This is a genomic window from Streptomyces sp. Je 1-369, from assembly GCF_026810505.1.
In the GTDB taxonomy this organism is placed as follows: domain Bacteria; phylum Actinomycetota; class Actinomycetes; order Streptomycetales; family Streptomycetaceae; genus Streptomyces.
In genome coordinates this window covers 5,248,187-5,302,111 of sequence record NZ_CP101750.1, presented here as the reverse complement: position 1 = coordinate 5,302,111, position 53,925 = coordinate 5,248,187, and the positions used below count along the sequence as shown (strand labels likewise).

Below are 53,925 nucleotides of genomic sequence, written 5' to 3'. Positions count from 1 at the left end.
CTTGCCACGGCGGCGCTCCACGTAGTTCAGGAGATGCGGGTCCATGTGCATCTCGGTGCCGATGCCGTGGCCGCCGTAGTCCTCGACGATCCCGTACTTGCCGCCGCCCGGCTTCGGCTGCCGGCGGATGTACGTCTCGATGGCGCGGGAGATGTCGACGAGCCGGTTGCCCTGCTTCATGGCCGCGAGACCGGCCCACATCGACTCCTCGGTGACCCGGGAGAGCTCGACCAGCTCCGGAGCGTGACCGGTGCCCACGAACGCCGTGTAGGCCGCGTCGCCGTGCCAGCCGTCGATGATGGCGCCCGCGTCGATGGAGATGATGTCGCCGTCCTTCAGGACGGTCTTGTCGTCGGGGATGCCGTGCACGACGACCTCGTTGACCGAGGTGCAGATCGTGGCGGGGAACCCGCCGTACCCGAGGAAGTTCGACTTCGCCCCGTGCTCGGCGATGACCTTGCGGGCGACCTCGTCCAGATCCTTCGTGGTGGCGCCGGGCACCGCGGCCTCACGGGTCGCGGCGTGGATCGCGGCGACGACAAGGCCCGCCTCACGCATCTTCGCGATCTGCTCGGGGGTCTTGATCTGCACCATGAGGCTTCCGCTCTCCGTCTTCCGTCCGACAACCGACGTATACAACACTACGGCCGCGGTCCCCCTAGGGGCACCGCGGCCGGAAACAGCGTACTGAACTACTTATCGCCCTTGAGGGCTTCCATCGCGCGCGCGGTGACCTCTTCCACCTTGCCGAGCGCCGAGATCGTCACGACCAGACCCTGGGTCCGGTAGTAGTCGATGATCGGCTCGGTCTGCGTGTGGTAGACCTCGAGGCGCTTGCGGACGGTGTCCTCGCTGTCGTCCTCGCGCTGGTAGAGCTCGCCGCCGCAGACGTCACAGACGCCTTCCGCCTTCGGCTTGCTGTACGTCACGTGGAAGACGTGGCTGGAGTCCTTGCGGCAGATCCGCCGCCCCGCGATCCGCTTGACGACCTCGTCCTCGGGGACCTCCAGGTCCAGGACGGCGTCGAGCTTCACGTCGTCGGCCTTGAGCGCCACGTCCAGCGCCTCGGCCTGCGACACGTTGCGCGGGAACCCGTCGAGCAGGAAGCCGTTCACGGCGTCCGGCTTGGCCATGCGGTCCTTCGCCATGCCGATCGTCACCTCGTCCGGCACGAGGTTTCCGGCGTCCATGTACGCCTTCGCCTGCACGCCCAGCTCCGTGCCCTGGCTGATGTTGGCACGGAAGAGGTCGCCGGTGGAGATGTGCGGGATCGACAAGTTCTTGGCCAGGAACGCGGCCTGCGTTCCCTTGCCCGCACCGGGCGGCCCGACGAGGACGATTCGCATCAGCGGAGGAACCCTTCGTAATTGCGCTGCTGGAGCTGGCTCTCGATCTGCTTCACGGTTTCCAGACCCACACCCACGATGATGAGGATGCTCGTCCCGCCGAACGGGAAGTTCTGGTTCGCCTGGAAGCCCACCAACGCCATCGTCGGCACAAGAGCGATCAGACCCAAATACAGCGAACCCGGCCAGGTGATCCGGTTGAGTACGTAACTCAGGTACTCAGCGGTCGGACGGCCAGCCCGGATGCCCGGGATGAAGCCACCATACTTCTTCATGTTGTCGGCGACTTCCTCGGGGTTGAAGGAGATCGCGACGTAGAAGAAGGCGAAGAAGACGATCAGGATGAAGTACGTGGCGATGTAAATCGGATGGTCACCCTTGGTCAGGTTCGCCTCGATCCACGTCTTCCATCCCGAGTTGCCGCCCGCGAACTGAGCGACGAGAGCCGGAATGTAAAGCAGCGAGGAGGCGAAGATCACAGGGATGATGCCCGCCTGATTGACCTTCAGTGGAATGTAGGTCGACGTTCCGCCGTAGGACCGGCGACCGATCATTCGCTTCGCGTACTGGACCGGAATGCGACGCTGCGCCTGCTCGACGAAGACCACCAGGCCGACCATCACGAGACCGACCGCGATGACGGTGCCGAACTCGATCCAGCCGCCCGCCAGGTCGCCCTGCTGCTTGATGGCCCACAGGGCGCTCGGGAAGGTCGCGGCGATCGAGATGAACATCAGGATCGACATGCCGTTGCCGATGCCGCGGTCGGTGATGAGCTCACCGAGCCACATGACACAGGCCGTACCGGCCGTCATCGTGATGACCATCGTGATGGTGACGAAGATCGACTGGTCGGGCACGATCTCGCTGGCCACGGGGCAGCCCTGGAAGAGGGTGCCGGTGCGGGCGGTGGCCACGAGGCCGGTGCCCTGGAGGATCGCGAGCGCGATGGTCAGATAGCGCGTGTACTGCGTGATCTTCGCGGTGCCGGCCTGGCCCTCCTTCTTGAGGGCCTCGAGTCGCGGGATCACCACGGTCAGCAGCTGCAGAATGATGCTCGCCGTGATGTACGGCATGATGCCGAGCGCGAAGATCGTGATCTGCAGCAGCGCGCCACCGCTGAACATGTTGACGAGACCGAACAGACCCTGGTTCGCATTGGCGTTGTCGATGCAGGTCTGGACGTTCCGGTAGTCGACACCGGGAATCGGCACATGCGTACCCACCCGGTAGATCACGATGATGCCGAGTGTGAAGAGCAGCTTCTTGCGCAGGTCGGGCGTCTTGAACGCCCGGGCGAACGCGGTGAGCACGGTGCCTCCTGCGACCCCCGCGCGCGTGCGTCAGAGGTAAGGGTCTGAGGTTCGACGAATACGTATCAGTCAAGAAAACCGTGCGGGCAGACCGCACGGAGCTTAGACAGTGCACGCCACCTTACCGGCGACCGTGCCCCCCTAGGAACGACCAACCGGGGATGCCCCTTTTGTGGGGCATCCCCGGCTGGGAATCGCTCATGTCATCGACACGTCTGGATGAATCAGACGAGCTCGGTGACGGTACCGCCGGCGGCGGTGATCTTCTCCTTGGCGGAGCCGGAGACGGCGTCGACCGTCACCTGCAGCGCCACGGTGACCTCACCCTGGCCGAGCACCTTGACGAGGCTGTTCTTGCGAACCGCACCCTTGGCCACGAGGGCCTCGACGGTGACCTCGCCACCCTCGGGGAACAGCGCGCTCAGCTTGTCGAGGTTCACGACCTGGAACTCGGTCTTGAACGGGTTCTTGAAGCCCTTGAGCTTCGGGAGACGCATGTGGAGGGGCATCTGGCCACCCTCGAAGCGCTCCGGAACCTGGTAACGGGCCTTGGTGCCCTTGGTACCACGACCAGCGGTCTTACCCTTGGACGCCTCACCACGACCCACACGGGTCTTGGCGGTCTTGGCGCCCGGGGCGGGCCGGAGGTTGTGGACCTTCAGCGGGTTCTGCTCCGCCATGTCAGTCGACCTCCTCAACCGTCACGAGGTGGCGGACGGTCTGCACCATGCCGCGGAACTCGGGACGGTCCTCCTTGACGACCTGCGTGTTGATGCCCTTGAGACCAAGGGAGCGCAGGGTGTCGCGGTGGTTCTGCTTGCTGCCGATGTACGACTTCGTCTGCGTGATCTTGAGCTGTGCCATTACGCACCCGCTCCCGCACGCGCACGAAGGAGAGCCGCGGGGGCGACGTCCTCGAGGGGCAGACCACGGCGAGCCGCGATCTCCTCGGGACGCTGCAGGCCCTTGAGGGCCGCCACGGTCGCGTGCACGATGTTGATCGCGTTGTCGGAGCCCAGGGACTTCGACAGGATGTCGTGCACGCCGGCGCACTCGAGCACGGCTCGCACCGGGCCACCGGCGATAACACCGGTACCGGGGGAAGCAGGCTTGAGCAGGACGACGCCCGCGGCCTTCTCGCCCTGGATCGGGTGCGGGATGGTGCCCTGGATACGGGGGACCTTGAAGAAGTGCTTCTTGGCCTCCTCAACACCCTTGGCGATGGCGGCCGGCACCTCCTTGGCCTTGCCGTAACCGACACCCACGGTGCCGTCACCGTCGCCCACTACGACGAGCGCAGTGAAGCTGAAGCGACGACCACCCTTCACAACCTTGGCGACGCGGTTGATCGCGACGACGCGCTCAACGTACGCGGTCTTCTCGGCGGCGGCGTTGCCACCGTCGCGACCCTTCCGGTCCCGCCGCTCGCCGCCACCGGCACCGCCACCGCGGCGCTGGGGTCCAGCCATTGGAATTACCTCTCTCTGTTTCCGCTAGCTACGCAGTGACACAAGTCGCTGCGCGACGGACGACTCAGAACTTGAGTCCGGCTTCGCGGGCGGCGTCCGCCAGGGCGGCGATGCGCCCGGCGTACTGGTTACCACCACGGTCGAACACGACAGTCTCGACACCGGCGGCCTTGGCGCGCTCGGCGACCAGGGCGCCGACCGACTTGGCAGCCGCGGACTTGTCGCCCTCGGCACCGCGGATCGTGGTGTCCAGGGTCGAAGCCGACGCAAGGGTGTGACCCTTGATGTCGTCGATGACCTGGGCCACGATGTGGCGGTTGGAGCGCGTCACGACCAGGCGAGGACGCTCAGCCGTACCCGAGATGTGCTTACGGATGCGGATGTGACGACGCTTGATGGCAGCACGCTTGTAAGCGTCGCCCTTAGCAATCTTGACACCGTATGCCATGGCTTACTTACCCGCCTTTCCGACCTTGCGGCGGATGACTTCGCCTTCGTACTTGACGCCCTTGGCCTTGTACGGGTCGGGCTTGCGCAGCTTGCGGATGTTGGCCGCAACCTCGCCGACCTTCTGCTTGTCGATGCCCTCGACCGAGAACTTGGTCGCCGATTCGACCTTGAAGGAGATGCCCTCGGGCGCCTCGATCAGGATCGGGTGGCTGTAGCCGAGCGAGAACTCCAGGTTGGAGCCCTTCGCCAGGACGCGGTAACCGACACCGCTGATTTCGAGCTTCTTCACGTAACCCGCGGTCACGCCGGTGATCATGTTCGCCACCAGCGTGCGGGACAGGCCGTGGAGGGCCTTGTTCTGACGCTCGTCGTTCGGGCGGGTGACGTTCAGAACGCCGTCCTCACCCTTAGCGATCTCGATCGGCGCGACGATGGTGTGGCTCAGGGAACCCTTGGGGCCCTTGACCGCGACCGTCTGGCCGTCGATGGTGACGTCCACGCCGGCGGGAACCGTGATGGGGAGCTTGCCAATACGCGACATTAGCTATTCCTCCGTTCCCGACTACCAGACGTAGGCGAGGACTTCCCCACCTACGCCCTTCTTGCCTGCCTGCTGGCCGGTCAGGAGACCGTGCGACGTGGAGATGATCGCCACGCCGAGGCCGCCGAGGACCTTCGGCAGGTTGGTGGACTTCGCGTAAACCCGGAGACCGGGCTTGGAGATCCGCTTGATGCCCGCAATGGAGCGCTCACGGTTCGGGCCGAACTTCAGCTCGAGAACGAGGTTCTTGCCAACCTCGGCGTCCTCGACCTTCCAGCCCGTGATGAAGCCCTCCTGCTGGAGGATCTCCGCGATGTGAGACTTGATCTTGCTGTGCGGCATCGCCACGGTGTCGTGGTACGCCGAGTTCGCGTTACGCAGACGAGTCAGCATGTCCGCGATCGGATCAGTCATGGTCATGAATTGGCCTTCGGCCTCTCTCGCCGGGGTTTCCTATCTGCGCCATCCCTCTCCCCACTCAGAGGCGGGACGGGTGCGGCGCGGGGACCTACGGCGTAGTAAGTCGGTCAGGGCGGCAGACGCCCAACCCTCCTAGCCTAAGCCATCTGGAGGAGAACGGCTGCCAACCCTTTACTTACCGAGAGATCCAGGCAGTCCCAAAAAGTGGGGACTACCAGGAGCTCTTGGTCACGCCCGGGAGCTCGCCACGGTGAGCCATCTCACGAAGGCACACGCGGCAGAGGCCGAACTTACGGTAGACGGAGTGCGGACGGCCGCAGCGCTGGCAGCGGGTGTACGCACGCACACCGAACTTGGGCTTACGAGCAGCCTTGGCAATCAGAGCCTTCTTCGCCATCTCGCTTACGCCTCCTTGAACGGGAAGCCGAGGTGACGAAGGAGCGCACGGCCCTCAGCGTCGTTGGTCGCCGTGGTCACCACGGTGATGTCCATACCCCGGACGCGGTCGATCTTGTCCTGGTCGATCTCGTGGAACATGACCTGCTCCGTGAGACCGAAGGTGTAGTTGCCACGGCCGTCGAACTGCTTGGGGGACAGACCACGGAAGTCGCGGATGCGCGGCAGCGCGAGCGACAGGGTGCGGTCCAGGAACTCCCACATGCGGTCGCCACGGAGCGTGACGTGGCAGCCGATCGGCTGACCCTCGCGCAGCTTGAACTGCGCGATGGACTTCCGGGCCTTGGTGATGGCCGGCTTCTGACCCGTGATGATGGTCAGGTCACGGACGGCACCGTCCATGAGCTTCGAGTCACGGGCGGCGTCGCCGACACCCATGTTGACCACGATCTTGACGAGACCCGGGGTCTGCATGACGTTCTCGTACGAGAACTCTTCCTGCAGCTTGCCCGCGATCTCCTCGCGGTACTTCGTCTTCAGACGCGGAGTGGTGGTGGTCGTCATCAGATGTCCTCACCCGTCCGCTTGGCAACGCGGATCTTGTTGCCCTCGTCGTCGAAGCGGTAACCGACGCGCGTGACGACCTTGTTGCCGTCCTTCTCCACGACCAGCTGGACGTTGGAGACGTGGACGGGGGCCTCGGTGGTCACGATGCCGCCGGCCTGCGAGCCGCTGGCGGTCGGGCCGGCCTTCGTGTGCTTCTTGACCCGGTTGACACCCTCGACCAGGACGCGCTCGTCGCGCGGGTAAGCGGCAATGACCTTGCCCTGCTTGCCCTTGTCCTTACCGGTGATGACCTGTACCAGGTCGCCCTTCTTGATCTTCATGCTTACAGCACCTCCGGCGCGAGCGAGATGATCTTCATGAACTTCTTCTCGCGCAGCTCACGGCCGACGGGGCCGAAGATACGGGTGCCGCGAGGGTCGCCGTCGTTCTTCAGAATGACGGCGGCGTTCTCGTCGAAGCGGATGTACGAGCCGTCCGGACGGCGGCGCTCCTTGACGGTGCGAACGATGACCGCCTTGACGACGTCACCCTTCTTCACGTTGCCACCGGGGATCGCGTCCTTCACGGTGGCGACGATGACGTCACCGATGCCCGCGTAGCGGCGACCCGAGCCACCGAGAACACGGATGGTGAGAATTTCCTTCGCACCCGTGTTGTCGGCGACGCGCAGTCGCGACTCCTGCTGGATCACGTCTATCTCCTGTTTGTCTGCCGGTTCCCCCGGGGCAGTTCAGTGAACTGCCCCGGGAGCCTGGCGGAACGAACTCCTAGGGATACCCCTCGGAGAATTACTTGGCCTTCTCGAGGATCTCGACGATGCGCCAGCGCTTGGTGGCGGACAGCGGACGCGTCTCCATCAGGAGGACGCGGTCGCCGACGCCGGCAGCGTTCTGCTCGTCGTGCGCCTTGAGCTTGTTCGTACGGCGGATGACCTTGCCGTACAGCGCGTGGGTCACGCGGTCCTCGACAGCGACGACGACGGTCTTGTCCATCTTGTCGCTGACGACCAGACCCTGACGGGTCTTGCGGAAGCCGCGCGCGGCCTTCGTCTCTTCAGTCACGTTGCTCTCGCTCATCAGGCGCTCTCCACCGTCTCGATGCCCAGCTCGCGCTCACGCATGAGGGTGTAGATCCGCGCGATGTCCTTACGGACGGCCTTCAGCCGACCGTGGTTCTCGAGCTGACCCGTCGCCGCCTGGAAGCGGAGGTTGAACAGCTCTTCCTTGGCCTCGCGAAGCTTGTTGACAAGCTCCTCGTTGCCCAGCTCGCGCAGCTCGGACGCCTTGGTACCGGCCGACATCACGACTCACCTGCCTCGCGCCGGACGATGCGGCACTTCATCGGAAGCTTGTGAGCAGCGCGGGTGAGCGCCTCACGAGCAATCTTCTCGTTCGGGTAGGACAGCTCGAACATCACCCGACCGGGCTTGACGTTCGCGATCCACCACTCGGGAGAACCCTTACCGGAACCCATGCGGGTCTCGGCAGGCTTCTTGGTGAGGGGGCGGTCCGGGTAGATGTTGATCCAGACCTTGCCGCCACGCTTGATGTGGCGGGTCATCGCGATACGAGCCGCCTCGATCTGGCGGTTGGTCACGTACGCCGGAGTGAGGGCCTGAATGCCGTACTCGCCGAACGCAACCTGCGTGCCACCCTTGGACATACCGCTGCGCTTCGGGTGGTGCTGCTTGCGGTGCTTGACCCTACGGGGGATCAGCATTTCGGTCAGGCCTCCGTTCCGGTGCTCTCAGCAGCCGGAGCAGCGGCGGGCGCCTCGGCCTTGGGGGCCTCGGCGGCCGGAGCCGACTGCTGCGGCTTGCGACCGCGACCGCCACGCTCGCCACCGCGGCCACCACGGGCCGGGCGGTCGTTGCCACCACGGGCCGGGCGGTTGCCGGCGCGGGCAGCGGCGTTCTCGGCGCGGACCTCGGCGATGTTCTTGACGTCGCCCTTGTAGATCCAGACCTTCACGCCGATGCGGCCGAAGGTCGTCTTGGCCTCGAAGAAGCCGTAGTCCACGTTGGCGCGGAGCGTGTGCAGGGGCACACGGCCCTCGCGGTAGAACTCCGAGCGCGACATCTCGGCGCCACCGAGGCGGCCACCACACTGGATCTTGATGCCCTTGGCGCCCGCCTTCATCGCCGACTGCATGCTCTTACGCATGGCGCGACGGAAGGAGACGCGGGAGGACAGCTGCTCCGCGACGGCCTGGGCCACGAGCTGAGCGTCGACCTCGGGGTTCTTGACCTCGAGGATGTTCAGCTGGACCTGCTTGCCCGTGAGCTTCTCGAGGTCACCGCGGATGCGGTCGGCCTCGGCGCCACGGCGGCCGATGACGATGCCGGGACGAGCGGTGTGGATGTCCACACGCACGCGGTCACGGGTGCGCTCGATCTCAACCTTCGAGATGCCGGCGCGCTCCATGCCGGACGTCATCATCCGACGGATGGCGACGTCTTCCTTGACGTAGTCCTTGTACAGCTTGTCGGCGTACCAACGCGACTTGAAGTCGGTCGTGACACCGAGCCGGAACCCGTGCGGGTTTACCTTCTGGCCCATTACCGGGTTCCTTCCTTGCTGCTGACGACCACGGTGATGTGGCTGGTCCGCTTACGGATCCGGTAGGCACGGCCCTGAGCACGCGGACGGAACCGCTTCAGGGTCGGGCCCTCATCCACGTACGCCTCGCTGATGACCAGCGAAGAGGCGTCAGAGTGGTCGTAGTTGTGCGCGGCGTTGGCAATGGCGCTGTCCAGCACCTTGCCGACCGGCACGCTCGCGGCCTGCGGGGCGAAACGCAGGACCGCCTGAGCCTCCGTGGCATCCATGCCACGGATGAGGTCCACCACGCGGCGGGCCTTCATGGGCGTGACGCGGATGTACCGCGCCTGGGCCCTGGCTTCCATGGTTGTCCCTTCGGTGTTAGTCATAGTCGTTTCCACCCCGCGCTAGCGGCGCTTCGACTTCCGGTCGTCCTTGACGTGGCCGCGGAAGGTGCGAGTCGGCGAGAACTCGCCGAGCTTGTGGCCGACCATCGACTCGGTGACGAACACCGGGATGTGGGTCTTGCCGTTGTGCACCGCGATCGTGTGACCCAGCATGCTGGGAATGATCATCGAGCGACGGGACCAGGTCTTGATGACGTTCTTGGTGCCGGCTTCGTTCTGAACGTCCACCTTTTTTACGAGGTGGTCGTCGACGAAGGGCCCCTTCTTGAGACTGCGCGGCATCTAAACCCGCTCCTAGCGCTTCTTGTTCGACTTGCGGCGACGGACGATGTACTTGTTGCTCGCCTTGTTGCGATCACGAGTACGACCCTCCTTCTTGCCCCACGGCGAGACCGGGTGACGACCACCGGAGGTCTTGCCTTCGCCACCACCGTGCGGGTGGTCGACCGGGTTCATCACGACACCACGCACGGTCGGGCGGACGCCCTTCCAGCGCATGCGGCCGGCCTTGCCCCAGTTGATGTTCGACTGCTCGGCGTTGCCGACCTCACCGATGGTGGCGCGGCAGCGGACGTCGACCAGGCGGATCTCACCGGACGGCATGCGAAGGTGCGCCATGGCGCCTTCCTTCGCGAGCAGCTGCACGGAGGCACCCGCGGAGCGGGCGAACTTCGCGCCGCCGCCGGGCCGCAGCTCGATGGCGTGGATCGTGGTACCCACGGGGATGTTGCGCAGCGCCATGTTGTTGCCGGGCTTGATGTCGGCGCCAGCGCCGCTCTCAATCCGGTCACCCTGCTGCGTGCCGCGCGGGGCGAGGATGTAGCGCTTCTCGCCGTCCGCGTAGTGCAGCAGCGCGATGCGCGCCGTGCGGTTGGGGTCGTACTCGATGTGCGCGACCTTGGCCGGCACGCCGTCCTTGTCGTGGCGACGGAAGTCGATCACGCGGTAGGCGCGCTTGTGGCCACCACCCTGGTGGCGAACGGTCACACGACCGGAATTGTTACGGCCGCCCTTGCTGTGCAGCGGGCGAACCAGCGACTTCTCCGGCGTGGACCGCGTTACCTCGACGAAGTCGGCTACGGAGGAGCCACGACGGCCCGGCGTAGTCGGCTTGTACTTGCGGATTCCCATTTCTCAGTCCTCGTCCGATATTCGGACCAGGGCGCTCCGTTAGGAGGCCTGGCCGAAGATGTCGATACGGTCGCCCTCAGCAAGGGTCACGATGGCGCGCTTGGTGTCGGCACGCTTGCCGAACCCGGTGCGCGTACGCTTCCGCTTGCCCTGACGGTTGATCGTGTTGACGCCGGTGACCTTGACCGAGAAGACCGCCTCGACGGCCTGCTTGATCTGGGTCTTGTTGGCGCCCGGAGCCACGATGAACGTGTACTTGCCCTCGTCGAGCAGCGCGTACGACTTCTCGGAGACGACCGGCTTGACGAGGACGTCGCGCGGGTCCGAGAAGGACTTGCTCAGCGGGGTGGGCTCAACGGCGATCTTGCCCTCGGTCGCGATGCGCTTCGCCTTGGCGACGCGCGCGGCCTTGGCGGCCTTCGCAGCCTTGGACGCGATGCTCTGGTGACGGATAGCCATCAGGCTTCGCTCCCTTCGGTCTCATCGGCCTTGGTGGGGCCAGACACGAAGGACTCGAAGGCGGCCTTGGTGAAGACCACGTCGTCCGAGACGAGCACGTCGTACGTGTTCAGCTGGCCCGGCTCCAGGATGTGCACCTGGGGCAGGTTGCGGGCGGAGAGCAGCGAAGTCTCGTCCGCACGGTCGATGACCAGGAGCACGTTCTTGCGCTCGCTGACCTTGCCGAGCAGCGTCTTCGCGGCCTTCGTGGAGATGTCGCCCTCGACCACGTTGGTGACAACGTGGATGCGAGCGTTGCGGGCCCGGTCGGTGAGGGCGTGACGCAGAGCGGCAGCCTTCATCTTCTTGGGCGTCCGCTGCGAGTAGTCACGCGGCTGCGGGCCGTGGACGACGCCACCGCCGGCGAACTGCGGCGCACGGGTCGAACCCTGGCGCGCGCGGCCGGTGCCCTTCTGGCGGTACGGCTTCTTGCCGCCACCGCGGACTTCGCCACGGCGCTTGGTCTTGTGCGTGCCCTGACGGGCAGCGGCCAGCTGCGCGACGACGACCTGGTGGATCAGCGGGATGCTGATCTTCTCGACGTCGAAGATCTCCGCGGGGAGCTCGACCGTCCCGGTCTTGTCGCCTGCCGGCGAAAGGATGTCAATGGTGCTCATGGGTTACCTCAGGCCCCCTTGGCCGCAGTACGGACCAGGACGAGGCCGCCGTTCGGACCAGGAACCGCGCCCTTGATGAGCAGCAGGCCCTTCTCCGCGTCAACGGCGTGGACGGTCAGGTTCTGGGTGGTGACCCGCTCGCTGCCCATGCGACCGGCCATGCGCTGGCCCTTGAACACACGGCCAGGCGTGGCGCAGCCACCGATGGAACCGGGCTTGCGGTGCACGCGGTGGGCACCGTGGGAGGCCTTGCCGCCGGCGAAGTTGTGACGCTTCATCACACCGGCGAAGCCCTTGCCCTTGCTCTTGCCGGTGACGTCGACCTTGATACCGGCCTCGAACGTCTCGGCAGTCAGCTCCTGGCCGAGGGTGTACTCGCTGGCACCAGCGGTACGGATCTCGACGAGGTGGCGACGGGGGGTCACGTCGGCCTTGGCGAAGTGGCCCTTGAGGGGCTTGTTCACCTTGCGCGGGTCGATCTCGCCGAAGGCGATCTGGACCGACTCGTAGCCGTCGCTGTCATTCGTACGGACCTGGGTAACGACGCAGGGTCCGGCCTTGACCACGGTCACCGGGACGACACGGTTGTTCTCGTCCCAGACCTGGGTCATGCCGAGCTTCTCGCCCAGGATGCCCTTGATCTGCTTGGTCATCTTCTTCGCGCCCTTCAGAGCTTGATCTCGATGTCAACGCCGGCCGGAAGGTCCAGGCGCATCAGCGAGTCAACGGTCTTGGGCGTCGGGTCGAGGATGTCGATCAGGCGCTTGTGCGTGCGCATCTCGAAGTGCTCGCGCGAGTCCTTGTACTTGTGCGGCGACTTGATGACGCAGTACACGTTCTTCTCAGTGGGCAGCGGCACCGGGCCCGCGACCGACGCACCAGTGCGAGTCACCGTCTCGACGATCTTCTTCGCCGAAGAGTCGATGACCTCGTGGTCGTAGGCCTTGAGCCGGATGCGGATCTTCTGTCCCGCCATGGCTACTTAGTAGTCCTTCGTCTCGAACGCTCTGGCTCCCGGGAGGCCCTTTTTTCTACTTCCTCCGACCCACGCGGTCGGGCGTGTCGCAGTCCCGCTCACACAGTTCTCCCGAAGGAGTTCCCTGCTAAGGGGCTGCGGCCCTTGCTGACCGCCGGTCCGGGGGAAGAAACCCACCGGGCGCCTGGCCGAGGAACCGCACCGCACTTCCCGAAAGATTCCCGTACGTCCGCCCCAGCGCTGCCATCAGGCCCTTGCGGGCCCTTACGGCAGTTAAGGCGACGAGTACTGTGGGACTCGCTTCCGGTCCTCCCGGCGGGAGGCGCGCAGCATCGGCACTCAACCGAGCAACCATGACAGTCTGCCATACGGGGCACGTGTGGTGCCAATCGAGCGCAAGAGAGTACCCGCTGAGTGACGGAGATCAAACCCGGGGTGGAGTCGGCGCGCCGTGCGTACTGTGCCGTGCCGCGCCGTCCCGGCAGGGGATCAGCTCGTGGAGGCGTACGTCACGAAGTCCGCCCACGCGGTGCCGCCCACGGCGAGCCGGGGCCCGCGCGCGTTCTTGGAATCACGGACGTGGACGGCGCCGGGGGTGTGGGCGACCTCGACGCAGTCGCCCTCACTGCCGTTGCTGCTGTAGCTGCTCTTGCGCCATTCCAGCTCGGCGCCGCCTCCAGCGGAGACCATGCGGTTCATCTTTCTCCCAGCAGTTGCTCGATGAAGGCCAGCGACTCTTTCGGGGTGAGAGCCTGGGCCCGGACCATGCCGTACCGCAGTTCCAGGACTCGGAACTGCCTGGGATCGTCGACCGGCCGCCCCGCGGCGACCCCCGGGGAACGGCCCACAGCGGTGCCATCCCCGAACTTCAGCATCGTGATGCTTCCGTCCACTCCAGCGTGCTCCTCCAGGTCGATCGGCATCACCTGAAGGGATACGTTGCGCAACTGCCCGACTTCCAGCAGCCGTTCGAGCTGTCCACGCAGAACCATTCTGCCTCCGAGCGGACGCCGCAGCGCCAATTCCTCCAGCACAAAACTGAGTGCCGGAGCGGGTTCCCTCTCGAAGATCGATTGCCGCGCCAACCGCGCGGACGTCACGCGATCCACCTCGCCGGACGTGTACACAGGCTGCCGCATCTCGAACAGCGCCCGCATGTATTCCTCGCTCTGCAGGACGCCGTGGATGTCATGGGCGCCGTACCACTGAAGGTCAACGGCCCTGGCCTCCAGCCGCGCCAGATCCCGAACCTTCTTCGGGTACCTCGCCTCCGCCACGTCGTCCTTCATCGCCGCGACAGCGCCATCCGCACCCAGGACCTCGTCCGCCTTGTCGAGGTACTCCGGCCGAGGAATCCGCTTGCCGCCCTCAACCTTGTAGACGAGACCCTCCCCGTACCCCATGGCCGCTGCGAACTCGGCGGCTCGCATCCCGGCGGCCTCCCGGCGGACCCGCAACTGCCGCCCGATGAACGCGACGATCGCCGCACCGTGCTCGTCCTCCGGGTCGACCTCCCACCCCGGCTCCTCCGGCTCCCGATCACCCTCCGTCGACCGTTCCATGCGACCGCCTCCCGCCTCGTCGAGCCTCCGCTACGTACGGTCGACGCCGTACCCGCGTGACCTTCCGGACAGGCGGTACACCGCTGGACAAAGCCTGTACAAGGTCACGGTACGCAGCCACCGAGCCACTGCGAGCGTAGAAGTGGAGGCCACTCTGCGTGACGTGATTCGCGGGCTTCAACTCCACCGGAACCTGCTCCCCCGCGCTCCGGTGACACAGGCGCCTCCCCAAGGAACCTGAGAGAGACAAAGAACCCCACCAAGCCCCACCAGGCCCCGGCGCCAGGCCCCGCTCCCCACCCGCAGGGTCCCGCCCCGCCCCGCTCACTCCCCCGGGTGAACATCACCGGCTCGGCTGGCTTTCCGGCCCCCCAATGGCCCTACTCTCAGCCCCAGCAGACGAGAACAACTCCAGACATGCGACGGCCCCCGCCGGGACGGCAATCCCGAGGCGAGGGCCTGACCACCGAGGAAGAGAGAACCTTCCTGATGGATACCCAGAACCCTAGCGCGCCCTCGCGCGCCCGGTCCGCCATTGGCGGCGACAAACCCCCCTCAAGGGCGACCGCGCTCCCCCGGGGCCGAGCACACCCCACCGCTGCCCGGCCGCAGGCCTCCGGCATCGCCCACGAGAACACCCGCCACACCTCCCGCTTCACGGTGATCGGGAACCACCTCACGCAGCACCAGGAGCTCTCCCTCCTGGCGATCGGCCTGGCCTGCCACATTCAGTCGCTGCCGGCTGGAGCCCGCGCGGACATCAAGACCCTCGTGGCCCGCTTCCCCGAGGGGTCGACCCGTATCGCCGCCGCCCTGCGCGAGCTGGAGGCCCACGGCTACCTGCGCCGCGACCGCGAACGCACCCCCGCAGGCCGCATCGTCACCCGCACGACTTCCTGCAACCAGCCGAGCGCACCCCGGCGGCACGCCCCGACGCCGAAGCCCTGCGCCTCCGGGCAGGTCTCATCGGCTGAGCCCCAGTCGGCCGAGCTTCAGCCGGGCGCGGCCCCGCCCGTGCGGGCGCCCCAGAAGCTCCCCCACCCCCTCCCCGCCGTGCCACACCCGGCGTACCCGGCCCCCGCCCTCCTCCAGCAGGCGACCGACCTCCTCATCGCCCTACGCCACCACGACCCCCGCCTGCTCCTCACCACCCAGGACGCGGCCCACCTGGCCCCCGGCGTCGCCGCCTGGCTGGAACGCGACGTGGCCCCCACCGCGGTGCGCCACGCCCTCACCACCGCCCTCCCACCCGAGGGCCCACGCCACCCCGCCGCACTCCTGGCACACCTTCTGACAGCCCTCCTCCCGCCTCCGTTCCCGCACCCCACCCGCCACCCGCTCCAGAACTGCGATACCTGCGACCGCGCCTACCGAGCCCTCGAACCAGGCCACTGCCGCGACTGCCGCGTCCCTCCATACGCCGATTGACCAGGGGAAACACTCGACAATGTTCGCGTCTCCGCACCCCGTGCGCCCCGGCCGACTAACCTGGCCGGGGCACTCCCGGGAGGACACCATGAGCACGCAGGCCGACCACGGACACGAGCTGGTTCCCCGCCCCGAGCAGACCCCGGAGGCGCTACGGGCCGCCCTCGCGGTCGTCGACCCGGCACGCCTGCCGGAAATGCAGCGAACCAAGGACGAAGCCTTCGCCAAGGCTCTCGCATGGCAGTCCCTCAGCCCCGTGCAGGGCTGGGTGCTCAACTGGGCCCGGGACATCGAGATCGCACGCCGCCCCGACCTGTCCACCCGGCACGCCCACGCCACGCGGGAACTCGAGCACGAGGACACTGCCGTCGCCCATGAAGCCCTGCGCGAGCTGAGCGCCGTCCTGGACGAGGCCATGAAGGCAGTACGGACTTGAGCTGGAGCTGGGAGTACGCCTTCGCGGCAGAGGAAGCCGCCCGCACCGCGTCACCAGCCTTTCTCGCCGAAGTCGAGCGCAAGGCCGCGGAGCTGGTCAGGGCGGCCGAGGCACTGTACGTCCACGGCCGCGACCACCAAGACGTCGACCCGAAGGGCGGCGACATCACCGTCCCCGGCGGAATGTTCCGGTACCAGATCGTCGTACGCAGCGAACGCGTCTACGTCGTTCAGCTAACGTATTTGGGCTTTTGAGTCCTGAAGAATTCAGAACGACCGCACAGTGGGGAGCGCCCCAGAACAACAGAAGGGCCCGTACGACCGAAGTCGTACGGGCCCTTCCGTTACTGCGTGTACTGCGATGCGCTCAGTTCAGAGCAACCGGGTTACCCCGATCAACGCGTAAGCGAGACGCTTACTTGTTGATCTTGGTGACCTGGCCGGCGCCGACGGTCCGGCCACCCTCACGGATGGCGAACTTCAGGCCCTCTTCCATCGCGACGGGCTGGATGAGCTCAACGGTCATCTCAGTGTTGTCGCCCGGCATGACCATCTCCGTGCCCTCGGGGAGGGTCACGACGCCGGTCACGTCGGTGGTGCGGAAGTAGAACTGCGGGCGGTAGTTGTTGAAGAACGGGGTGTGGCGGCCACCCTCATCCTTCGACAGGATGTACGCCTGCGCCTCGAACTCGGTGTGCGGCGTGACCGAACCGGGCTTGATGATGACCTGGCCGCGCTCGACGTCCTCGCGCTTGATGCCACGGAGGAGCAGACCGACGTTCTCACCGGCCTGGCCCTCGTCGAGCAGCTTGCGGAACATCTCGATGCCGGTGACCGTGGTGGTGGTCTTCTCGGTCTTGATGCCGATGATGTCGACGGTCTCGTTGACCTTGAGGACACCACGCTCGATACGACCGGTGACGACCGTGCCACGACCGGTGATCGTGAAGACGTCCTCGATCGGCATCAGGAACGGCTTGTCGACATCACGCTCGGGCTCCGGGATGGACTCGTCAACAGCCTTCATCAGGTTGAGGACGGTGTCACCCCACTCCTTGTCGCCCTCGAGCGCCTTGAGAGCCGAGACCTTGACGACCGGCAGGTCGTCGCCCGGGAACTCGTACTCGGAGAGGAGCTCACGGACCTCGAGCTCGACGAGCTCCAGGATCTCCTCGTCGTCCACCATGTCGGCCTTGTTCAGGGCGACAACGATGTACGGAACGCCGACCTGGCGGGCCAGGAGCACGTGCTCCTTGGTCTGCGGCATCGGGCCGTCGGTGGCGGCGACCACGAGGATCGCGCCGTCCATCTGCGCGGCACCCGTGATCATGTTCTTGATGTAGTCCGCGTGACCGGGGCAGTCGACGTGGGCGTAGTGACGCGCCTCGGTCTGGTACTCGACGTGCGCGATCGAGATCGTGATACCGCGCTGGCGCTCCTCGGGAGCCTTGTCGATCTGGTCGAAGGCCGAGGCCTCGTTCAGGTCGGGGTACGCGTCGTGCAGCACCTTGGTAATGGCGGCCGTGAGGGTCGTCTTACCGTGGTCAATGTGACCGATGGTGCCGATGTTGACGTGCGGCTTAGTCCGCTCGAACTTTGCCTTCGCCACTGAATCCTCCTGCGGAGTGGTTCTGTACGCCTTGCTTCATCGGCGCCAGGTGATCTTTGCTGGGAAGCCAGCCGCCGGGGTTCTTGCCTTGCGGGGTCGAACCCCGGCGGATGGTGTCAAGCCTAAAGCGTGAACTCGGGTGAGTTACTCGCCCTTGGCCTTCGCGATGATCTCCTCGGCGACGTTCCGCGGAACCTCGGCGTAGGAGTCGAACTGCATTGAGTAGCTTGCGCGACCCGACGTCTTGCTGCGGAGGTCTCCGACGTAGCCGAACATCTCCGAGAGGGGCACGAGGCCCTTCACGACGCGAGCGCCGCTGCGCTCCTCCATGGCCTGGATCTGGCCACGGCGGGAGTTGATGTCACCGATGACATCGCCCATGTAGTCCTCGGGCGTGGTGACCTCGACGGCCATCATCGGCTCGAGCAGCACGGGGGACGCCTTGCGCGCGGCCTCCTTGAAGGCCTGCGAACCGGCGATCTTGAAGGCGAGCTCCGAGGAGTCGACCTCGTGGTAGGCACCGTCGAGAAGCGTGACGCGGACGCCCGTCATCTCGTAGCCCGCGAGGATGCCGAACTGCATGGCTTCCTGCGCACCGGCGTCCACCGACGGGATGTACTCCCGCGGGATGCGGCCACCGGTGACCTTGTTCACGAACTCGTACGACGCGTCGCCGTCCGTGATCGGCTCGATCGCGATCTGCACCTTGGCGAACTGACCGGTACCACCGGTCTGCTTCTTGTGGGTGTAGTCCACGCGCTCGACGACCTTGCGGATCGTCTCGCGGTAAGCGACCTGCGGCTTGCCGACGTTCGCCTCGACGCGGAACTCGCGCTTCATGCGGTCGACGAGCACCTCGAGGTGAAGCTCGCCCATACCACCGATGATGGTCTGGCCGGTCTCCTCGTCCGAGTGGACCTGGAAGGAGGGGTCCTCCTCCGAGAGACGCTGGATGGCTACACCCAGCTTCTCCTGGTCACCCTTGGACTTCGGCTCGATGGCGACCTGGATGACCGGCGCCGGGAAGTCCATGGACTCCAGGATCACCGGCTGCTTGTCGTCACAGAGCGTCTCACCCGTGGTGGTCTGCTTCAGGCCCATGACGGCGACGATGTCACCGGCGCCCACCGACGCGATCTCCTCACGCTTGTTCGCGTGCATGCGGTAGATCTTGCCGATGCGCTCCTTCTTGCCCTTGACGGAGTTCAGCACCGCGGTGCCGGCCTCCAGGCGACCGGAGTAGATCCGGACGAAGGTGAGCTTACCGAGGTGCGGGTCGCTCGCGATCTTGAACGCGAGGGCCGACAGCGGCTCGTCGTCGGACGGCTTGCGCTTGACGACCGTCTCCGCGTCCTTGACGTCGTGGCCTTCGATGGCCTCGACGTCCAGGGGCGACGGCAGGTAGCGCACAACCGCGTCGAGCAGGGGCTGGACGCCCTTGTTCTTGAACGCGGTGCCACAGAACACGGGGGTGACGGTGGTGTCGCCGCCCTTGCCGGAGGCGATGGTGATGCGACGGATCGCCGCGTACAGCTGCTCCTCGGTGGGCTCCTGGCCCTCGAGGTACAGCTCCATCATCTGCTCGTCGTTCTCGGCGACAGCCTCGAGGAGCTTGCCGCGGTACTCGTCGGCAGCCTCGGTGTGCGTGTCGGGGATGTCGACGATGTCGTAGGCCTCGCCCATCTTGGTCTCGGCGGACCAGACGAAGGCCTTCATCGTGACGAGGTCGACGACGCCCTTGAAGTCAGCCTCTGCGCCGATGGGCAGCTGCATGACGATCGGGGTCGCACCGAGGCGGTCGACGATCATGTCGACACAGCGGTGGAACTCGGCACCGGTGCGGTCGAGCTTGTTGACGAAGCAGATGCGCGGGACGCCGTAGCGGTCCGCCTGACGCCACACGGTCTCGGACTGGGGCTCAACACCGGCAACGCCGTCGAACACCGTCACGGCACCGTCGAGCACGCGGAGCGAACGCTCCACCTCGACGGTGAAGTCGACGTGGCCCGGGGTGTCGATGATGTTGATCGTGTGATCGACGTCGTTCAGCGGCCAGTGACAGGTGGTGGCAGCAGAGGTGATCGTGATGCCACGCTCCTGCTCCTGCTCCATCCAGTCCATCGTGGCGGCGCCGTCGTGGACCTCACCGATCTTGTACGACACACCGGTGTAGAACAGGATCCGCTCGGTGGTCGTCGTCTTGCCCGCGTCGATGTGGGCCATGATGCCGATGTTGCGCACCTTGGCCAGGTCAAGTGAAGTGGTAGCCATGTCGGCTCAGTCTTCTCTCGGTCTCGATGGGGGTAGCGACTACCAGCGGTAGTGCGCGAAGGCCTTGTTGGACTCGGCCATCTTGTGGGTGTCCTCGCGCTTCTTCACAGCGGCACCGAGGCCGTTGGAGGCGTCGAGGAGCTCGTTGAGCAGACGCTCGGTCATGGTCTTCTCGCGACGGGCGCGGGAGTAACCGACGAGCCAGCGCAGGGCGAGCGTGTTCGCACGGCCCGGCTTGACCTCGATCGGGACCTGGTAGGTCGCGCCACCGACACGGCGGGACTTGACCTCGAGGGTCGGCTTGATGTTCTCGAGCGCGCGCTTCAGCGTGATGACCGGGTCGTTACCGGTCTTCTCGCGCAGGCCCTCCATGGCGCCGTACACGATGCGCTCGGCGGTGGAGCGCTTGCCGTTCAGCAGCACCTTGTTGATGAGGGAGGTCACCAGAGGAGAACCGTAGACCGGGTCGATGATGACCGGGCGCTTCGGGGCGGGGCCCTTACGAGGCATTCTTACTTCTCCTTCTTGGCGCCGTAGCGGCTGCGGGCCTGCTTGCGGTTCTTGACACCCTGGGTGTCGAGGGAACCGCGGATGATCTTGTAACGAACACCAGGCAGGTCCTTCACACGGCCACCACGCACGAGCACGATGGAGTGCTCCTGCAGGTTGTGTCCCTCACCCGGAATGTAGGCCGTGACCTCGATCCCGGAGGTCAGACGCACACGCGCGACCTTACGGAGGGCCGAGTTCGGCTTCTTCGGGGTGGTCGTGAACACACGCGTGCAGACGCCACGGCGCTGGGGCGAACCCTCGAGTGCGGGCGTCTTGTTCTTCTCGACCTTGTCCTGCCGGCCCTTACGGACCAGCTGCTGGATCGTAGGCACTACTTCTCCGGTTTCTGTGTGCCGAATAGGTAAAGCTAACCTGGAACGTCGCCGACCCACGCGGTCGGGTGTGTCGAATGCTGCAAACTCCCGCCGCAAGGCGGAAAGGAGCGCAGATCACGGTGGCCGTTCTCGGACTCACGCAGCGGTTGATGACACGCGCGCGAGCCCAGGCACACCCCAGGCACAAGGTCTGAGCGTACCTACCTCATCGAGTTCGGTCAAAACAAATGCGATGGGGGGCGACACGCCGGGCTTTTCGATTCCCGCGCGACGGCCTCCGGCCACCCCGGCCGACCGCCTCCGGCCAGCACTACCGACTGCCTCCGGCCACCGCGGCTGATTGTCGCCGGTCCCCTGACCGGCCACCTCGGATACGTTGACTGGTCGCGAGATCAGCGGCATCGGCGCAGGTGGACACGGGGGCGGCAGGATGACCGGGGGGCTGGGGCACGCGGGGAGCGACGACGGCCTCGATGACCGGGTGCCGTTCCTCGCCCGGCTGGAGCGGGACGACCGGACCGCGCTGCTCGCCATCGGCCGTCCCCTGCACTATCCCGCCCGCGAGGCCATGATGCGCCAGGACGAGCCCTCCACGCACGTCCTGCTGCTCCTCCAGGGCTGGACCAAGGTCACCGCCACCGCCGCCAACGGCTACGAAGCGCTCCTCGCCCTGCGCGGCCCCGGCGACATCATCGGCGAGGGCGCGGCCCTCAGCGGCCGCGGCCGCGCCGCCACCGTGACCGCCCTGGAGCAGGTCGAAGCGGTCGCCATCGAGCAGAGCCGCTTCACCGGGTTCCTCGCGGGAAGCCCCGAGGTCGCCCTGAAGCTCCTGGGACTCGCCACCGACCGGCAGCGCTCGACCGACCGCCGCCGCCTCGAGTGGGCCGCCCTCGCGGTCCGCGAACGGCTCGCCGTCCTGCTCCTCGACCTCATGCGGACCCACGGCACGCGGACGGACGAGGGCATCGCCCTGACCATCCCCCTCAGCCAGCAGGAGTTCGCGGGCTCCGTCGGCGCCTCCCGCGAGGCGGTGGCCCGGCTCCTGAAGGAGCTGCGGACCCGGCAGATCGTCGTCACGAGCCGCCGCAGGATCGTCGTGGTCCGGCCGGACGTGCTGCGCCGCATCGCGCGCTCCGAACAGCCGGACCTCTGACGCCTCACGGTGTGCCGCGCCCAGGACCCTTCGGTGCACACGGTCAAAGAGACAGGGCCCTGTCTGTGCACACGGTCACAGTTCGAGTGCGTCGTCTGCCCTCACGGCCCGTGGCCCGTCGTCGCCAAGCTGCTGCCTGGCACGACTCCCCACTTGAGAGGTGGCCATGACCGACCCCGTGAGCCGGACGATCCTTCTCCTCGACATCGAGAAGTTCAGCGACCGAGACAACGTCGAACAGGCGTACCTGCGGCGCATGCTCTACGCCATCACCGACCGTGTCCTGGAGAGCTGCGGAATCGACGCGACCCGTCGGCTGCGTGCCGACCGCGGCGACTCCGTGATGGAGCTGATCGACGCAGGCGCCTCGGTGACGGCGCTGCTGCGGGCCCTGCTCGCCGAGACGCCGACGGAGCTGCGGGCCGTGAACCGGATGGCTTCGCAGTCCGCGCAGATCAGGCTGCGGGCCGTACTCGCCACGGGCTACGTCGCCGTCGACGAGCTCGACGGCTGGGTGGGGGCCGACCTCAACCACGCCTGCCGACTGCTCGACGCCGACGTACTGCGCGGGGCGCTGCGCGAGCGCCCGGACGACTTCGCGCTCTGCGTCTCGGAGAGCGTGCACCACGGCATCGTCCAGCACGACTACCGGGGCATCCCCAAGGACGCGTTCCACCCCGTCACCGTGGAGAGCAAGAACGGGCGGCTGAGGGCCTGGCTGCACGGGCCGGTGCCGCGGGGCGTGCGGAGCCCGGACCCGGCCCCCGCGGCGCAGGTGGACGGCGCGGCGTCCGCCCCCGCACCACAGGCCCGGGCCACCCCGCCCGCCCCCGTCGACCTGGGCAACGCCTCCTTCGGCGGCAGCTATGTAGCCGGTGATCAGCACGGCGTGTCCGGCAACGGCACCGTCTACGGGGACGTACACCTCGGAGGCGGCGGCGCACCCGGGACCGGTGACCGGGAATGAACGCGGGCGAACCGGGACCCCGGCAGCAGGCGGGCAGCGACAGGGACGCCCCCGAGAACCCCCAGCAGACAGACCCCGAGTCGGCCGAGGCCGAGGACCAGCAGGACGGGCGGGACCAGCCGCAGGACGCGTGGTCCGCCCGCCGGGACCTGGTCGACCACAGCCCCAAGGCGATGGGCGTCGGCGACAACGCCCGCTTCGGCGGCAGCCTGGTCGCGGGTGACCAGCACGGCGTGAGCGGCGGCCTGGTCGCGGGCGACGTGATCATGGGCAGCAAGACGGAGATCTTCCACTTCGGTGTCTCCGCCACGCGACACGGCTCCGGCGAGGTCCCACCGGCGACACTGGACCGCCTCGCCCCGTACTTCGTCACCGACGAGCCCACGTTCGAGGCCCTGTTGGAGCGGCTGCGCAGGGAGCGGGTCATCGTGCTCTCGGGCCCGCACTTCAGCGGCCGCCGTACCGCCGCGCTGATGCTGCTCCACCGCCTGGGCGCCTCCCCCGTCCGCTCCCTCGTACGCGACACCACACCGGCGCAACTCGTCCAGCAGCTCAGCGACGACCAGCAGCCCGCCAAGGGGTATGTGCTCTGCGACCTGACCACCCGCCGCGACCAGCCGCTCAGGGAGCCGCACCTCCTCGCCGCCCGCGGCCGACTCGAACACGACGACGCGTACTTGGTGATCACGGTCGGCCCCCTGGCCGCCCTGGAGGACATCGCCGCCGTCGAGTGGAGACCGCCGAGCCCCGGCGACGTACTGACGCGCCACCTGCGTCAACTGACCGACGGCGCGGCCGCGGACCGTCTCCTCGCGCTGCCCGCCGTCTCGACGTTCCTGGCACGCGGCCACCAGCTGCGCGAGGTCGCCGCCTTCGCCAAGCACCTCAAGCGGTACGCCGACGGCGAGGTCACCGAGGAGACGGTCGGCACGTTCTCGCTGTACACCCTGGAGACCCAGGTCCAGGAGTGGTTCGACGAGAACGAGGAACTCATCCCGCTGCGGGACAAGGCGTTCCTCATCGCGCTGGCCGCCTTCGACGGAGGCCCCTACGCGCTCACGGCGGAACTGAGCGACCTGCTGTACGCCTTCCTCCAGAAGACCGCGAACTCCGCCCTGCAGCCCGAGGTCCCCGTCTTCGGCACCCACATCGGCAAGCGCCTCCAGCTCGCCCGCGCCCGGTGGTACCCGGAGGAGGAGAACACGGAGTGGGGGCCGGTCACCCAGTCCAAGGCCGCGTTCCTCGACGACCGGGTCTCGCTGGTGCTGCTGCGCGAGGTGTGGACCGGGCATCCGTCGGCCAGGCCAGCCCTCGTCCACTGGCTCCAGCGGCTCGCCGGTGACGGAAGGCCACTCGTGCGCACCCGCGCGGCGTCGACCGTCGCCGTCCTGGCGTACGCGGACCTGCCCTCCACCATGGCCCTGATCATCGAACCGTGGGCCACGTCCCGCCTGTTCAGGCACCGTCTCGTCGCGGTCAACTCCCTGACGCTCGCGCACCTCCTGGAAGCGCCCAACATCCCGACCGTCCTCGACTCCTGGTGCGAGAGCGAGGACCAGGCGATGCGATGGGTGGCCATCCGCGCCTACGGCCTGATCGGCGCCGAGCGCCCTGACCAGACCCTCGCCGCGCTCCGGAGCGCCGTACGCAAGGAGTACGCGGCCCTCGACGAGGACGACGACGAGCAGGTCCCCGACGAGCACATGGTGCGCCAGCTCGCCCAGTCCGTGGAGCTGCTGCTGCTCTCCCCGGCCGGCGAGCGGGTCCTCGCCGAACTGCTGCGCCGACTCGACCAGGACCGGCCCGTGCACGACCTCGCCCTGCGCGGCTTCCTCAGCGCGTGCGCGCGCCGGGACGAGGACGCGCGGTACGGACGTCCGCTGGTCCTCGCCTGGTACGCGACGTCAGCGGCCGACGGAGGCGGCGCGGCCGGCGACATCGCGCGGCTCTGGCGCTCGGCACTCGACGACCGCGGGCACACGAGGGCCGCGCTGGAGGAGCTGGGCGCCTGGGTCCGCGCCGCCGACCACGACCCGTCGACCGAGCTCGCGCTGACCGGCCTGCTCCCGGCCCTGGTCACCACCGCCTCCGAGCACCAGCGCCTCAGCCACCTCCTGCGCACCCTGCACGGCGAGGACGGCGCTCCCCCGCCCGCCGTCGCCGCCCGGCTGCTGGCCGTACTGCCGCACCGCCGCTGACACCACCCCGCACCGCCACACCACCCGCACGCCCCTTCGAGGAGGCACGCGCCATGCCCGACTTCCGCCCACCGCCGGACTGGCGGCAACCGGCCCACCGGCACACCCCGCTGATCGACCCCGTCATCACCGTGCGGCAGCTCTCCCGGTTCGGGTTCGCCCGCAGAGCGCTGACCCGCATCGACCACGCCCTGGTCTTCTCGACCGCCAGAGGCGGATACGACGCCTATCTGCCGCCCCTGCGCCCGAGCCGCCGCGAGGTGGCGGCGAAACGCTGCACAGCGGTGTACGAGGTGGACATGGGCGTCCATCCGTACCGGGCCGAGATCCCCCTGCCCAGCGACGACGACGCCTTCGAGTTCATCGCCACCGTCGACCTGTCGTGGCGGGTCGCCGACCCCGTCGCCTTCGTCGGAAGCGGCCACCGGAACGTACCGGCCCTGCTGCTCGACGAGCTGCGGCGGGCCGCACGCCCCCTCACGCGCCGGTTCGCCGTCCACGACAGCGCGAGCGCCGAGCACGAGGTGCTGCACGTACTCTCCGGCCGGATACCGCCCGGCAGGACCGCGGGCCTGAACGTGACCTGGACGCTGCGGCTCCGCCGCGACCAGCAGGACATCGACCACCGGCGGCGCCTCCAGTCCATCGACCACCACGCCGCCGAACAGCTGCGCACGGAGCAGCTGGCGGCGGAACTCCGCAAGCTGGAGGCCGAGAAGATCGAGTTCTACCAGCGTTACCTCGAACAGGGCGGTGTGGTGGCCTGGGCCATGCACCTCGCGGGGAACCCGCAGGATTCACGGCTCGTCGTCGACCGCATGCGCGAGGACCGGCTCCGGCTGGTGCTCGCCGAGGTGGAGCTGGCGCGGGAACTCCTCAGCGGCGACAGCGCGGAGGACTACGAACTGGAGGGGCCCAAGCGGCGGGCCCTGGACTTCATGTACGAGATCTTCAACCAGCACGTCGAGGGACTCACCCGGGAGCAGTCCACGCCGGAGCCGCCCCCGGTACCCGCGCCCCGGGAAGTCGGCGACGAGCGAGCGGACCTCACCCCGTGACCGCCACGAACGCACCACCACCGCCTCCCGTCGCCGAGCCGGGAGCAGGGGCCGCCGAACGCCTCCTCGCCGACCAGCGCGCCGAGATCGCCCGCGCCGACTCCAAGGCAGCGGTCCTCGCGGCAGCGCTCGGAGTGGCGGCGGGAGGCTTCGGCGGCCTGCTGGCCCGGCACGAGTGCAGCCCGGACGCACTCTCCGTCCCGGGCAGCTCGGCGTGGTGGTCCGGAGTCCTCGCGCTCGCCGTGGCGCTCCTGGCCATGCTCATGGCCGTACTGCCGCGGTACGGCGCCGGCACCAGCTGGGTGCCCGGCGCTCCGCTGTCCTACTTCGGCGACGTCCGGCGAGCGGCACACAGCGGCCACCTGGCGCAGGCCCTGGCCGAGACCGAACGAGCGCCCCTGCCCGCCACGCTCACGGCACTGTCCGAAACCAGCCGCATCGCCCTGCGCAAGCACCAGTGGATACGCGTAGGCCTGCTCGCCTTCGCCACGAGCCTGGTGCTGCTCCCCGGCGCCCTGCTCATCGGCTGACGTCCCGCCCATCGCCTGACGTCCCACCCATCGCCCGACATCCGTGCCTGGAGGCTGACCATGGACCGCCCGACCGATCCCCCGCACCCCGACCCACCTGACGACGACCTCGACTACCGCCACCGGAGCGGCCGCGTCCACTACTCCGCTCACCAGCGCGGAGTCGACGCGACGGCCCTCGGCCAGCTGATTCTTCTCCTGCCCGGCACGCTCATGAGCCTGCTGGTGCTCCTGCTGCTGTCCGGCGGGCTCGACGCCTGGCTGGGGGTTCCGCTCTGGATACCGCCCGTGGTCTGGCTGGCGTCCGGAGCCCTGCTCTTCCACCGTCCGACCGAGGACCTCCTCGCCCGCCATCTCCTCCGGCTGCACCGCCCCATGCCCGACGAGTACGCGCGCCTCGCCCCCGTCTGGCGCGAAGTGACCGCCCGCGCGGGCGTCGACGGCCGGACGTACGAGCTATGGGTCGAGGACAGCGACCACCTGAACGCGTACGCCGCCGCCGGCCACATCGTCGGCGTCACCCGCTTCGCCCTGGACCACCTGCCCAGCTCCCAGCTCGCCGCGGTCCTCGCGCACGAGCTGGGGCACCACACCGGGGGGCACGTCTGGACGTCGCTGCTCGGCTGTTGGTACGCGCTTCCGGGCCGGGCGGCCTGGTACGCCATACGCCTGGCCGTCAGCTTCGCCATGGCCGTCACCCGATCCTTCTCCTGGGCGGCCACCGCGGCGCTGGTCCTCGTGATCGCCGCCCTCACGTACTCCACGCTCACCCTCCTCTACGGCCTGCCCCTCGTCCTGCTCGTCACGCCGTACCTCATCGCGGCCGTGGGGCGCCGGGCCGAGCTGCGCGCGGACCGGCATGCCGCCGCACTGGGGTTCGGCCCGACCCTCGCGCAGGTACTCGTGGCCATGCACGCGGCCGAGACCGCGTCCGGGCGCCCGTCCCTGGCGGCCGCCGGGGCGAGCCCCCACGCACCGGGGCTGCTGGCCCGGCTCCTCTCCACGCACCCCGACTACCCGACCAGGCTGCACCGCCTGAAGCCCTACCTGGAGCCGACCCGGTAGCGGAAACGCCGAAGGGCGCCCACCCCCCGAAGGAGGCGAGCGCCCTTCAACTCAACTCAGCTCACTGGTTGTACGGACCGTAGTCGTAGTCCTCCAGCGGAACGGCCTGGCCGGAGCCCGTGCCGAACGGCGAGTAGTCGATGTCGTCGTAGCCGACGGCCGAGTACATCGCGGCCTTGGCCTCTTCGGTCGGCTCGACCCGGATGTTGCGGTAGCGGGAGAGACCCGTACCGGCCGGGATGAGCTTACCGATGATGACGTTCTCCTTGAGGCCGATGAGGCTGTCGGACTTGGCGTTGATCGCCGCATCCGTCAGGACTCGGGTCGTCTCCTGGAAGGAGGCGGCCGACAGCCAGGATTCCGTCGCCAGCGAGGCCTTGGTGATACCCATCAGCTGCGGACGGCCGGAGGCCGGGTGGCCGCCTTCCGTGACCACACGACGGTTCTCGGTCTCGAACTTCGAGCGCTCGACGAGCTCGCCCGGCAGCAGCTCCGCGTCGCCGGACTCGATGATCGTCACGCGGCGCAGCATCTGCCGGATGATGATCTCGATGTGCTTGTCGTGGATCGACACGCCCTGGCTGTTGTAGACCTTCTGGACTTCGCCGACCAGGTGGACCTGGACCGCGCGCTGACCGAGGATCCGCAGCACGTCGTGCGGGTTGGTGGCACCGAAGGTGAGCTTCTGGCCCACCTCGACGTGGTCACCCTCACGCACGAGGACCTTGGCACGCTTCGAGATCGGGAACGGCGTCTCGTCGCTGCCGTCGTCCGGAGTGACGACGATCTTCTTGGTCTTCTCGGTCTCCTCGATACGGATGCGGCCTGCCGCCTCCGAGATCGGGGCGACACCCTTGGGCGTACGAGCCTCGAAGAGCTCGACGACACGGGGCAGACCCTGGGTGATGTCGTCACCGGCCACACCACCGGTGTGGAAGGTACGCATCGTCAGCTGCGTGCCGGGCTCACCGATGGACTGGGCGGCGATGATGCCGACCGCCTCACCGATGTCGACCAGCTTGCCGGTGGCGAGCGAACGGCCGTAGCAGAAGGCACAGGTGCCGACCGCGGACTCACAAGTCAGGACCGAGCGGGTCTTGACCTCCTCGACGCCGTTGGCGACCAGGGCGTCGATGAGGACGTCACCGAGGTCGACGTTGGCCGGCGCGATGACCTTGCCGTCGATGACGACGTCCTCGGCCAGCATGCGGGCGTAGACCGAGGTCTCGACGTTCTCCGTCTTGCGGAGCACACCGTCCTCGCCCTTGACCGCGATCTTGAGCTTCAGACCGCGCTCGGTGCCACAGTCCTCCTCGCGAATGATGACGTCCTGCGAGACGTCGACCAGACGACGGGTGAGGTAACCGGAGTCGGCGGTACGGAGAGCCGTGTCCGCCAGACCCTTACGGGCACCGTGGGTGGAGATGAAGTACTCGAGAACGGTCAGGCCCTCACGGAACGAGGCCTTGATCGGACGCGGGATCGTCTCGTTCTTCGCGTTCGACACCAGACCACGCATACCGGCGATCTGACGCATCTGCATCATGTTTCCTCGGGCACCCGAGTCAACCATCATGAAGATGGGGTTCGTCTTCGGGAAGTTCGCGTTCATCGCCTCGGCAACCTCGTTGGTCGCCTTGGTCCAGATCGCGATGAGCTCCTGCGTGCGCTCGTCCTTGGTGATCAGACCGCGCTCGTACTGCTTCTGGACCTTCTCGTCCTGGGCCTCGTAGCCCGCGACGATCTCCTTCTTGGCCTCGGGGACCACGACGTCGGAGATGGCCACGGTGACGCCGGAACGGGTCGCCCAGTAGAAGCCCGCCGCCTTCAGGTTGTCGAGCGTCGCCGCCACGATGACCTTGGGGTAGCGCTCGGCGAGGTCGTTGACGATCTCGGAGAGCTGCTTCTTGCCGACCGAGTAGTCGACGAAGGGGTAGTCCTCGGGCAGCAGCTCGTTGAAGAGCGCACGGCCAAGGGACGTACGCAGCCGGAAGCTGTCGCCCTGCTGGTACGGCCGCTCCTCGATGCCCTCGTCCCCGGCCTCGGAGACCGGCGGGGTCCAGCCGCGCGGCGGGATGGTGCCCACCGGGAAGCGGATGTCGACGGTCGACTGGAGCGCGAGCTCACCGGCGTCGAACGCCATGATCGCCTCGGCCGTGGAGCCGAACGCGCGGCCCTCGCCCTTGGTGTCACGGAGCTCACCGTCGGTGGTCAGGAAGAACAGACCGAGGACCATGTCCTGGGTCGGCATCGTGACCGGACGGCCGTCGGCCGGCTTGAGGATGTTGTTCGAGGACAGCATCAGGATGCGGGCCTCGGCCTGCGCCTCCGCGGAGAGCGGCAGGTGCACGGCCATCTGGTCACCGTCGAAGTCCGCGTTGAACGCGGTGCAGACGAGCGGGTGGATCTGGATGGCCTTGCCCTCGACCAGCTGCGGCTCGAAGGCCTGGATGCCGAGGCGGTGCAGCGTGGGCGCACGGTTCAGCAGAACCGGGTGCTCGGCGATGACCTCTTCGAGGACGTCGTACACGACCGTGCGGCCGCGCTCGACCATCCGCTTGGCGCTCTTGATGTTCTGCGCGTGGTTCAGGTCGACCAGGCGCTTCATCACGAACGGCTTGAAGAGCTCCAGCGCCATGGCCTTCGGCAGACCACACTGGTGCAGCTTCAGCTGCGGACCGACGACGATCACGGAACGCGCGGAGTAGTCCACACGCTTACCGAGCAGGTTCTGACGGAAACGACCCTGCTTGCCCTTGAGCATGTCGCTCAGGGACTTCAGCGGGCGGTTACCGGGACCGGTGACCGGGCGACCACGACGACCGTTGTCGAAGAGGGCGTCCACGGCCTCCTGGAGCATGCGCTTCTCGTTGTTCACGATGATCTCGGGCGCACCGAGGTCGAGAAGGCGCTTCAGGCGGTTGTTGCGGTTGATCACGCGGCGGTACAGGTCGTTCAGGTCGGAGGTCGCGAAGCGGCCACCGTCCAGCTGCACCATCGGACGCAGGTCCGGCGGGATGACCGGCACGCAGTCCAGAACCATGCCCTTGGGGCTGTTGCTGGTCTGCAGGAACGCGGAGACGACCTTGAGGCGCTTGAGCGCACGGGTCTTCTTCTGGCCCTTGCCGGTACGGATGATCTCGCGGAGGCGCTCGGCCTCCTCGTCGAGGTCGAAGGACTCCAGGCGCTTCTGCAGCGCCGCGGCACCCATCGAACCGTCGAAGTACGTGCCGAAGCGGTCACGCAGCTCGCGGTAGAGCAGCTCGTCGCCCTCGAGGTCCTGGACCTTGAGGTTCTTGAAGCGGTTCCACACCTCGTCGAGACGGTCGATCTCGCGCTGCGCACGGTCGCGCAGCTGCTTCATCTCGCGCTCGGCACCTTCGCGCACCTTGCGGCGCACGTCGGCCTTGGCGCCCTCGGCCTCGAGCTCGGCCAGGTCGGTCTCGAGCTTCTTGGCGCGGGCCTCCAGGTCGGAGTCGCGACGGTTCTCGATCTGCTGACGCTCGACGGAGACGTGCGCCTCCAGGGACGGCAGGTCGCGGGTACGACGCTCCTCGTCCACGAACGTGATCATGTACGCCGCGAAGTAGATGACCTTCTCGAGGTCCTTCGGGGCGAGGTCGAGGAGGTAGCCGAGGCGCGACGGGACGCCCTTGAAGTACCAGATGTGCGTGACGGGAGCGGCAAGCTCGATGTGGCCCATCCGCTCACGGCGCACCTTGGCGCGCGTGACCTCTACGCCACAGCGCTCACAGATGATGCCCTTGAAGCGGACACGCTTGTACTTGCCGCAGTAGCACTCCCAGTCCCGGGTCGGACCGAAGATCTTCTCGCAGAAGAGTCCGTCCTTTTCGGGCTTGAGCGTGCGGTAGTTGATGGTCTCCGGCTTCTTGACCTCGCCGTGGGACCACTGTCGGATGTCGTCCGCGGTGGCAAGGCCGATCCGCAGCTCGTCGAAGAAGTTGACGTCGAGCACTTTGTCGTCAATCCCTCTTTCGGGGTCGAGTCTCAATCATGGTCTGAACGGGTCCGGGGAGAGCCGGCCGGATACGCGATCCGGCCGGCCAACCCGTCAGACCTCTTCGACGCTGCTCGGCTCGCGCCGGGACAGGTCGATACCGAGCTCCTCCGCCGCGCGGAAGACGTCCTCGTCGGTGTCGCGCATCTCGATGGACATGCCGTCCGAGGACAGCACCTCCACGTTGAGGCACAGGGACTGCATTTCCTTGATGAGCACCTTGAAGGACTCGGGAATGCCGGGCTCGGGGATGTTCTCGCCCTTGACGATGGCCTCGTAGACCTTCACGCGGCCGGTCACGTCGTCGGACTTGATCGTCAGCAGCTCCTGGAGGGCGTACGCGGCGCCGTATGCCTCCAGCGCCCACACCTCCATCTCACCGAAGCGCTGGCCACCGAACTGTGCCTTACCACCCAGCGGCTGCTGGGTGATCATCGAGTACGGACCGGTCGAACGCGCGTGGAGCTTGTCGTCGACCAGGTGGTGCAGCTTGAGGATGTACATGTACCCGACCGAGATCGGGTCCGGGAACGGCTCGCCGGAGCGGCCGTCGAACAGCTGCGCCTTGCCGGACGGGAGCACCATGCGCTCGCCGTCGCGGTTCGGGATGGTGTGCTGGAGCAGACCGGCGAGCTCGTCCTCACGCGCACCGTCGAAGACGGGGGTGGCGACGTTCGTGCCGGGGTCGACCTGGTCGGCGCCGATGGCCTGGAGGCGCTGCGCCCACTCGTCCGCGAGGCCGGAGACGTCCCAGCCACGGCTGGCGAGCCAGCCGAGGTGGATCTCAAGGACCTGTCCCGGGTTCATTCGGGACGGCACACCCAGCGGGTTCAGGATGATGTCGACCGGAGTTCCGTCCTCGAGGAACGGCATGTCCTCGATCGGAAGGATCTTCGAGATAACACCCTTGTTGCCGTGGCGTCCGGCCAGCTTGTCGCCGTCCGTGATCTTGCGCTTCTGCGCCACGTAGACACGAACCAGCTGGTTCACGCCCGGCGGCAGCTCGTCGCCCTCTTCACGGTCGAAGACGCGGACGCCGATGACCTTGCCGATCTCACCGTGCGGCACCTTCAGGGAGGTGTCGCGCACCTCGCGCGCCTTCTCACCGAAGATCGCGCGGAGCAGACGCTCCTCCGGCGTCAGCTCGGTCTCACCCTTGGGCGTGACCTTGCCGACGAGGATGTCGCCTGCGACGACCTCGGCACCGATACGGATGATGCCGCGCTCGTCGAGGTCGGCGAGGACCTCTTCGGAGACGTTCGGGATGTCCCGGGTGATCTCCTCCGGGCCGAGCTTGGTGTCACGGGCGTCGACCTCGTGCTCCTCGATGTGGATCGAGGAGAGGACGTCGTCCTGCACGAGGCGCTGCGACAGGATGATCGCGTCCTCGTAGTTGTGACCTTCCCAGGGCATGAACGCCACGAGCAGGTTCTTGCCGAGGGCCATCTCGCCCTCTTCGGTCGCGGGACCGTCGGCCAGGACCTGGCCCTCGATCACGCGGGCGCCCTCGTCGACGACAACCTTCTGGTTGACGGAGGTGCCCTGGTTCGACCGGGAGAACTTGGCGATGCGGTACGTGGTGTACGTGCCGTCGTCGTTGGTGACCGTGACGTAGTCCGCGGAGACCTCCTGGACCACACCGGCCTTCTCGGCCTTGATCACGTCACCGGCGTCGACCGCGCAGCGGTACTCCATGCCGGTGCCGACGAGGGGGGCCTCGGCGGTGATCAGCGGCACGGCCTGACGCATCATGTTCGCGCCCATGAGGGCACGGTTGGCGTCGTCGTGCTCGAGGAACGGGATCATCGCGGTCGCGACCGACACCATCTGGCGCGGCGAGACGTCCATGTAGTCGACGTCCGTGCCGGGCACGTAGTCGATCTCTCCGCCACGGCGGCGGATCAGGACGCGGGCCTCGGCGAAGTGGAGGTCGTCCGTCAGCGGCGCGTTGGCCTGCGCGATGACGAAGCGGTCCTCCTCGTCGGCCGTCAGGTAGTCGACGTCGTCGGTGACCTGGCCCTCGACGACCTTGCGGTACGGCGTCTCGACGAAGCCGAACGCGTTGACGCGGCCGTACGAGGCGAGCGAACCGATCAGACCGATGTTCGGGCCTTCGGGGGTCTCAATCGGGCACATGCGGCCGTAGTGAGACGGGTGCACGTCACGGACCTCGAAGCCGGCCCGCTCACGGGAGAGACCACCCGGGCCAAGCGCCGACAGACGGCGCTTGTGGGTGAGACCCGACAGCGGGTTGTTCTGGTCCATGAACTGCGACAGCTGCGAGGTGCCGAAGAATTCCTTGATCGACGCCACGACCGGGCGAATGTTGATCAGGGTCTGCGGCGTGATCGCCTCGACGTCCTGGGTCGTCATGCGCTCGCGGACGACGCGCTCCATACGAGCCAGACCCGTGCGGACCTGGTTCTGGATGAGCTCGCCGACGTTACGCAGACGACGGTTGCCGAAGTGGTCGATGTCGTCGGTCTCGACGACGATCGACGTGCCGCTGTCGCCAACGGTCTCGACCTCACCGGCGTGCAGCTTCACCAGGTACTTGATCGAGGCGATGATGTCCTCGACCGTGAGGATGCCCGCGTCGAGCGGAGCGTCCGCACCCAGCTTCTTGTTGACCTTGTAGCGGCCGACCTTCGCGAGGTCGTAGCGCTTGGGGTTGAAGTAGAGGTTCTCAAGCAGCGTCTGAGCGGCCTCACGGGTCGGCGGCTCGCCCGGACGGAGCTTGCGGTAGATGTCGAGCAGCGCGTCGTCCTGGCCCTGGGTGTGGTCCTTCTCCAGGGTGGCGCGCATGGACTCGTACTCGCCGAACTCCTCGAGGATCTGCTCGGTCGTCCAACCGAGAGCCTTGAGCAGAACGGTGACCGACTGCTTGCGCTTGCGGTCGATGCGGACACCGACCATGTCGCGCTTGTCGATCTCCATCTCCAGCCAGGCACCCCGGGACGGGATGATCTTGGCGGAGAAGATGTCCTTGTCGGACGTCTTGTCGATCGAGGAATCGAAGTAGACGCCCGGCGAACGGACCAGCTGCGACACGACGACACGCTCGGTGCCGTTGATGACGAAGGTGCCCTTGTTGGTCATGAGCGGGAAATCGCCCATGAAGACCGTCTGGGACTTGATCTCGCCGGTCTCGTTGTTGGTGAACTCGGCGGTGACGAAGAGCGGGGCGGCGAACGTGAAGTCGCGCTCCTTGCACTCGTCGATGGAGTTCTTCGGGGGCTCGAAACGGTGGTCGCGGAACGTCAGGGACATCGACCCGGAGAAGTCCTCGATCGGGGAGATCTCCTCGAAGATCTCCTCCAGACCGGACTTGGTGGGGACGTCCTGTCCGCTGTCCAGAGCCGCCTCGACACGAGCCTTCCACGCGTCATTGCCGAGCAGCCAGTCAAAGCTCTCGGTCTGCAGCGCAAGAAGGTTCGGAACCTCGAGGGGCTCCTTGATCTTTGCAAAGGAGATGCGCAGCGGGGCGGTGCTGGCGCCGTTGTTCGTATTCGCGGTCGAGGCAGTGCGCGAGGCGGCCAAGAGGGGGTCCTTCCGAGGGCTCGGACTCACTACGCGCGTACCGGTCCCAGGCTGGACACGGAGACAGACATCCCAGGTCAGGGAGAATCAAATCCACAGTGCTCAAGCATGGGCATGCCCCTGGTGACGGGCAGGAGGCAGCTAACAGGCAGCGCAAAGGGTCAGTGTAGCCACTCGGCCCACTGATGTCCAGTGCGGGTTTTTGAAGACCCTCGTTGTTCTCAACCCCTGCTGCAAGCCACGCCCTCGATGCACATCGATACTGCCCTCTTCGCCGCCGATCCATGCCTCGGATCCGGATCGTTGTGACGACGCGTCCTGAGAATTGCGCGCTGCGTGCGGTTCGTCAAGGCCCCCCATGCCCCGACATCGCCCTGAGATCGTCACCGTCACGGGCCGTCCCGAGGCACAACGAAGATCACCATACTCGTCGGGACCGACATCGCAAGGCACCCCCGCGGGGCGCCCGTGAACGCCGAAAGGCGACCACCCACATGGGTGATCGCCTTAGGCGACCCGCGCGTTACAGCGTTACGCCGTACGAGCGGGAAACAGAGTCAGAAGACTCGTGAAGTCACTTGACCTCGACGGAGGCACCGGCGCCCTTGAGGGACTCGGCAGCCTTCTCGGCGGCCTCCTTGGTGACCTTCTCGAGGACCGGCTTCGGGGTGCCGTCGACGAGGTCCTTGGCCTCCTTGAGACCCAGGGAGGTGAGCTCGCGCACGACCTTGATGACCTGGATCTTCTTCTCGCCGGCGCCGGTGAGGATGACGTCGAACTCGTCCTGCTCCTCGGCGACCTCGGCGGCGGCGGCCGGGCCGGCGGGGGCGGCGGCGACCGCGGCGGCGGCGGTGACGTCGAACTTCTCCTCGAAGGCCTTCACGAACTCGGAGAGCTCGATGAGGGTGAGGTCCTCGAACTGAGCGAGCAGGTCTTCCTGGCTGAGCTTCGCCATGATGGGCGATCCTTCCACTAATTCGGCTGGTGCCGGGTGTATATGAAGGCGGGCGTACGTTGGGCCCGCTGCGACCGTCGCCCTAGCGGGCGGCGATCAATGCGCGAGCCGAATTACTCGGCACCGCCCTGCTCGGCCTTCTTGGCGCGAAGCGCTTCCGCGGTGCGGACGAACTTCGACGGCAGAGCCTGGAAGAGCTGCGCAGTCTGCGTCTGCTTGCCCTTCATGGCACCGGCCAGCTTGGCGAGCAGAACCTCGCGGGACTCGAGGTCCGCGAGCTTCTTGAACTCATCGGCGGACAGCGCCTTGCCGTCAAGGACACCGCCCTTGATGACGAGGTTCGGGTTGTCCTTGGCGAAGTCACGAAGACCCTTCGCCGACTCCACCGGGTCACCGGTGACGAAGGCAACCGCCGTCGGACCCTTGAAGAGGTCGTCCAGCGTGTTGATCCCGGCCTCGTTGGCCGCGATCTTGGTCAGCGTGTTCTTCACCACGGCGTACTCGGAGTTCTCACCGAGGGAACGGCGCAGCTGCTTGAGCTGGGCCACGGTGAGACCCCGGTACTCGGTCAGCACGGCGGCGTTCGAGCTGCGGAACTTGTCCGTGAGCTCGGCTACCGCGGCAGCCTTGTCGGGCGTCGGCATAGAGCGTCGGCCTCCTTCCGGGTGATGAGGACCGCTCAGAAGGGGCCGACAAAACGAAACGCCCCGGCGCAGGCGCACGGGGCGTGAGCTCAACCGAATCGCATACGATTCAGGAGCACATCCACAGTCACCTGCGCGGGTCGTCCGCCGTTTCAGCGGATCCTTCGGCCACCGCACCCTCTTGCGAGAACACGGCAACGACCAGCGGTCTTTGGCTTCTGTGGAAGAGTACGCGAACGGGGTCGCGTCAAGCAAATCCGGCGGCAACCGTCAGCCCTGGAGGCCCTTCATCTCCTTGGCGAGGTCCATGACCTGTGCCTTCGGCGGTGCCTCGACGTGCACGGGCTTGTTGTAGTCGAGGAAGGTGATGGTCATGTCGAGGCGGCCCTTGTCGCCCTTGCCACGGGCGCGGAACTGCTTGGTGTGGTCCTCGCCGTCGACCCACATGTCCATCGTGAGCTTCTCGACGCCCATGCCCTCGTACTGCTTGATGCTCTTCTCGTGACGCTTCTTGGTGGCCGCGTCCTCGTTCTCGACGAGCTTGCGCATCTGGTCCAGCGTGACCGTGCCCGTGTAGTGGGTGGTCTCGACGCCGCCGACGGTCTCGCTGCCGACCTTCTTCAGGTCCTTGGAGCCGGTCAGGAGCGTGGACTGGTCAGCCGGGTTGTTGTCGGCCTGCGCCGAGACCGAGGTGGGGGCGGACTTGCCGCCCGCCTTCTCCATGGCCTTGGCGTCGAACTTGATCCAGCTCTTGCCGTCCATCTCCTTCGCGGCCGCCTTTCCGCCGCCGAGGTAGATGCCGCCGTCGACGTAACGCAGCTCCATCTTCTCCGGGCCCTGGTCGGGCGCCGACATCTTCATCTGCATGGCGAGCGGCTTGGTGCTCATCGCCGCGTCGGCCTGGACCCGCCCGTCGCCCGGGACGGTGCCCTTCATCCGGAACGTGAACGAGGTGAGGTCCTCGGTCTTGTCCGCGGCCTTCTTCACGGCCGCCGCGGGCGCCATGTCCTGCCCCGCCTTGTCGGACTTCTCCGACCCGCAGCTGACCGCGCCGCCGGCGAGCAGCACGGCCGCCAGCGCGGCACCTGCGGCTCTCTTGCGACCCGCACGTACGGAAAAACTCATGACCCCACCCCTAGGAACACATGATCGACTCATTTGCTGATTGCAGAGAGTACCCGAGGGGCGGGGGCCGGAGCTCACGAGTTATGCCGCGGGCTGCTTGTTCATCAGGTCCTTGAAGCTCATGGTGTCCGACGCCGGCGGCTTCTCCACGTTCAGCTCGGTGCCGTAGTCGCTGTAGTAGGCCGTCTGCGAGAAGGTGCCGTTCTTCGTCTCGCCCTTCTCGCTCTTCTTGACGAGGAGGTCGTCGTCGTCGACCCAGATGTCGATCGTCTCGGTGCTGAGACCGGCCTGTTCGAACTGCTTCTTCAGCTCGGCCATCTTGTCCTCGTCCAGGTCCGCGCTCTTGGCGGTGAAGTCCGCGACGTCGACCTTGCCCGAGTAGTGCACCGCCTTCTTCCCGCGGACCTCCTCCTCGCCGACGCGCTTCACGTCGCCGGAGGCCAGCAGCATCTTCACGGACTGGTTCGGGGTGGTGTTCTGCATCTGGTCCTGGAACGCCTCACCGGCGGCGCCGCTCAGCTCGGCCAGCGTCTCGTAGTCGTACTCGAGCCAGTGCTTGCCGCCGCCCGCCTGGGCCGCGAACGTGTCACCCATGTTCGCGTAGAAGCCGTTCTTCAAATAGCGGTAGTCGAGCTCCGTCGCGCCCATCTGCTTCATCTGCTGGGCCTGGGTGCCGCCGGTGAAGGTCACCGTCACATTGCCCGTGATGCCGTCGGACCAGCCCATGACGCCCTTCATGTCCATGGAGCTCAGCGAACCCATGGTCGTCGTGCCGTCGACCCGGGCGGTGTCCGCCTTGTCGGTCGACTTCTCGACGCTGCGCAGGGCGGCTATCGGACTCAGCTTGATGCCGCCGCCGTCCTTGCCGCCCCCGTCCGCCTTGTCCGAGGAGTCACCCGAGCCGCAAGCCGTGAGCCCGGTCAGTGCGGCGACCACCGCGATCGAGAGACCGGCACGGCGCATGGTCGTGCTGTTCATGTTGTCCCACCCCTTGGCATTCATGGACCTTGCACGCTAGCGCAGGCCACTGACACACGTATCCGAAAGGCACGTACACAAACAGGACGGGCCCCGCACCTCGAAAGGTTGCGGGGCCCGTCCACAGAACGCGTACGCGACGCGGCTGCCGTCAGGTTCAGACGGCGGCCGGGTCCTCCTCGGTGAGGAGGTTGCGGGTGCGGTTCGAGTCCAGCGGAATGCCGGGGCCCATCGTGGTGGCGATGGCGGCCTTCTTGATGTAGCGACCCTTGGCGGCCGACGGCTTCAGACGGAGGATCTCCTCCAGGGCCGCGGCGTAGTTCTCCACCAGCTTGGTGTCGTCGAAGGACACCTTGCCGATGATGAAGTGCAGGTTCGAGTGCTTGTCGACGCGGAACTCGATCTTGCCGCCCTTGATGTCGTTGACAGCCTTCACGACATCGGGGGTCACGGTGCCGGTCTTCGGGTTCGGCATCAGACCACGCGGACCGAGCACGCGGCCGAGGCGGCCGACCTTGCCCATGAGGTCCGGGGTGGCGACGACGGCGTCGAAGTCCAGACGGCCCTTCGCGACCTCGTCGATGAGCTCGTCGGCGCCGACGATGTCGGCCCCAGCGGCTTCCGCGGCCGCAGCACGGTCACCGGTCGCGAAGACCAGGACCCGGGCGGTCTTGCCGGTGCCGTGCGGGAGGTTCACGGTGCCGCGGACCATCTGGTCGGCCTTGCGCGGGTCGACACCCAGACGCATGGCGACCTCGACGGTGCCGTCGAACTTGGTCGAGGAGGTCTCCTTGGCGAGACGGACGGCCTCGAGCGGGGCGTACAGCTTCTCCCGGTCGATCTTGGCGTCCGCAGCGCGGAGAGTCTTGCTGCGCTTCACTTCTGCTCCTGGTTTGTTCAGGTATGGAGTCGTGGTTCGGACCAGCGCTTGGCCCTGCCACTGAGAAAGGTCAGACGGGGGAGGAGGCTCAGCCCTCGACCGTGATGCCCATGGAACGGGCGGTGCCGGCGATGATCTTCGACGCGGCGTCCAGGTCGTTGGCGTTGAGGTCTTCCATCTTGGTCGTCGCGATCTCGCGGATCTGCGCCTCGGTGACCTTGGCGACCTTGGTCTTGTGGGGCTCGCCGGAGCCCTTCTCGACACCAGCGGCCTTCAGGATCATCTTGGCGGCCGGCGGCGTCTTGGTGATGAAGGTGAAGGAACGGTCTTCGTAGACCGTGATCTCCACCGGGATCACCCAGCCACGCTGCGACTCGGTCGCGGCGTTGTAGGCCTTGCAGAACTCCATGATGTTGACGCCGTGCTGGCCCAGCGCGGGGCCGACCGGCGGGGCCGGGTTGGCGGCACCAGCCTGGATCTGGAGCTTGATCAGCCCCGTGACCTTCTTCTTCTTGGGAGGCATTGCTCTCTCCGGGTCCTAGTGAGAGTTTTCAGCCAGCCACCCGGTCATCCGGATGGAGGCATACCGCACAACGATAACGGGTATAGTCGCGCGGCTAAAAACCGAGCAGGTCAGACCGGCTTTGGCAGCCCGTCTGACCTGTTCGGAAGCGTGTGTTCCAGGAACGTCAGTTCTTCTGGATCTGGTCGAAGCTGAGCTCGACCGGGGTCTCGCGACCGAAGATCTCGACGAGGCCCTTGACCTTCTTCGAGTCGGCGTTGATCTCGTTGATCGTCGCCTGCAGCGTCGCGAACGGACCGTCGGTGACGGTGACCGAGTCGCCCACCTCGAAGTCCAGGACCTGCACCTCGACCTTGCGGGCCGGAGCCGGCTTGCCCTCGGCCTCTGCGGCCTCGCGGGCGGCCTTCTCCTCGGCCTCCGGGGCGAGCATCTTGACGATCTCGTCCAGGGTCAGCGGGTACGGGTCGTAGGCGTTGCCGACGAAGCCGGTGACGCCGGGCGTGTTACGGACGACGCCCCAGGACTCGTTCGTCAGGTCCATGCGCACCAGCACGTAGCCGGGGAGCTTGTTCTGACGGATGGTCTTGCGCTCGCCGTTCTTGATCTGCGCGACCTCTTCCTGCGGCACCTCGGCCTGGAAGATGAAGTCCTCGACGTTCAGCGAGACGGCGCGCTGCTCGAGGTTGGTCTTCACGCGGTTCTCGTAACCGGCGTAGGTGTGGATGACGTACCACTCGCCGGGAAGGGTGCGGAGCTCCTCGCGGAGGGCCACGATCGGGTCGACCGGCTCGGCCTCCTCCTCGGGCTCGTCCGCGGCGGCCTCGGCGTCCTCCTCGTCGGCGACGTCGGCTGCGGCGGTCTCGTCCTCCTCGGACTCCGCTACGGCCTCGGCGTCGCCCTCAAGGTGGATGGCGGCCTCTTCGGCGGGCTCACCCGCGGCGGCGTCGGCAGCGTCGGCCTGGTCCGGGTCCTCGGCGTCCGCCGCCTCGACGATGTCGAGCTGGTCCTCCACGGACTCCGCGTTCTCTCCGCGAGGCTCAACGGCGTCGTTCAGGTTCGGGTCAGACACGGTGGCTGCTTCTTCCTGGATACAGAGGGGTGGAACGCGCGAAAGGGGCGCCAGGAACGGCGCCCTTCGCTATCGGCTCAGCCGAAGATGTACTTGACAGCGTGGCTGAAGCCATAGTCAATCACGGTCACGAGACCGATCATGATGACGACGAAGACAATCACCACTGTGGTGTAGGTCGTGAGCTGACTGCGAGTCGGCCAGACAACCTTACGGAGCTCCGCGACAATCTGGCGGTAGAAGAGCGCGAGACGGCCGAAGGGGCCCTTCTTGCCGCGCTTGCCGCCCTTGCGGGCCTTCTTCTTGGACTCCGGCGCCTCGTCCTGGGCATCAGGCATGTCGATGGAGCCCACGGCGTCCGTCACTCGTCCTCACCTGATTCCGGGTCGTGGCCGTGCCGCGCCCGGTTGAGCCGCACGGCGGTGCATTGCAGTACGTACATGCGCACACATCCTGGCGAAGGAGTGTGTAGCAGGGCCGGAGGGACTTGAACCCCCAACCGCTGGTTTTGGAGACCAGTGCTCTACCAATTGAGCTACGACCCTTTGATTTCCCCCAACCTACCGCATCCGCCCATGTGCACGGAGTGCGCTGAGAGAAAGCGGCCGGTGAGGGCCAACGAGCAGTGAGTGTACGTGCTCTGCGGCGCCCCGTCGAACAGAAAGGGCCGCGATGGTCTTGGAAACCCGCGCGCCGGGGCCGTTTCGGGTCTGGAACGATGGGGTCATGAGCGCTGCTACTTCACCGACCGAGCGCCGGGTGTCCGCGCGCATCGGCGCGATTTCCGAGTCCGCGACCCTCGCTGTCGACGCCAAGGCCAAGGCCCTCAAGGCCGCGGGCCGCCCGGTGATCGGCTTCGGGGCGGGCGAGCCCGACTTCCCGACTCCGGACTACATCGTCGAAGCGGCCGTAGAGGCCTGCAAGAACCCGAAGTTCCACCGCTACACGCCGGCCGGGGGCCTCCCCGAGCTGAAGGCCGCGATCGCCGCGAAGACCCTCCGCGACTCGGGTTACGAGGTCGACGCGTCGCAGATCCTGGTGACCAACGGCGGCAAGCAGGCCATCTACGAAGCGTTCGCCGCGGTCCTGGACCCGGGCGACGAGGTCATCGTCCCCGCACCGTTCTGGACCACGTACCCGGAGTCGATCCGGCTCGCGGGCGGTGTCCCGGTCCCGGTCGTCGCCGACGAGACCACCGATTACCGCGTCTCGGTCGAGCAGCTCGAGGCCGCGCGCACGGAGCGCACGAAGCTCGTGCTCTTCGTGTCGCCGTCGAACCCGACGGGCGCCGTCTACAGCGAGGCCGACGCCGAGGCGATCGGCCGCTGGGCCGTCGAGCACGGCCTGTGGGTCATGACCGACGAGATCTACGAACACCTCGTCTACGGAGACGCGAAGTTCACCTCGCTCCCCGCGATCCTTCCCGAGCTGCGCGACAAGTGCATCGTGGTCAACGGCGTCGCCAAGACGTACGCGATGACCGGCTGGCGGGTGGGCTGGATCATCGGCCCCAAGGACGTCGTCAAGGCGGCGACGAACCTGCAGTCGCACGCCACGTCCAACGTCTCCAACGTCGCGCAGGCCGCCGCGCTCGCCGCCGTCTCCGGTGACCTGGTCGCCGTCGAGAAGATGCGCGAGGCCTTCGACCGGCGCCGCCGGACCATCGTGCGGATGCTCAACGACATCGCGGGCGTGGTCTGCCCCGAGCCCGAGGGCGCCTTCTACGTGTACCCCTCCGTGAAGGGCCTCCTCGGCAAGGAGATCCGCGGCAAGCGCCCGCAGGACTCCGTCGAGCTGGCGGCGCTCATCCTGGAGGAGGCCGAGGTCGCGGTCGTTCCCGGTGAGGCCTTCGGGACGCCCGGCTACCTGCGCCTGTCGTACGCGCTCGGCGACGAGGACCTCGTCGAGGGCGTCTCGCGGCTCCAGAAGCTGCTCGCCGAGGCCCGCGACTAGGGACCCGGCAGGAACGTGCGGGCCGCGTCTCTTCGGAGAGGCGGCCCGTTTCTTCGTTCGGAGGGGGACCCGAAGGGGGAAAGCCGCTACCGGGACGCCAGGTGCATACGGCAAGATCCTCGAATGGAGCGTGTACGAGACGAGCGTGTGCGGGACGTACGAGAACTGCCGAAGGCCCATCTCCACCTGCACTTCACCGGGTCGATGCGGCCCACCACCCTGCTTGAGCTTGCCGACAAGTACGGCGTGCGTCTTCCGGAGGCGCTGACCGGCGCCGAGCCGCCGAAGCTGCGCGCGACCGACGAACGCGGCTGGTTCCGCTTCCAGCGGCTCTACGACGCCGCGCGCTCCTGTCTGCGCGAGCCGGAGGACATCCAGCGCCTGGTGCGCGAGGCCGCCGAGGAGGATCTGCGCGACGGGTCGGGGTGGCTGGAGATCCAGGTCGACCCGACGTCCTACGCGCCCAGGCTCGGCGGTCTCATCCCGGCCCTGGAAATCATCCTGGACGCCGTCGAGAGCGCCTCGCGGGAGACCGGCCTCGGCATGCGCGTCCTGGTCGCCGCGAACCGCATGAAGCACCCGCTGGACGCCCGCACGCTGGCGCGGCTCGCGGTGCGGTACGCGGACCGGGGCATCGTCGGCTTCGGGCTCTCCAACGACGAGCGGCGCGGCATGGCGCGGGACTTCGACCGGGCCTTCGCCATCGCACGCGACGGCGGTCTGCTCGCGGCGCCGCACGGCGGTGAGCTGACCGGGCCCGCGTCGGTGCGGGACTGTCTGGACGACCTGGAGGCGGCGCGCATCGGGCACGGGGTGCGGGCCGCCGAGGATCCGCGGCTCCTGAAGCGGCTCGCGGACCGGGGCGTCACGTGTGAGGTGTGCCCGGCGTCCAACGTCGCCCTGGGGGTCTACGAAAAGCCGGAGGACGTCCCCTTGCGGACGTTGTTCGAGGCGGGGGTGCCGATAGCGCTCGGGGCTGACGACCCGCTGCTCTTCGGGTCGCGCCTCGCCGCCCAGTACGACATCGCGCGCGCCCACCACGACTTCACCGACGCGGAGCTGGCGGAGCTCGCCCGGCAGTCGGTCCGCGGCTCGGCCGCGCCCGTCGACGTACAGCAGAAGATGCTGGCCGGGGTGGACGAGTGGTTGGTGAACTGACGGTCATCAGCCGCTGGTGATGCCCTTGAGCAGGGTGCGGGCGACTGCGGCGGCGAACTCCTCGACGGGCTGCGGGGGCCGCTTGCCGACCGTCGCGTCGTAGGCGAAGGCGCGCTGCGCGCAGGCGCCCATGAGGAGCGAGGCGGCGGCGAACGTGTCGGCGTCGGGTGAGATCCGGCCGGCGTCCCGCTCGGCCCGCAGATAGGCGTCCAGGGCCTCGATGGGCACGTGGGGGCCCGTGCCCATCTCGCGCATGGAGTCCTCGTGGCGGCGCTTCAGCTGGGTCTCCGCGTACAGGGAGGCCGCGATCGGGAAACTCTCCGCGTAGAAGTCGCTGGCCAGTCTGGCGATTTCGGTGAGGTTCTCCAGGACGCTGCGCTCCCCCGGCTTCTCCACGAGCTCGCTCAGGAGCGGGTTCAGCCTGGGCAGTCTCTCCCGGAGCACGCTCACGAACAGCTCTTCCTTGCTCGCGAAGTGCTTGTAGAGCGCTGCTTCGGAACACCCCGCCGCCTTGGCGATCTCCTTGGTGGTGGCGCGGGCCAGGCCGCGCGTGAACATGAGCTCGTGGGCCGCGTCGAGGAGGCGGGCCCGGGTGGGCTTCTGCTGCATGGGCCGTCCAACCTGTCTTGACGAAGGGGTGAGTGCGTACTCACTCTAGGGGGTGAGTGAATACTTACCCACCTTGGGAGGGTGCGCGATGAGGCTCACGGTGTTCGGTGCGACCGGTGGCATCGGTCAGGAGATCGTCAGGCAGGCGCTCGCGGCAGGGCACAAGGTCACGGCGGTGGTGCGCGATCCGGCACGTCTGACGGTGACCGGCGAGGGGCTGGAGGTGTTCCGCGCGGACGTCCGGGACACGGAGGCGGTGCGCCCGGCGGTGACGGGCCGGGACGCGGTCCTGTCGGGGCTCGGTGCCCGCAACCGCGCGGACGCGGCCAGGGGCGTCGCGACGGAGCTCACGCGCGGTGTGCTGCGGGCGATGGACGCGGAGGGCGCGCGGCGGCTGCTGGTCGTGAGCGCGGCCCCGGTGGGCCCGGAGCCCGCGGACTCGCCGTTCTTCGACCGCGCCCTGCTGGGGGTGATCGGCCGGGTCCTCAGGGACGTCTACACCGACCTGACCGCCATGGAGGCCGAGTTGGCCGCCAGTGCGACGGCCTGGACCTCGGTCCGGCCGCCGCGTCTGACGGACAAGCCTCTTACCGGCCGCTACCGCAAGGTGGTGGACGGCTCGCCGCGTTCGGGGCGGATGATCGGGCGCGCGGACGTGGCGCACGCGATGCTCGGCATGATCGACGACCGGGACACGGTGAAGCGGGGCGTGGGCGTGGCCTACTGACCCGCCCGTGCCTGTGGTGGCCCAACAGGTGTGGTGGCCCAACAGGTGGTGGCCCTACAGGCTGACGCCCACCGTCACCGGCTCGTTGACCAGGGTGACCCCGAAGGCGTCCCGCACTCCGGCGACGACCTCGCGGGCCAGCTCCAGCAGGTCCTCGGTGGTCGCGCCACCGCGGTTGGTGAGCGCGAGCGTGTGCTTGGTGGAGATGCGGGCCCTGCCCTCTCCGTAGCCCTTGGTGAAGCCCGCCTTGTCGATGAGCCAGGCGGCGGAGGTCTTCACGCGGCCGTCGCCCGTCGGGAAGGCGGGCGGGGTGATGTCCGCGCCGAGGCGTTCGCTCACGCGCGCGTGGAAGGCGGTGAACTCCTCCTCGGTGAGGATGGGGTTGGTGAAGAACGATCCGGCGGACCAGCTGTCGTGGTCCTCGGGGTCCAGCACCATGCCCTTGCCCGCGCGGAGCTTGAGGACGGTCTCCCTGGCGACCGCGGCCGGGACCCGGTCCCCCGCCTCGACACCGAGCGTGCGCGCCGTCTCGGGGTACTTGAGGGGGGCGCTCATCCCCTGCGCGTCCTCCAGCCCGAAGCGGACCCGCAGCACCACGAAGCGGTCGGGATCGGCCTTGAAGCGGCTGTGACGGTACGAGAAGTCGCACTCGGCGTTCGCCATCACGACCGTCTCACGCGTCTTCCGGTCGTACGCGACCACCTCGGTGATCGTCGAGGAGACCTCCTGGCCGTACGCCCCGACGTTCTGGATCGGCGTCGCGCCCGCGGAGCCGGGGATTCCGGCGAGGCATTCGATGCCCGCCAGACCCGCTTCGACGGTGCGGGCGACCGCGTCGGTCCAGACTTCGCCGGCCGCGAGCTCCAGCTGCGTGCCGTCGAGTGCGAAGCCCTGGGTGGCGATGCGCAGGGCGGTGCCGTCGAAGCCCTTGTCGCCGATGACCAGGTTCGAGCCGCCGCCGATGATCAGCAGTGGGGTTCCTGAGTCGTCGGCCTCACGGACGGTGGCGATCACCTCGGCGTCGGTCGTCGCGGTGATCAGGCGGGTCGCGGGGCCGCCGAGCCGGAAGGTGGTCAGCGGGGCGAGCGGGGCATCGTGGAGTTCCTGCACGTGCTCAAGAGTACGAGAACGGCCCCACCGGTCGGGGCGGGGCCGTTCTCGTGGGCCTCTCAGACGGTGATCAGCTCGTCCTGGGACGAGGCGGCAGTCGCCCCGGTCCCTTCGGCCGTCCGCCGACGGGACGGGATGCAGAGCGCCGCCACCGCCGCGAGGGCCACCACCCCGGCGCCGACCCACAGCGCGGGCTCCAGGCCGTTCACGAAGTCCCAGCCGGACTCGTAGCCGCCCTGCGCCGAGAAGATCGAGGACATCACGGCGATGCCGAGGGCGCCGCCGACCTCGCGCAGTGCGTTGTTGGCGCCGGACGCGATGCCCTGCTCCTGCGGTCGCACGCTGGACATGACCAGGTTGGAGGCCGGTGCGAAGTACAGGGACATCCCGATGCCGCTGATGATCAGCGCGGGCAGCTGGACGGTGTACGAGGCGTCGGGCGCCACCACGACGGCGTACCAGGCCAGACCCACGGCCTGGAGGAAGAGGCCCGCGGCGACGACAGGGCGGCCGCCGATCCGGTCGGAGAGATAGCCGGCCAGCGGCGAGATGAGCATCGGCATGCCGGTCCAGGGCAGCATGCGCACCCCGGCCTCGGTGGGCGAGTAGCCGAGGACGATCTGCATGTACTGGCTGAGCAGGAAGATCGAGCCGAACATCCCGAGGAACATCAGCAGGCTCGCGGCGTTGATGCCCGCGAACGCACGGCTGCGGAAGAGGCGCATCGGCAGCATCGGCGCCTCGTGGCGCATCCCGTGCCGGATGAAGCCCGCGAGGAGGACGGCGCCCGCGGTCAGGCTGACGAGGACGGTGGCGCTGGACCAGCCGTCGATGGGGCCGCGGACCAGGGCGTACACGACTCCGAAGAGCCCACCGCTGGCGAGCAGGGTGCCGATCAGGTCGAGGCGCGCGCCGGGGGCGTGGGACTCGGCGAGGCGGAGCCGGGCGAGCGGCAGCAGGGCGAGGCCAAGCGGTACGTTCAGCCAGAAGATCCACTGCCAGGAGACGTGCTCGGTGAGGCTTCCGCCGATCAGCGGGCCACTGGCGACCGCGAGGCCGTTGACGGCGCCCCATATGCCGTACGCCATGCCGCGCTTGGCCTGCGGTACGGCTGCCGTGAGCAGGGTCAGCGTGAGCGGCATCATGATCGCGGCGCCGACACCCTGCACCGCGCGGGCGGCGATCAGCGCGTCGAGGCCGGGTGCGAGCGCCGCGGCGGCGGAGGCCGCGGTGAAGACCGTGAGACCGACGGCGAAGAGCCGACGGCGCCCGAACCGGTCCCCCAGGGCGGCGCCGAACATCAGCAGGACGGCGAAGGTGAGGGTGTAGGCGCTCACCGTCCATTCGAGGTCGTGCAGGGCGCCCCCGAGGTCCTCGCGGATGGAGGGCAGGGCCGTGGTGACGACGAGGTTGTCGAGTGCCGCCATGAACCCGGCGACGCTGGTGATGACGAGGGCCCAGACCATTCCCCCGCGCGATGTCGCCTCTGCTGGCTGCGCTTTCTGTTCCGGCATTGCTTTCCCCTGTGGTTAGTTATTGATGACTAACTTTTGTGGGTACAGAAGGAGTCCCCCTGCCCCCCGTACGACTCACGCGTTGGGCTGTGCCGAGTCGTAGAAGCCGGTCCACACCCGGTGCTCGGGCCGGAACCCCATCGACACCAGGACGTTGATCAGCATCCCGTAGGCCAGGAACTGCGTCGTCTCGTCGACGTCCGCCCCCAGCGCGAGGCGGACCGTGTCGTACATCTCCATCCAGGCGGCCCGCAGCGCGTCGCCGAACTCCCGGTCACCGGACGCCTCCGCGGAGGCCACGGCGACGTACATCTGCATCTGCATGAGCAGCTTGTCCGGGTCGTCGGCGATGAGGGCCTGATAGGCCCTGCCCATGGCGTGCAGGGCCTCCTCGCCCTCGAACCCCTCGGCCGCCTTGCGGAAGACCTCCGTGACCTCCTGGCAGCACCGCCCAGAGGCGGCGAGGAAGATGGCCTGCTTTCCCGGAAAGAGGCGGAAGAGATACGGCTGCGAGACACCCACCCGCTTGGCGATCACTTCGGTGGAGGTGCCGTTGTAGCCACCGCGGGCGAACTCGACCATTGCCGCGCGGATGACGCTTTCGCGCCGCTCCTCTGCGCTCATCCTGACCATGCGGATAAGTTAGTGGCCAATCACTAAGCGGTCAAGCGCGTCTGCGGGCGGACACTCAGGGCGCACGTAAGGGGCGCCCTCCCTTGGAGAACGCCCCTTACCCGTGCGGTCGCAAGTCGTGGCCGTCAGCCCTCGGACCTCGGCTCTCAGCCCTCAGCCCTCAGCCCTCAGCCCTCAGCCCTTCAGGCAAGCCGCACGACGGCCCGAGACATGCCGAGGACCTTCTGGTCGCCGCTCTTCGCGAGCAGGTCGACGCGCACGCGGTTGTCGTCCATCACGGCCGCCACCTTGGCACTGACCTCTATGGTCGCGCCCTTGTCGTCGTTCGGGACGATGACGGGCTTGGTGAAGCGCACGCCGTACTCGACGACGGCTCCCGGGTCGCCGACCCAGTCCGTCACGACGCGGATCGCCTCGGCCATGGTGAACATGCCGTGCGCGATGACGTCGGGAAGGCCGACCTCACGGGCGAACTTCTCGTTCCAGTGGATCGGGTTGAAGTCCCCGGAAGCGCCCGCGTACCGCACGAGAGTGGCGCGTGTCACGGGGAAGGTCTGGGCCGGCAGCTCGGTGCCGACCTCGACGTCGTCGTACGCAATCTTCGCCGTCATCGCCTCAGGCCCCTTCTGCCGCAGGCTCCGCCGCCCGTGCGACGAGCTTGGTCCAGGCGGTCACGACGTGCTCGCCGGCCTCGTCGTGGACCTCTCCGCGGATGTCCACGATGTCGTTGCCCGCCATCGACTTGATGGCCTCGATGGTCGAGGTCACCGTGATCCGGTCACCCGCGCACACCGGGCGGGTGTAGGCGAACTTCTGGTCGCCGTGCACGACGCGGCTGTAGTCGAGGCCCAGCTGCGGGTCCTCGACGACCCGGCCCGCGGCCGCGAACGTGATCGCGAACACAAAAGTCGGCGGGGCAATCACATCGGGATGACCGAGTGCCTTGGCCGCTTCCGTGTCGACGTACGCGGGATTACTGTCCCCCACGGCCGCCGCGAACTCGCGGATCTTCTCCCGGCCGACCTCATAAGGATCACTGGGGGGATAGGAACGCCCCACGAAGGACTGGTCGAGCGCCATGGACTCGGCACCTCCTGCGGTTGGTTTCGTTGCGGATGGCTTCGCACAACACGACGCGAGGCCGCCCCCAAGAATCGGGGACGGCCTCGTGTACGAGCCTGTGTTTAGCGCGTTTCGCGGTGCGCAGTGTGCGCGTTGCAGCGCGGGCAGTGCTTCTTCATCTCAAGACGGTCCGGGTCGTTACGCCGGTTCTTCTTGGTGATGTAGTTCCGCTCCTTGCACTCCACGCAGGCCAGCGTGATCTTCGGGCGGACGTCGGTGGCAGCCACGTGAGTGCTCCTTGACGGACGGATGGACGGATGAACGCATACAAATAGTAGCCGATCGAAGGACCGACCCCACAATCGGCTACCAGTAGTAGCGGTGACCGGACTTGAACCGGTGACACAGCGATTATGAGCCGCTTGCTCTACCGACTGAGCTACACCGCTGCGATGCCGGATCACCCCGCCCGGAGGCGGGGATCACTCGACATCAGAGCCCCAATGCGGAATCGAACCGCAGACCTTCTCCTTACCATGGAGACGCTCTACCGACTGAGCTATTGGGGCGAGCGATGAAGACATTACACGGTTGGTCGCCGATCGCCCAAATCCGTTTCGCCAGGGCTGTCCGGGGCATCGGACGGCCCGTCTCAGGCGTCTGTGAGCACCCCATCCGTGCACTCGCACCACACCGGTACGACTATTCCGCTCCTCCTCGAAGCGGGCCTTCCGCCGTCCTAGGCTCGACGCGCGCTGCGTGATCTTGATGCCTCGACGACTGCAGCCGCCCCCCGAGCCAGAGGAGCGCGATGCCCGACAGCCAGCCGCAGCAGCCCCACTCCTCCGGTGCCTCCGGACCCTCCGGGCCCGGTTCCGGTTCCACCGCCGACTCCGGGGCCCTGCTGCTCAGCGGCGCCCGGCTCACCGACGGCCGGACCGTGGACGTCCGGCTCGGCGGCGGGCACATCGAGGCGGTCGGCACGGCGGGCAGCCTGAGTGCCCACACGGCGCGCGTGGACCTCGCCGGCTACCTCCTGCTGCCCGCGGCCGCCGAGCCCCACGCGCACGGCGACACCGCGCTGTCGGCGGACACGGCGGGACCGGTCTCGTACGACGCCCCGGACGTCCAGCGCCGCGCCACCGAGGCGGCGCTGCTGCAGCTCGGGCACGGCGCCACGGCGCTGCGCTCGCACGTGCGGATCGGCGACGTCCAGGGACTCGGCCCCTTGGAGGCGGTACTGCAGGCGCGGCGCTCGCTCCGGGGCCTGGTCGACCTGACGGCCGTCGCCGTGCCGCGGCTGCTGACCGGTGTCGCGGGCGCGGACGGGCTCGCCATGTTGCGGGACGCGGTGAAAATGGGCGCCTCCGTAGTGGGCGGCTGCCCCGATCTGGACCCTGATCCCACGGGGTACGCGGAGGCGGTCCTGGAGATCGCCGCGGAGCACGGCTGCCCCGTCGACCTGCACACGGACGGTGACGATCCGGCGCGCCTGGGACGGCTCGCCGCGATGGCGGGGGGTCTGCGGGCCGGTGTGACGCTCGGCCCGTGCGCCGGGCTCGGACGGCTGCCCGAGGACGTGGCCGCGCGCACCGCCGAGCAGCTCGCCGCGGCCGCGGTCACGGTGGTCTGTCTGCCGCAGGGCGGCTGCGGGAACGCGGAGCGGCGCGGGGTGGCCCCCGTGCGGCTGCTGCGGTCGGCGGGGGTGCGGGTCGCCGCGGGCAGCGGGGCCATGCGGGACGTGTCGAACCCGGTGGGGCGCGGGGATCCGCTGGAGGCCGCGTACTTGCTGGCGTCGCGGTGCGGGCTGCGGCCCGAGGACGCGTACGGCGCGGTGAGCGGGGCGGCGCGGGCGGCCATGGGGCTGTCGGAGGTGCGGGTGGAGGCGGGCTTCCCCGCCGAGCTGCTGGCCGTGCGCGGCGACCGTCTCGCGGGTGCGCTGTCGCTCGCGTACAGCCGGATCGTGGTGCACCGGGGACGGGTCGTGGCGCGGACCAGTGCGGTGCGCGAGTACTGCGATTCGGCGGCGGCGGTGGCGTTGGACCTGCCGCGCCAGGGGCGGTCGACGGGGGCGGTGCCGGGGCGGTCCGCGGGGGACGAGCCGTCGGCGTGAGGGTGGTCCGTTTGCGTGGGGGTGCTCCGCTCGTGTGGGAGGGTCCGTTTGCGTGGGAGTGCTCCGCTTGCGTGGGAGTGCTCCGCTTGCGTGGGGGGTCTGTTTGCGTTGGGGTACTCCGCTTGCGTGCGGGCGATCCGCTCGGCTGAGGGTGGTCCGCTCGCGTGCGGGCGATCCGCTCGCGTGCGGGCGATCCGCTTACATGAAGGTGCTCCGCTTGAGGGCATGTGACGATCCGTCGGGGGTCCCCGCGCGCGTGGTGAGCGCTCGGGTCCGGCCTGCCGTACGGTCGGGAGTATGCGCATTGTCATCGCTGGAGGTCATGGTCAGATCGCGCTGCGGCTGGAGCGCCTGCTCGCCGCGCGCGGTGACGAAGTCGCCGGGCTGATCCGTAACGCCGGGCAGGAATCCGACCTGCGCGACGCCGGTGCCGAACCGGTGCTGTGCGACCTGGAGTCGGCTTCCGTCGACCAGGTCGCGGAGCATCTGCGCGGCGCCGACGCGGCCGTCTTCGCGGCGGGCGCGGGGCCCGGCAGCGGCGCCGACCGCAAGAACACCGTGGACCGCGGTGCGGCCGTCCTCTTCGCGGACGCGGCGGAGCGGGCCGGAGTGCGGCGCTACGTCGTCGTGTCGTCCATGGGCGCCGACCCCGCGCACCAGGGCGATGAGATCTTCGACGCCTATCTGCGGGCCAAGGGCGAGGCCGACGCGGACGTACGCGCGCGTGCCGCCCTCGACTGGACGATCCTGCGTCCCGGGATGCTGACGGACGACGCGGGCACCGGCCTCGTACGCTTGGAGGCGTCGACCGGGCGCGGGCCGGTTCCGCGGGACGACGTGGCCGCGGTTCTTGCCGAGCTCCTGGAGACACCGGCGACGGCGGGACTGACGCTGGAGCTGGTCAGCGGGTCCGTGCCGGTGTCGGTGGCGGCCAAGTCGGTCGCGGGCAACTGACGGTCGGCCGGAGGGGCCGTAGGGGCCGGGAAAGGCGCCTGAGGGCCCCTCAGGGCCTCTCAGAGCTCCTCAGAGCCCCTCAGAACAGCGGGAGCTGTCCGGGGTGGTCCGGGACCACGTAGCCGTCCAGAGCGGGCTGTGCGGCGCCCAGATGGGCCTGCCTGCGGGAGCCGGGGCAGGAGACCAGGTCACCGGCGCCGCGCGGGCCGGGCGGGTCGTGACGGGCGAAGCGGCCGCCGACGACGGCGATCTCGCGGCGGCACTCCGGGCAGTTTCTGCGACGGGACGACATGTGATCAGTGTGCCCACCTGGGTTGCCTGCGGCTCGTCGACCCCGCGCGACGTTCCGGAGCGCGCCGGATGCACGTACGAACACTGATGCGCGTACGAAAGGACGTCCGGGGCGGACCTCCACAGTTCTGGCTGTTGCCGCAGGTCAACGACGCGTACGTCAACTACGCCAGGCAATGGAGCGGTTGAGCAACTCCCCCGCGAACGCAGCCCTATCCTGACCGTCATGGAACCC

63 protein-coding genes and 3 tRNA genes (2 of these 66 only partly in view) are annotated in these 53,925 nt (G+C 67.8%); 15 read left to right on the top strand and 51 right to left on the bottom strand.

What is annotated here, in order from left to right:
- From map to NOO62_RS24130, 26 genes are all read right to left on the bottom strand, one after another.
- Positions 1 to 594, bottom strand: partial view of a type I methionyl aminopeptidase gene (gene map / locus NOO62_RS24255; protein ID WP_268772972.1) — the 5' portion only. 243 nt of this gene lie to the left of the window's left edge; 594 of the gene's 837 nt are visible here — the first part of the coding sequence; its start codon is at positions 592 to 594; its stop codon lies off the left edge, out of view.
- A gap of 98 nt (positions 595 to 692) precedes the next feature.
- Positions 693 to 1,346: an adenylate kinase gene (locus NOO62_RS24250; protein ID WP_268772971.1), complete on the bottom strand. Its 654-nt coding sequence runs from the start codon at positions 1,344 to 1,346 to the stop codon at positions 693 to 695.
- Positions 1,346 to 2,659 carry a preprotein translocase subunit SecY gene (gene secY / locus NOO62_RS24245; protein ID WP_150185743.1) on the bottom strand — a complete coding sequence of 438 codons (1,314 nt, stop codon included), beginning with the start codon at positions 2,657 to 2,659 and terminating at the stop codon, positions 1,346 to 1,348. The genes NOO62_RS24250 and secY overlap by 1 nt, the downstream gene beginning before the upstream one ends.
- Before the next feature lie 224 nt (positions 2,660 to 2,883).
- On the bottom strand, positions 2,884 to 3,339 hold the full coding sequence (gene rplO, locus NOO62_RS24240) for a 50S ribosomal protein L15 (protein ID WP_098244248.1): 456 nt from the start codon (positions 3,337 to 3,339) through the stop codon (positions 2,884 to 2,886).
- Between the two features lies 1 nt (position 3,340).
- Positions 3,341 to 3,523 (bottom strand): 50S ribosomal protein L30, encoded by a 183-nt coding sequence (gene rpmD, locus NOO62_RS24235; protein WP_030567278.1) that lies wholly within the window; start codon positions 3,521 to 3,523, stop codon positions 3,341 to 3,343.
- On the bottom strand, positions 3,523 to 4,128 hold the full coding sequence (gene rpsE / locus NOO62_RS24230) for a 30S ribosomal protein S5 (RefSeq protein ID WP_055564834.1): 606 nt from the start codon (positions 4,126 to 4,128) through the stop codon (positions 3,523 to 3,525). Before rpsE ends, rpmD begins: the two co-directional genes overlap by 1 nt.
- A 64-nt stretch (positions 4,129 to 4,192) precedes the next feature.
- Positions 4,193 to 4,576 (bottom strand): 50S ribosomal protein L18, encoded by a 384-nt coding sequence (gene rplR / locus NOO62_RS24225; RefSeq protein WP_055564833.1) that lies wholly within the window; start codon positions 4,574 to 4,576, stop codon positions 4,193 to 4,195.
- 3 nt (positions 4,577 to 4,579) lie between these two features.
- Positions 4,580 to 5,119: a 50S ribosomal protein L6 gene (gene rplF / locus NOO62_RS24220; protein ID WP_268772970.1), complete on the bottom strand. Its 540-nt coding sequence runs from the start codon at positions 5,117 to 5,119 to the stop codon at positions 4,580 to 4,582.
- Between the two features lie 21 nt (positions 5,120 to 5,140).
- A complete protein-coding gene (gene rpsH / locus NOO62_RS24215; protein WP_018528360.1) occupies positions 5,141 to 5,539 on the bottom strand; it encodes a 30S ribosomal protein S8 in 399 nt (132 codons plus the stop codon).
- A 211-nt stretch (positions 5,540 to 5,750) separates the two neighbouring features.
- A complete protein-coding gene (locus NOO62_RS24210) occupies positions 5,751 to 5,936 on the bottom strand; it encodes a type Z 30S ribosomal protein S14 (RefSeq protein WP_003956452.1) in 186 nt (61 codons plus the stop codon).
- Positions 5,937 to 5,941: 5 nt separating this feature from the next.
- Complete coding sequence (rplE, locus tag NOO62_RS24205; protein WP_268772969.1) at positions 5,942 to 6,499, bottom strand: 50S ribosomal protein L5; 558 nt, start codon at positions 6,497 to 6,499, stop codon at positions 5,942 to 5,944.
- Positions 6,499 to 6,822 (bottom strand): 50S ribosomal protein L24, encoded by a 324-nt coding sequence (gene rplX, locus NOO62_RS24200; protein WP_016645174.1) that lies wholly within the window; start codon positions 6,820 to 6,822, stop codon positions 6,499 to 6,501. The genes rplE and rplX overlap by 1 nt, the downstream gene beginning before the upstream one ends.
- Before the next feature lie 2 nt (positions 6,823 to 6,824).
- On the bottom strand, positions 6,825 to 7,193 hold the full coding sequence (gene rplN, locus NOO62_RS24195) for a 50S ribosomal protein L14 (protein WP_003974257.1): 369 nt from the start codon (positions 7,191 to 7,193) through the stop codon (positions 6,825 to 6,827).
- A 97-nt stretch (positions 7,194 to 7,290) separates the two neighbouring features.
- Positions 7,291 to 7,578, bottom strand: a complete 288-nt coding sequence (gene rpsQ, locus NOO62_RS24190) for a 30S ribosomal protein S17 (protein WP_150171090.1) — start codon at positions 7,576 to 7,578, stop codon at positions 7,291 to 7,293.
- The gene (gene rpmC / locus NOO62_RS24185; RefSeq protein ID WP_006347226.1) at positions 7,578 to 7,802 is read right to left on the bottom strand and encodes a 50S ribosomal protein L29; all 225 of its coding nucleotides are present in this window, start codon (positions 7,800 to 7,802) and stop codon (positions 7,578 to 7,580) included. The genes rpsQ and rpmC overlap by 1 nt, the downstream gene beginning before the upstream one ends.
- The gene (gene rplP, locus NOO62_RS24180) at positions 7,802 to 8,221 is read right to left on the bottom strand and encodes a 50S ribosomal protein L16 (RefSeq protein ID WP_014047785.1); all 420 of its coding nucleotides are present in this window, start codon (positions 8,219 to 8,221) and stop codon (positions 7,802 to 7,804) included. Before rplP ends, rpmC begins: the two co-directional genes overlap by 1 nt.
- A gap of 5 nt (positions 8,222 to 8,226) precedes the next feature.
- Positions 8,227 to 9,060 (bottom strand): 30S ribosomal protein S3, encoded by an 834-nt coding sequence (rpsC, locus tag NOO62_RS24175; protein ID WP_055564829.1) that lies wholly within the window; start codon positions 9,058 to 9,060, stop codon positions 8,227 to 8,229.
- Complete coding sequence (gene rplV, locus NOO62_RS24170; protein ID WP_016645177.1) at positions 9,060 to 9,407, bottom strand: 50S ribosomal protein L22; 348 nt, start codon at positions 9,405 to 9,407, stop codon at positions 9,060 to 9,062. The genes rpsC and rplV overlap by 1 nt, the downstream gene beginning before the upstream one ends.
- A gap of 42 nt (positions 9,408 to 9,449) precedes the next feature.
- On the bottom strand, positions 9,450 to 9,731 hold the full coding sequence (gene rpsS, locus NOO62_RS24165; protein ID WP_125514475.1) for a 30S ribosomal protein S19: 282 nt from the start codon (positions 9,729 to 9,731) through the stop codon (positions 9,450 to 9,452).
- Positions 9,732 to 9,743: 12 nt separating this feature from the next.
- Complete coding sequence (rplB, locus tag NOO62_RS24160) at positions 9,744 to 10,580, bottom strand: 50S ribosomal protein L2 (RefSeq protein ID WP_268772968.1); 837 nt, start codon at positions 10,578 to 10,580, stop codon at positions 9,744 to 9,746.
- Between the two features lie 39 nt (positions 10,581 to 10,619).
- Positions 10,620 to 11,039 (bottom strand): 50S ribosomal protein L23, encoded by a 420-nt coding sequence (gene rplW, locus NOO62_RS24155; protein WP_055564827.1) that lies wholly within the window; start codon positions 11,037 to 11,039, stop codon positions 10,620 to 10,622.
- Positions 11,039 to 11,695, bottom strand: coding sequence for a 50S ribosomal protein L4 (gene rplD, locus NOO62_RS24150; RefSeq protein ID WP_268772967.1), 657 nt, complete (start codon positions 11,693 to 11,695; stop codon positions 11,039 to 11,041). Before rplD ends, rplW begins: the two co-directional genes overlap by 1 nt.
- An 8-nt stretch (positions 11,696 to 11,703) precedes the next feature.
- The gene (gene rplC / locus NOO62_RS24145) at positions 11,704 to 12,348 is read right to left on the bottom strand and encodes a 50S ribosomal protein L3 (RefSeq protein ID WP_055564825.1); all 645 of its coding nucleotides are present in this window, start codon (positions 12,346 to 12,348) and stop codon (positions 11,704 to 11,706) included.
- A gap of 14 nt (positions 12,349 to 12,362) precedes the next feature.
- Entirely contained in the window at positions 12,363 to 12,671 is a 309-nt protein-coding gene (gene rpsJ, locus NOO62_RS24140; RefSeq protein ID WP_003948644.1) for a 30S ribosomal protein S10, read from the bottom strand.
- 489 nt (positions 12,672 to 13,160) lie between these two features.
- Positions 13,161 to 13,370: a DUF397 domain-containing protein gene (locus NOO62_RS24135; protein WP_268772966.1), complete on the bottom strand. Its 210-nt coding sequence runs from the start codon at positions 13,368 to 13,370 to the stop codon at positions 13,161 to 13,163.
- The gene (locus NOO62_RS24130) at positions 13,367 to 14,233 is read right to left on the bottom strand and encodes a helix-turn-helix domain-containing protein (protein WP_268772965.1); all 867 of its coding nucleotides are present in this window, start codon (positions 14,231 to 14,233) and stop codon (positions 13,367 to 13,369) included. Before NOO62_RS24130 ends, NOO62_RS24135 begins: the two co-directional genes overlap by 4 nt.
- A 489-nt stretch (positions 14,234 to 14,722) precedes the next feature.
- On the opposite strand from NOO62_RS24130, the gene NOO62_RS24125 reads away from it, so the two are divergent.
- The 3 genes from NOO62_RS24125 (at position 14,723) to NOO62_RS24115 (ending at position 16,351) form a co-directional block, all read left to right on the top strand.
- Entirely contained in the window at positions 14,723 to 15,661 is a 939-nt protein-coding gene (locus NOO62_RS24125; RefSeq protein WP_268772964.1) for a helix-turn-helix domain-containing protein, read from the top strand.
- An 88-nt stretch (positions 15,662 to 15,749) separates the two neighbouring features.
- On the top strand, positions 15,750 to 16,097 hold the full coding sequence (locus NOO62_RS24120; protein WP_268772963.1) for a hypothetical protein: 348 nt from the start codon (positions 15,750 to 15,752) through the stop codon (positions 16,095 to 16,097).
- Entirely contained in the window at positions 16,094 to 16,351 is a 258-nt protein-coding gene (locus NOO62_RS24115; protein WP_268772962.1) for a hypothetical protein, read from the top strand. Before NOO62_RS24120 ends, NOO62_RS24115 begins: the two co-directional genes overlap by 4 nt.
- Before the next feature lie 160 nt (positions 16,352 to 16,511).
- Here the strand turns inward: NOO62_RS24115 and tuf are convergent, their stop codons facing one another.
- The 4 genes from tuf to rpsL form a co-directional block, all read right to left on the bottom strand.
- On the bottom strand, positions 16,512 to 17,705 hold the full coding sequence (tuf, locus tag NOO62_RS24110; RefSeq protein ID WP_268772961.1) for an elongation factor Tu: 1,194 nt from the start codon (positions 17,703 to 17,705) through the stop codon (positions 16,512 to 16,514).
- Between the two features lie 144 nt (positions 17,706 to 17,849).
- Entirely contained in the window at positions 17,850 to 19,976 is a 2,127-nt protein-coding gene (gene fusA / locus NOO62_RS24105; protein ID WP_268772960.1) for an elongation factor G, read from the bottom strand.
- 39 nt (positions 19,977 to 20,015) lie between these two features.
- Entirely contained in the window at positions 20,016 to 20,486 is a 471-nt protein-coding gene (gene rpsG, locus NOO62_RS24100; RefSeq protein WP_003974303.1) for a 30S ribosomal protein S7, read from the bottom strand.
- A 2-nt stretch (positions 20,487 to 20,488) separates the two neighbouring features.
- Positions 20,489 to 20,860, bottom strand: a complete 372-nt coding sequence (gene rpsL / locus NOO62_RS24095) for a 30S ribosomal protein S12 (RefSeq protein ID WP_003948652.1) — start codon at positions 20,858 to 20,860, stop codon at positions 20,489 to 20,491.
- Between the two features lie 433 nt (positions 20,861 to 21,293).
- On the opposite strand from rpsL, the gene NOO62_RS24090 reads away from it, so the two are divergent.
- The 6 genes from NOO62_RS24090 (at position 21,294) to NOO62_RS24065 (ending at position 27,834) form a co-directional block, all read left to right on the top strand.
- Positions 21,294 to 22,016: a Crp/Fnr family transcriptional regulator gene (locus tag NOO62_RS24090; RefSeq protein ID WP_268772959.1), complete on the top strand. Its 723-nt coding sequence runs from the start codon at positions 21,294 to 21,296 to the stop codon at positions 22,014 to 22,016.
- 166 nt (positions 22,017 to 22,182) lie between these two features.
- On the top strand, positions 22,183 to 22,983 hold the full coding sequence (locus NOO62_RS24085) for a hypothetical protein (RefSeq protein WP_268772958.1): 801 nt from the start codon (positions 22,183 to 22,185) through the stop codon (positions 22,981 to 22,983).
- Positions 22,980 to 25,181 carry a hypothetical protein gene (locus NOO62_RS24080; RefSeq protein ID WP_268772957.1) on the top strand — a complete coding sequence of 734 codons (2,202 nt, stop codon included), beginning with the start codon at positions 22,980 to 22,982 and terminating at the stop codon, positions 25,179 to 25,181. The genes NOO62_RS24085 and NOO62_RS24080 overlap by 4 nt, the downstream gene beginning before the upstream one ends.
- Positions 25,182 to 25,234: 53 nt before the next feature.
- A complete protein-coding gene (locus NOO62_RS24075; protein WP_268772956.1) occupies positions 25,235 to 26,239 on the top strand; it encodes a hypothetical protein in 1,005 nt (334 codons plus the stop codon).
- Complete coding sequence (locus NOO62_RS24070; RefSeq protein WP_268772955.1) at positions 26,236 to 26,769, top strand: Pycsar system effector family protein; 534 nt, start codon at positions 26,236 to 26,238, stop codon at positions 26,767 to 26,769. Before NOO62_RS24075 ends, NOO62_RS24070 begins: the two co-directional genes overlap by 4 nt.
- Before the next feature lie 60 nt (positions 26,770 to 26,829).
- Positions 26,830 to 27,834, top strand: coding sequence for a M48 family metalloprotease (locus NOO62_RS24065; RefSeq protein WP_268772954.1), 1,005 nt, complete (start codon positions 26,830 to 26,832; stop codon positions 27,832 to 27,834).
- Positions 27,835 to 27,895: 61 nt separating this feature from the next.
- On the opposite strand, the gene NOO62_RS24060 is transcribed toward NOO62_RS24065, so the two are convergent.
- The 11 genes from NOO62_RS24060 to NOO62_RS24010 form a co-directional block, all read right to left on the bottom strand.
- Complete coding sequence (locus NOO62_RS24060) at positions 27,896 to 31,810, bottom strand: DNA-directed RNA polymerase subunit beta' (RefSeq protein WP_268772953.1); 3,915 nt, start codon at positions 31,808 to 31,810, stop codon at positions 27,896 to 27,898.
- Between the two features lie 96 nt (positions 31,811 to 31,906).
- Entirely contained in the window at positions 31,907 to 35,392 is a 3,486-nt protein-coding gene (rpoB, locus tag NOO62_RS24055; protein WP_055564544.1) for a DNA-directed RNA polymerase subunit beta, read from the bottom strand.
- Positions 35,393 to 35,966: 574 nt separating this feature from the next.
- Complete coding sequence (gene rplL / locus NOO62_RS24050; RefSeq protein ID WP_268772952.1) at positions 35,967 to 36,347, bottom strand: 50S ribosomal protein L7/L12; 381 nt, start codon at positions 36,345 to 36,347, stop codon at positions 35,967 to 35,969.
- Between the two features lie 113 nt (positions 36,348 to 36,460).
- The gene (rplJ, locus tag NOO62_RS24045; RefSeq protein WP_268772951.1) at positions 36,461 to 36,991 is read right to left on the bottom strand and encodes a 50S ribosomal protein L10; all 531 of its coding nucleotides are present in this window, start codon (positions 36,989 to 36,991) and stop codon (positions 36,461 to 36,463) included.
- A 270-nt stretch (positions 36,992 to 37,261) separates the two neighbouring features.
- Positions 37,262 to 38,116, bottom strand: a complete 855-nt coding sequence (locus tag NOO62_RS24040) for an LppX_LprAFG lipoprotein (RefSeq protein WP_268772950.1) — start codon at positions 38,114 to 38,116, stop codon at positions 37,262 to 37,264.
- 81 nt (positions 38,117 to 38,197) lie between these two features.
- The gene (locus NOO62_RS24035; RefSeq protein ID WP_268772949.1) at positions 38,198 to 39,094 is read right to left on the bottom strand and encodes a hypothetical protein; all 897 of its coding nucleotides are present in this window, start codon (positions 39,092 to 39,094) and stop codon (positions 38,198 to 38,200) included.
- 157 nt (positions 39,095 to 39,251) lie between these two features.
- A complete protein-coding gene (rplA, locus tag NOO62_RS24030) occupies positions 39,252 to 39,974 on the bottom strand; it encodes a 50S ribosomal protein L1 (RefSeq protein WP_268772948.1) in 723 nt (240 codons plus the stop codon).
- Positions 39,975 to 40,062: 88 nt separating this feature from the next.
- Entirely contained in the window at positions 40,063 to 40,497 is a 435-nt protein-coding gene (gene rplK, locus NOO62_RS24025) for a 50S ribosomal protein L11 (RefSeq protein WP_055547825.1), read from the bottom strand.
- A 166-nt stretch (positions 40,498 to 40,663) separates the two neighbouring features.
- Positions 40,664 to 41,566 carry a transcription termination/antitermination protein NusG gene (nusG, locus tag NOO62_RS24020; protein ID WP_268772947.1) on the bottom strand — a complete coding sequence of 301 codons (903 nt, stop codon included), beginning with the start codon at positions 41,564 to 41,566 and terminating at the stop codon, positions 40,664 to 40,666.
- A 77-nt stretch (positions 41,567 to 41,643) separates the two neighbouring features.
- Positions 41,644 to 41,931 carry a preprotein translocase subunit SecE gene (gene secE / locus NOO62_RS24015; protein ID WP_055564537.1) on the bottom strand — a complete coding sequence of 96 codons (288 nt, stop codon included), beginning with the start codon at positions 41,929 to 41,931 and terminating at the stop codon, positions 41,644 to 41,646.
- A gap of 107 nt (positions 41,932 to 42,038) precedes the next feature.
- Positions 42,039 to 42,111 (bottom strand) — tRNA-Trp (locus NOO62_RS24010).
- Positions 42,112 to 42,292: 181 nt separating this feature from the next.
- On the opposite strand from NOO62_RS24010, the gene NOO62_RS24005 reads away from it, so the two are divergent.
- Together NOO62_RS24005 and NOO62_RS24000 are read left to right on the top strand one after the other, a co-directional pair.
- Entirely contained in the window at positions 42,293 to 43,519 is a 1,227-nt protein-coding gene (locus NOO62_RS24005; RefSeq protein ID WP_268772946.1) for a pyridoxal phosphate-dependent aminotransferase, read from the top strand.
- A gap of 123 nt (positions 43,520 to 43,642) precedes the next feature.
- Positions 43,643 to 44,677: an adenosine deaminase gene (locus NOO62_RS24000; RefSeq protein ID WP_268772945.1), complete on the top strand. Its 1,035-nt coding sequence runs from the start codon at positions 43,643 to 43,645 to the stop codon at positions 44,675 to 44,677.
- A gap of 6 nt (positions 44,678 to 44,683) precedes the next feature.
- Here the strand turns inward: NOO62_RS24000 and NOO62_RS23995 are convergent, their stop codons facing one another.
- Positions 44,684 to 45,286 carry a TetR/AcrR family transcriptional regulator gene (locus NOO62_RS23995; protein ID WP_268772943.1) on the bottom strand — a complete coding sequence of 201 codons (603 nt, stop codon included), beginning with the start codon at positions 45,284 to 45,286 and terminating at the stop codon, positions 44,684 to 44,686.
- A gap of 88 nt (positions 45,287 to 45,374) precedes the next feature.
- On the opposite strand from NOO62_RS23995, the gene NOO62_RS23990 reads away from it, so the two are divergent.
- Positions 45,375 to 46,013, top strand: a complete 639-nt coding sequence (locus NOO62_RS23990; RefSeq protein ID WP_268772942.1) for an NAD(P)-dependent oxidoreductase — start codon at positions 45,375 to 45,377, stop codon at positions 46,011 to 46,013.
- Positions 46,014 to 46,067: 54 nt separating this feature from the next.
- Here NOO62_RS23990 and NOO62_RS23985 read toward each other — a convergent pair whose 3' ends face one another.
- The 8 genes from NOO62_RS23985 to NOO62_RS23950 all read right to left on the bottom strand — a co-directional run bounded on the left by NOO62_RS23985 (position 46,068) and on the right by NOO62_RS23950 (position 50,901).
- Entirely contained in the window at positions 46,068 to 47,123 is a 1,056-nt protein-coding gene (locus tag NOO62_RS23985) for a UDP-N-acetylmuramate dehydrogenase (RefSeq protein WP_414930873.1), read from the bottom strand.
- Positions 47,124 to 47,182: 59 nt separating this feature from the next.
- Positions 47,183 to 48,637 (bottom strand): DHA2 family efflux MFS transporter permease subunit, encoded by a 1,455-nt coding sequence (locus tag NOO62_RS23980; RefSeq protein WP_268772941.1) that lies wholly within the window; start codon positions 48,635 to 48,637, stop codon positions 47,183 to 47,185.
- Between the two features lie 75 nt (positions 48,638 to 48,712).
- Positions 48,713 to 49,261, bottom strand: a complete 549-nt coding sequence (locus NOO62_RS23975) for a TetR/AcrR family transcriptional regulator (protein ID WP_268775745.1) — start codon at positions 49,259 to 49,261, stop codon at positions 48,713 to 48,715.
- Between the two features lie 191 nt (positions 49,262 to 49,452).
- Positions 49,453 to 49,881, bottom strand: a complete 429-nt coding sequence (locus NOO62_RS23970; RefSeq protein ID WP_268772940.1) for a MaoC family dehydratase — start codon at positions 49,879 to 49,881, stop codon at positions 49,453 to 49,455.
- A gap of 4 nt (positions 49,882 to 49,885) precedes the next feature.
- Positions 49,886 to 50,350, bottom strand: coding sequence for a MaoC family dehydratase N-terminal domain-containing protein (locus NOO62_RS23965; RefSeq protein WP_268772939.1), 465 nt, complete (start codon positions 50,348 to 50,350; stop codon positions 49,886 to 49,888).
- A gap of 104 nt (positions 50,351 to 50,454) precedes the next feature.
- Positions 50,455 to 50,619 (bottom strand): 50S ribosomal protein L33, encoded by a 165-nt coding sequence (gene rpmG, locus NOO62_RS23960; protein ID WP_004571794.1) that lies wholly within the window; start codon positions 50,617 to 50,619, stop codon positions 50,455 to 50,457.
- A gap of 89 nt (positions 50,620 to 50,708) precedes the next feature.
- Positions 50,709 to 50,781: transfer RNA gene (locus tag NOO62_RS23955), tRNA-Met, on the bottom strand.
- Positions 50,782 to 50,828: 47 nt separating this feature from the next.
- Positions 50,829 to 50,901: transfer RNA gene (locus NOO62_RS23950), tRNA-Thr, on the bottom strand.
- Between the two features lie 242 nt (positions 50,902 to 51,143).
- Here NOO62_RS23950 and NOO62_RS23945 point away from each other — a divergent pair.
- Positions 51,144 to 52,445, top strand: a complete 1,302-nt coding sequence (locus NOO62_RS23945; RefSeq protein ID WP_268772938.1) for an amidohydrolase family protein — start codon at positions 51,144 to 51,146, stop codon at positions 52,443 to 52,445.
- Positions 52,446 to 52,742: 297 nt separating this feature from the next.
- Complete coding sequence (locus NOO62_RS23940) at positions 52,743 to 53,399, top strand: NAD(P)H-binding protein (RefSeq protein WP_268772937.1); 657 nt, start codon at positions 52,743 to 52,745, stop codon at positions 53,397 to 53,399.
- A 79-nt stretch (positions 53,400 to 53,478) separates the two neighbouring features.
- Here NOO62_RS23940 and NOO62_RS23935 read toward each other — a convergent pair whose 3' ends face one another.
- The gene (locus tag NOO62_RS23935; RefSeq protein ID WP_268772936.1) at positions 53,479 to 53,691 is read right to left on the bottom strand and encodes a hypothetical protein; all 213 of its coding nucleotides are present in this window, start codon (positions 53,689 to 53,691) and stop codon (positions 53,479 to 53,481) included.
- 225 nt (positions 53,692 to 53,916) lie between these two features.
- Here NOO62_RS23935 and NOO62_RS23930 point away from each other — a divergent pair, with 225 nt between their 5' ends.
- Positions 53,917 to 53,925: the start of an NACHT domain-containing protein gene (locus tag NOO62_RS23930; protein WP_268772935.1), read on the top strand. It continues 2,712 nt past the right edge of the window; 9 of the gene's 2,721 nt are visible here — the first part of the coding sequence; the start codon lies at positions 53,917 to 53,919; the stop codon falls past the right edge of the window.

What these genes read in the sequence shown, in the direction of transcription:
- NOO62_RS24250 (WP_268772971.1), bottom strand. Translation starts at nt 1,346, where the DNA reads ATGCGAATCGTCCTCGTCGGGCCGCCCGGTGCGGGCAAGGGAACGCAG.
- rplO (WP_098244248.1), bottom strand. Translation starts at nt 3,339, where the DNA reads ATGGCGGAGCAGAACCCGCTGAAGGTCCACAACCTCCGGCCCGCCCCG.
- rpmD (WP_030567278.1), bottom strand. Translation starts at nt 3,523, where the DNA reads ATGGCACAGCTCAAGATCACGCAGACGAAGTCGTACATCGGCAGCAAG.
- rpsE (WP_055564834.1), bottom strand. Translation starts at nt 4,128, where the DNA reads ATGGCTGGACCCCAGCGCCGCGGTGGCGGTGCCGGTGGCGGCGAGCGG.
- rplR (WP_055564833.1), bottom strand. Translation starts at nt 4,576, where the DNA reads ATGGCATACGGTGTCAAGATTGCTAAGGGCGACGCTTACAAGCGTGCT.
- rplF (WP_268772970.1), bottom strand. Translation starts at nt 5,119, where the DNA reads ATGTCGCGTATTGGCAAGCTCCCCATCACGGTTCCCGCCGGCGTGGAC.
- rpsH (WP_018528360.1), bottom strand. Translation starts at nt 5,539, where the DNA reads ATGACCATGACTGATCCGATCGCGGACATGCTGACTCGTCTGCGTAAC.
- NOO62_RS24210 (WP_003956452.1), bottom strand. Translation starts at nt 5,936, where the DNA reads ATGGCGAAGAAGGCTCTGATTGCCAAGGCTGCTCGTAAGCCCAAGTTC.
- rplE (WP_268772969.1), bottom strand. Translation starts at nt 6,499, where the DNA reads ATGACGACCACCACCACTCCGCGTCTGAAGACGAAGTACCGCGAGGAG.
- rplX (WP_016645174.1), bottom strand. Translation starts at nt 6,822, where the DNA reads ATGAAGATCAAGAAGGGCGACCTGGTACAGGTCATCACCGGTAAGGAC.
- rpsQ (WP_150171090.1), bottom strand. Translation starts at nt 7,578, where the DNA reads ATGAGCGAGAGCAACGTGACTGAAGAGACGAAGGCCGCGCGCGGCTTC.
- rpmC (WP_006347226.1), bottom strand. Translation starts at nt 7,802, where the DNA reads ATGTCGGCCGGTACCAAGGCGTCCGAGCTGCGCGAGCTGGGCAACGAG.
- rplP (WP_014047785.1), bottom strand. Translation starts at nt 8,221, where the DNA reads ATGCTGATCCCCCGTAGGGTCAAGCACCGCAAGCAGCACCACCCGAAG.
- rpsC (WP_055564829.1), bottom strand. Translation starts at nt 9,060, where the DNA reads ATGGGCCAGAAGGTAAACCCGCACGGGTTCCGGCTCGGTGTCACGACC.
- rplV (WP_016645177.1), bottom strand. Translation starts at nt 9,407, where the DNA reads ATGGAAGCCAGGGCCCAGGCGCGGTACATCCGCGTCACGCCCATGAAG.
- rpsS (WP_125514475.1), bottom strand. Translation starts at nt 9,731, where the DNA reads ATGCCGCGCAGTCTCAAGAAGGGGCCCTTCGTCGACGACCACCTCGTA.
- rplB (WP_268772968.1), bottom strand. Translation starts at nt 10,580, where the DNA reads ATGGGAATCCGCAAGTACAAGCCGACTACGCCGGGCCGTCGTGGCTCC.
- rplW (WP_055564827.1), bottom strand. Translation starts at nt 11,039, where the DNA reads ATGGCTATCCGTCACCAGAGCATCGCGTCCAAGGCTGCGAAGGCCGCC.
- rplD (WP_268772967.1), bottom strand. Translation starts at nt 11,695, where the DNA reads ATGAGCACCATTGACATCCTTTCGCCGGCAGGCGACAAGACCGGGACG.
- rplC (WP_055564825.1), bottom strand. Translation starts at nt 12,348, where the DNA reads ATGACCAAGCAGATCAAGGGCATCCTGGGCGAGAAGCTCGGCATGACC.
- rpsJ (WP_003948644.1), bottom strand. Translation starts at nt 12,671, where the DNA reads ATGGCGGGACAGAAGATCCGCATCCGGCTCAAGGCCTACGACCACGAG.
- NOO62_RS24135 (WP_268772966.1), bottom strand. Translation starts at nt 13,370, where the DNA reads ATGAACCGCATGGTCTCCGCTGGAGGCGGCGCCGAGCTGGAATGGCGC.
- NOO62_RS24130 (WP_268772965.1), bottom strand. Translation starts at nt 14,233, where the DNA reads ATGGAACGGTCGACGGAGGGTGATCGGGAGCCGGAGGAGCCGGGGTGG.
- NOO62_RS24125 (WP_268772964.1), top strand. Translation starts at nt 14,723, where the DNA reads ATGGATACCCAGAACCCTAGCGCGCCCTCGCGCGCCCGGTCCGCCATT.
- NOO62_RS24120 (WP_268772963.1), top strand. Translation starts at nt 15,750, where the DNA reads ATGAGCACGCAGGCCGACCACGGACACGAGCTGGTTCCCCGCCCCGAG.
- fusA (WP_268772960.1), bottom strand. Translation starts at nt 19,976, where the DNA reads ATGGCTACCACTTCACTTGACCTGGCCAAGGTGCGCAACATCGGCATC.
- rpsG (WP_003974303.1), bottom strand. Translation starts at nt 20,486, where the DNA reads ATGCCTCGTAAGGGCCCCGCCCCGAAGCGCCCGGTCATCATCGACCCG.
- NOO62_RS24090 (WP_268772959.1), top strand. Translation starts at nt 21,294, where the DNA reads ATGACCGGGGGGCTGGGGCACGCGGGGAGCGACGACGGCCTCGATGAC.
- NOO62_RS24085 (WP_268772958.1), top strand. Translation starts at nt 22,183, where the DNA reads ATGACCGACCCCGTGAGCCGGACGATCCTTCTCCTCGACATCGAGAAG.
- NOO62_RS24080 (WP_268772957.1), top strand. Translation starts at nt 22,980, where the DNA reads ATGAACGCGGGCGAACCGGGACCCCGGCAGCAGGCGGGCAGCGACAGG.
- NOO62_RS24075 (WP_268772956.1), top strand. Translation starts at nt 25,235, where the DNA reads ATGCCCGACTTCCGCCCACCGCCGGACTGGCGGCAACCGGCCCACCGG.
- NOO62_RS24065 (WP_268772954.1), top strand. Translation starts at nt 26,830, where the DNA reads ATGGACCGCCCGACCGATCCCCCGCACCCCGACCCACCTGACGACGAC.
- rplL (WP_268772952.1), bottom strand. Translation starts at nt 36,347, where the DNA reads ATGGCGAAGCTCAGCCAGGAAGACCTGCTCGCTCAGTTCGAGGACCTC.
- rplJ (WP_268772951.1), bottom strand. Translation starts at nt 36,991, where the DNA reads ATGCCGACGCCCGACAAGGCTGCCGCGGTAGCCGAGCTCACGGACAAG.
- NOO62_RS24040 (WP_268772950.1), bottom strand. Translation starts at nt 38,116, where the DNA reads ATGAGTTTTTCCGTACGTGCGGGTCGCAAGAGAGCCGCAGGTGCCGCG.
- NOO62_RS24035 (WP_268772949.1), bottom strand. Translation starts at nt 39,094, where the DNA reads ATGAACAGCACGACCATGCGCCGTGCCGGTCTCTCGATCGCGGTGGTC.
- rplK (WP_055547825.1), bottom strand. Translation starts at nt 40,497, where the DNA reads ATGCCTCCCAAGAAGAAGAAGGTCACGGGGCTGATCAAGCTCCAGATC.
- NOO62_RS24005 (WP_268772946.1), top strand. Translation starts at nt 42,293, where the DNA reads ATGAGCGCTGCTACTTCACCGACCGAGCGCCGGGTGTCCGCGCGCATC.
- NOO62_RS24000 (WP_268772945.1), top strand. Translation starts at nt 43,643, where the DNA reads ATGGAGCGTGTACGAGACGAGCGTGTGCGGGACGTACGAGAACTGCCG.
- NOO62_RS23995 (WP_268772943.1), bottom strand. Translation starts at nt 45,286, where the DNA reads ATGCAGCAGAAGCCCACCCGGGCCCGCCTCCTCGACGCGGCCCACGAG.
- NOO62_RS23990 (WP_268772942.1), top strand. Translation starts at nt 45,375, where the DNA reads ATGAGGCTCACGGTGTTCGGTGCGACCGGTGGCATCGGTCAGGAGATC.
- NOO62_RS23980 (WP_268772941.1), bottom strand. Translation starts at nt 48,637, where the DNA reads ATGCCGGAACAGAAAGCGCAGCCAGCAGAGGCGACATCGCGCGGGGGA.
- NOO62_RS23975 (WP_268775745.1), bottom strand. Translation starts at nt 49,261, where the DNA reads ATGAGCGCAGAGGAGCGGCGCGAAAGCGTCATCCGCGCGGCAATGGTC.
- NOO62_RS23970 (WP_268772940.1), bottom strand. Translation starts at nt 49,881, where the DNA reads ATGACGGCGAAGATTGCGTACGACGACGTCGAGGTCGGCACCGAGCTG.
- NOO62_RS23965 (WP_268772939.1), bottom strand. Translation starts at nt 50,350, where the DNA reads ATGGCGCTCGACCAGTCCTTCGTGGGGCGTTCCTATCCCCCCAGTGAT.
- NOO62_RS23945 (WP_268772938.1), top strand. Translation starts at nt 51,144, where the DNA reads ATGCCCGACAGCCAGCCGCAGCAGCCCCACTCCTCCGGTGCCTCCGGA.
- NOO62_RS23940 (WP_268772937.1), top strand. Translation starts at nt 52,743, where the DNA reads ATGCGCATTGTCATCGCTGGAGGTCATGGTCAGATCGCGCTGCGGCTG.
- NOO62_RS23935 (WP_268772936.1), bottom strand. Translation starts at nt 53,691, where the DNA reads ATGTCGTCCCGTCGCAGAAACTGCCCGGAGTGCCGCCGCGAGATCGCC.